Source organism: Pseudescherichia sp. AS216 (assembly GCF_037152055.1).
In the GTDB taxonomy this organism is placed as follows: Bacteria; Pseudomonadota; Gammaproteobacteria; order Enterobacterales; family Enterobacteriaceae; genus Pseudescherichia.
The window spans coordinates 680,570-735,183 of sequence record NZ_JBBCMV010000001.1 but is presented as its reverse complement, the minus strand read 5'-3'; the positions used below and the strand labels follow the sequence as shown (position 1 = coordinate 735,183).

Here is a 54,614-nt window from a genome sequence, read left to right as displayed (position 1 = left end):
TGGTAAGCTTACGGGCATAGTTTGGATCGGTGGCGTAGCCCGCACTCTGCAGCGCCTGCGCCCCCTGCTCGGCAGTCGCCGCGGTGGTGACGGCGGCATAGCGCGGGTTGCGCGACAGCAGGCCAACGTAGTCCGACAGCGCCTCCAGATAGGAGCCGTAGACGCGGAACTTCGCCTTCACCTTCTTCGCCTCACCGTTCTCATATTCGGTGGTGGTGATCTCGGTGGTCGGCCCCTTCCAGCTGCTGCTGGCCTTGACGCCAAACAGGTTAAAGCTCGGCTCACCGTTTTCACGCTTGATCTGCCGCTGCCCCCAGCCGGACTCCAGCGCCGCCTGGGCGAGGATCAGGTGGTGCGGCACCCCGCTCTGCTCGCTGGCCAGTCGCGCCGGCAGGGAGAGCTGAGCGAGGAAATCCTTGCTATCGCCGGACAGGGCGGCATCGTTGCCCCCGCCGTCGGGCGTTTTCGGCATCGCCTTGCGCACCATCTGGGTCAGGGCCTGGTTTTGATAACTGGTCACCGTTTCCAGCGGGAACTTCATTGGCACCTGTGAAGGTGCCTCAGCAGGTTCGCTCTGACCACCGGACATCTGCTTCACCATCATCTCCGCCAGCCCCAGTCCCTTGCCAGCGGTCAACTGCTGGGCAATCTGCTGGTCATACATGCTGGTGTACATGCGGGTAGAGTCGCTGCTAAACAGGCCGTCTTTTGGCAGGGCTTCACGCATGCTTTTCAGCATCATCTGCACGAACATCCCCTCCACCTGACGGGCCACCGGGCGCAGGTTAGCCTGCGGATCCTGCCCGGCCTGGGTTTTCAGTTCATTCAGCGATTGCGCATCCCATGCCGCGCTCGCCATCATCCGGCTGTCGGTTAGCATTAGATAATTTCCAGTTTCGCGCGCAGGCAGCCTGCGCTCTGCATTGACTGAAGGATCGACATCAGATCGATCGGCGTCGCGCCCAGCGCGTTCAGCGCCCGGACAACGTTGTTCAGGTTGGCGCTGGAGCGAACGCTCTGTAGCGAACCGCCGCTCTGGCGCAGGTCGATCTGCGTCTGCGGGGTGACCACGGTCTGACCGCCGCCAAACGGCGTATCCGGCTGGCTGACGTTGGCCTGGCGGTTTACCGTCACCGAGAGGTTGCCCTGAGCCACCGCACAGCTGTCCAGCGTCACTTCGCGGTTCATCACCACCGATCCGGTACGGGAGTTGATCACGACCTTCGCATCCTGCGGCGTCACGCCAACTTCCATATTCTGGATATCAGCCAGGAAACGCACCTGCGAGCTGTTGCCGCTCGGAACGCGGATCTGGATGGTTCGCGCATCCAGCGCCGTGGCGCTGCCGTAGCCGCGAGAGCGGTTGATGGTGTCGGTGATCTGCTGCGCCAGGGTGAAATCTTCCTGGTTCAGCTGCAGATTGATGGTGTTGCCGGAGCCAAACTGGCTAGGCAGCTCACGCTCTACCACCGCGCCGCCGGTAATACGGCCGCCGTTGAGCTGGTTAACCTGCACGCTGCTGCCGCCTGCCGCTGCGCCCGCACCGCCGACCAGCACGTTGCCCTGCGCCAAAGCGTAGACCTGGTTATCGACGCCTTTCAGCGGCGTCATGATCAGCGTACCGCCACGCAGGCTCTTGGCGTTACCCATCGAGGAGACCACAACGTCGATGGTCTGCCCCTGGCGGGCAAACGCCGGGAACTGGGCAGTAACCATCACCGCCGCCACGTTTTTCAACTGCATGTTGGTCCCGGCAGGGACGGTGATCCCCATCTGGGAGAGCATGTTGTTCAGGCTCTGGGTGGTAAACGGCGTCTGGGTGGTCTGGTCGCCCGTCCCATCCAGGCCGACAACCAGCCCGTAGCCAATCAGTGAGTTCTGTCGTACGCCCTGTACGCTGGTGAGGTCGCGGATGCGCTCGGCCTGGGCAATGGTTGCTACCAGTACCAGCGCGATCCCTGCCAGATATTTAAACATTGGTCACCCCGTTACATCGGCGAGAGGTTAAGGAAGAAACGCTGCAGCCAGCCCATATTCTGCGCTTCATTGATATAGCCGTTGCCGACATATTCGATGCGCGCGTCCGCCACCTGGGTGGACGGAACGGAGTTGCTGCCGCTGATGGTGCGTGGGTTCACGACACCGGAGAAGCGGATGAACTCAGTGCCCTGGTTAATGGCGATCTGTTTTTCACCCACGACGTGTAAGTTACCGTTGGCCAGAACCTGGTCAACCGTCACGGTCAGCGTTCCGCTGAAGGTGTTGCTGGCATTGGCCCCACCCTTACCGTTAAAGCCGTTGCTGCCTGAGGCGTCGACATCCGCCCGGCCGTTGCCAAACAGGCCTTCTAAGTAGCGCGGCGCAGTACCGACGCCGAAGTTGGTTTTGCCGTCGCGGCTGGCGTTCGCCGACGAGCTTTTGCTGGCGCTGACGTTCTCTTGCAGCACGATGGTCAGCGTATCGCCTACGTTACGCGGCCTGCGATCCTCAAACAGCGGCTGATAGCCGTAGTTGATTGGCTGGGCGGTCTGAAAAATGGAGCCGTTGACAATGGGCTGCGGGCCGGGCGTGGGCTGCGCAGTAGTTGCGCCCTGCACCAGCGGCGTCGAGGGGATCCAGGCACACCCGTTGAGGGTGAGTGCCACCAAAGCCATAAGCGGATAACGAAACGCGGCGGATTTATGCATTGCTTTCATCTTCGAAATCAGGGGCCCGGCGCGGCGGTTAGTGCCGCGCCGGAGCGCGCCTTAGAGTTGCGTCAGTTTTTGCAGCATCTGATCGGTAGTCGATACGGCTTTACTGTTAATTTCGTAAGCGCGCTGAACCTGGATCATATTCACCAGCTCTTCAGCCACGTTCACGTTAGAGGTTTCAACATACCCCTGGTAAAGCAGCCCTGCACCGTTCAGGCCAGGCGTCGAGTCGTTCGGCGCGCCGGAAGACTGCGTTTCGGTATAGAGGTTCTCACCAATGCTTTCCAGACCGGTATCGTTCATAAAGGTGGTCAGGTTGAGCTGCCCTACCTGTACCGGTGCGGCCTGGCCCTGCTGGGTCACGCTCACCACGCCGTCACGGCCAATGGTGATGCTCAGGGAGTTCGCCGGAATGGTAATGGCTGGCTGCACCTGGAAACCGCCGGCGGTCACCAGCTGGCCGTTCTGATCCACCTGGAACGAGCCGTCGCGGGTATAGGCCGAGGTACCGTCCGGCAGCATCACCTGGAAGAAGCCCTGGCCTTTGATCGCCACGTCTTTACTGTTATTGGTCTGGGAGAGGTTACCCTGGCTGTGCAGGCGCTCGGTGGCCACCGGACGAACGCCGGTACCAATTTGCAGGCCTGACGGCAGCGTAGTCTGCTCGGAAGACTGCGCGCCGGGCTGGCGAACGGTCTGGTAGAGCAGATCTTCAAAGACCGCACGCTGACGCTTGAAACCGTTGGTGCTGACGTTCGCCAGGTTGTTGGCAATGACGTCCATATTGGTTTGCTGGGCGTCGAGGCCGGTCTTGGCAATCCATAAAGAGTTAATCATAGTTAGTCCTGTATTAGCTCATCGACAGCAGTGAGTTAGCACGCTGCTCATTTTCATCAACGCTGCTGATGACCTTCATCTGCATCTCAAAGCGACGCGCGCTGGCGATCATATCGGTCATCGCGGCCACCGGCTTGACGTTGCTCCCCTCCAGCACGCCCGACATCACGCGGATGGTGGGGTCGGCCTGCAGGGTCGCGCCGCGGGTCGCCTGGGCGGCCTGGCTGAGACGGAACATGCCGTCATCGCCACGCACCACTTCAGTCCCGGTCGCCTTAACCAGCTTCAGCTTACCAATCGGTGATACCGTGTTCGGCGGATCGCCGGGGGTCAGCGCCGAGACGGTGCCGTCCGCCGCAATGGTGATCTCCGCCCCTTCCGGCACGGCAATCGGACCCGCATCGCCCATTACCGGGTTACCCTGGATGGTCAGCTGACCGGTCGGGCTCACCTGCATATTACCGTTGCGGGTATAGCCCTCGGTGCCGTCCGGGGTCTGCACCGCCAGCCAGCCGTCCTGTTGCAAGGCAACGTCCAGCGGGCGGGAGGTGTAGTCCATCTGGCCCTGGGTCATATCCGCGCCGGGGGTAGACGCCGCTACCAGCGTACGGGTAGGCAGCGACAGGCCCTCTACCGGCACGGCGCGCAGCGCGTTGAGCTGTGCGCGGAAGCCCGGCGTAGAGGCGTTCGCGAGGTTGCTGGCCGTAACCGCCTGCTGGTTGAGCGTCTGGCTGGCCGCGCCCATCGCGGTATATATTGCGTGATCCATGAAGCCGTCCCGTCAGGCGCTTAGCGCAGGTTAACCAGGGTGTTAAGGATCTGATCCTGGGTTTTGATGGTCTGCGCGTTTGACTGATAGTTACGCTGCGCGACGATCATGTTGACCAGCTCTTTACTCAGATCGGTGTTGGATGCTTCCAGTGCGCCGTTGGTCAGGGTACCGAAGTTACCGTTGCCTGCGGTGCCCAGCAGCGCCACGCCAGAGGACTGAGTCGCCGTCCAGACGTTGTCGCCTTCAGAGGCCAGGCCTTCGTTGTTAGCGAAGTTAGCCAGGACGATCTGGCCCAGCAGCTGGTTCTGCTCGTTAGAGTAGTTACCCACTACGGTGCCGTCGTCGTTGATCTGGTAGCTCACCAGGTCACCCGGCTTATAACCGTTCTGGTTAGTGGCCACGATGTTGTTCGCACCGGTGTTCTGCTGCATCGAGTTCAGGAAGCTCAGGCTGAAGGTCGCCGGGGTTGCGCCCGGGATCGTTGCCGTCGTCACGCTGGCGGTGCCGCCGGAGGTCAGCGCGCCGGTGTTGCTGAAGCCCAGCGTAGTGGAGAGCGTCGCAGGGCTGTTCGCCACGCTGCTGTCCTGGGTGTAGACGTTCCAGGTGTTGCTCGCCGTGCTCTTCACGAAGTAGACGTTCATGTCGTGAGAGTTACCCTGGCTATCGAAGACCGTCACCGAGCCTTTTTTGTTGTAGCTGTCGGCGTTGGTCGGATCAAAGGCCACGGTCGGCGCAGCGTCGGTGGAGTTCAGGTTGATCTGCATCGCCGCTGTATCGGTGGTTTTCGCCGCCATCAGCGTGTTGGGAATAGAGATCGCCGTCGGGTTCGCGCCCTGCTGAACAGTCGGCGGGGTGCCGGTGGCCGGGAAGCCGGTCAGCTGCAGGCCCTGCATGTTAACGATGTTGCGGTTTTCGTCCAGCTTGAACTGGCCGTTGCGGCTGTAGAATACCGACCCGTTGCTGTCCACCAGACGGAAGAAACCGTTCTGGCTGATAGCGACGTCCAGGCCGCGACCGGTGTTGGTGGTCGTGCCGTCGGTGAAGTCCTGGGTAATACCCGCTACCTTCACGCCGAGACCGACTTTAGAACCGGCAAACATATCGGCGAAGGACGCGGTGCCAGATTTAAAGCCATAGGTGGCGGAGTTGGCGATGTTGTTACCAATGACATCGAGGTTGGTGGCCGCAGCATTCAGGCCGCTGACCGCTTGTGAGAAGGCCATGACTTACTCCTGATAAGTGTAAAGGCTTATATAATCTGCCGTACTTCGTCGAGGGTGGTGGTACCGTAGGTACCCAAATCTAAGGTGTTACCGGTACTGCTTTTGGTGACGCCCTGCACCAGCGCAAACTGCAGCGGCTGAGCCACGAGCTGGGTAGAGCCGTTGCTGGCACCAATGGAAACGGTGTAGGCGCTGTCCGGTGCGGCGGTGCCGTCGGTCATCTTGCCGTCCCAGCTAAAGGTGTGAACACCCGCGCTCAGTCCGCCAATATCAATAGTGCGTACGACCAGGCCATTTTTATCGGTAATGGTGGCGGTGACTTTGTCCGCAGGCTGGGTCAGCTCAACGCCAAACGGCGTGGTGGTTTCGCTGCCTGCCAGCACGGTGGTGCCCGGGATCATCACGCCGTGGCCGATGAGGGTGCTCGCCTGCAGCGACTGGCTGTTGTCGATCTGGCCGGAGATCGCACCGAGGGTGGTATTGAGCTTCTCAATGCCGCTCACGGTATTGATCTGTGCCAGCTGGGTGGTCAGCTCGTTGTTCTCCATCGGATTGGTGGGATCCTGGTTTTTGAGCTGGGCCACCAGCAGCGTTAAGAAGCTGCTCTGCAGATCCGTTGCGCTACTGCCGGAGGTCGCGCTGGTCGCTTTCGATGTGGCGGTAGTGCTGGTGGTGTCGTTGAGATTTACAGCGATAGACATGCGACTCTCCTTTACGAACCAAGCGTGAGCGTTTTCAGCATCATGCTCTTCACGGTGTTAAGTACTTCAACGTTTGCCTGGTAGCTGCGTGAAGCGGACATGGAGTTAACCATCTCGCCGACGACGTCTACGTTGGGCATCCGCACGTAGCCTTTGGCATCGGCAAGCGGGTTGCCTGGCTCAAAGACCAGCTTTTCCGGCGCCTGGCTCTCAATGACGTTGGCGACCTTGACGCCGCCGGTGGCTGCGCCCGGGGCCGCATTCACCTGGAATACGACCTGCTTGGCACGGTAGGGCTGGCCGTCGGGGCCGGTGACGCTGTCGGCGTTCGCCAGGTTACTGGCCGCCACGTTCAGCCGCTGTGACTGGGCGGTCAGCGCCGATCCGGCGATATCAAAAATGTTCAGTAATGCCATCGATTAATTCCCCCCCTGCAGCACGCTCATCATGCCTTTGATCTGTCCACCCAGAACGCTCAGCCCGGTCTGGTATTGCAGGCTGTTATCGGCAAACTGGGTACGTTCCCGGTCCATATCGACGGTGTTACCGTCCAGCGACGGCTGATCGGGAATGCGATAGAGCAGTTCAGTAGACGGTGCGGCGATGGTCTGGGCAGGAATATGGCGGGCGGAAGTCAGTGCCAGCGATACACCGCTGGTTTCGGCCCGGCCGCGCTCCATCACTTTTTTAAGTTCGCTGGCAAAATCCATATCGCGCGCCTGATACCCCGGGGTATCGGCGTTGGCAATATTGGCAGCCAGAACTTCCTGGCGCTGCGCGCGCAGGTTTAATGCTTCTTGCTGAAATCGTAGCGCGGCATCGAGTTTATCGAGCATGTCTCCCCCGCTGATGACTATTACGCTGATGAGAAATTGACAGATGACAGCTTAAAGGGCAGAGGGCACGCCTTATCGTTGGAATAAACGCAAAATGCGTCGCTATTTATTGCGTTGATAGATTTGCACTGCGGGTAAAATCCTCTCACTTTCTCATCCAGGCAGGAGTTCGCCATGCACAGTGTGAAAAGCCTCTGCGCTGCCATGTTGCTGTTGATCAGCCCCTTTGCGGCCGCGCAGGATCTCACCGCCCAGCTGACCACCTTTTTTGCCCAGCGGCTGGCTGGCTTTAGCGACGAGGTCGCCGTCACCGTGCGCACGCCAGCTAACCTGCTGCCTGCCTGTGAACAACCGGCGCTGAGCGTCGCGGGTAGCGCGAAGCTGTGGGGCAACGTTAACGTGCTGGCCCAGTGCGCCAATGAGAAACGCTATTTGCAGGTCACGGTAGAGGCAACCGGCAACTACGTGGTGGCGGCCCAGGCCATCACCCGCGGCAGCACGCTCGTACCGGACAGCGTGACCCTTAAGCGTGGCCGTCTGGATCGGCTGCCGCCGCGCACCATGCTCGATATTAACCAGGCCCAGGATGCGGTTAGCCTGCGCGATCTCGCCCCAGGCCAGGCGATTCAGCTCTCGATGCTGCGCCAGTCGTGGCGGGTAAAAGCCGGACAGCGGGTGCAGGTGATCGCCAGCGGCGACGGCTTTAGCGTAAACGGTGAAGGCCAGGCGCTGAACAACGCCTCGGTGGCGCAAAACGCCCGCGTGCGCATGACCTCGGGTCAGGTGGTTAGCGGAACGGTAGCGCCTGATGGGAATATTCTGATTAACCTGTAATCTTTTTAAAGAATTTGCGGCACCTGCCGATAATTAAGCAATATATGATGATGGCAAGCCACAACGGCCGCGAACCCTCGATGAGGACAACACTATGAGCATTGATCGTACATCGCCTTTAAAGTCGGTTAGCACCGTCCAACCGCGCGAAACTCACGATACTCAGACCCCAAAAGCGCGTCTGGAAAAATCCGCTACCGCGAACAGTACCAGCGTCACGATTAGCAATGCGCAAACCAAGCTGACCCAGGCGGGCAGTGAAGATATTAATATGGAGCGCGTGGAAGCCCTGAAAACCGCAATCCGCAACGGCGAGCTGAAAATGGATACCGGCAAAATTGCCGACGCCCTGATTAGCGAAGCGCAGAGTTTCCTACAGAGTAAGTGAGCGTATGAGCAAACTGTCAGAAGTTCTTGATCAAATGACAGTTATCCTGAACGCGCTGAAAGGCGTGATGGATGCTGAGCAACAACATCTTTCTGCGGGCCAGATTAACGGCAGCGCGCTACAGCGTATTACCGAAGAGAAGAGTTCGTTGCTCGCCACGCTGGACTATCTTGAACAGCAGCGTCGTGCCGAACAGAATATGCAGCAGAGCGCAAATGATGATATCGCAGGCCGCTGGCTGACTATCACTAAAAAAACGCAGCACCTGCGCGAGCTTAACCAGCACAACGGCTGGCTGCTGGAAGATCAGATCCAGCGCAACAGGCAGGCGCTGGAGGTGCTAAAACCGCATCAGGAGCCCGCCCTCTACGGCGCGAATGGCCAAACCTCGGTTACCCACCGCGGCGGCAAGAAAATCTCCATCTGATCTTGCACCGCACAGGCCCGGGCACCGCTGCCCAGGCCTGTTCTGTTTTACGCCGTCCGGCGAGCAAACTCCTTCACCTTAAAGCCCAGCAGCGCCAGCGTGGCGAAGTAGGCAATGCCCCCCACCGCTACCACCGCCATCAGGCGCAGCAGTCGCCAGGCCATGGCGCCCTGCGACCACTCCGGCATTATCGAGAGCACCCCCAGCAGCGCGGCGGCCATTACCACAACGGCAATAATCAGACGCAGCAGAAAACGCTGCCAGCCCGGCTGCGGGGTAAAAATCTTCTGCTTGCGAAGCTGCCAGTAGAGCAGGCTGGCGTTGAGGCAGGCCGCCAGGCCAATGGACAGCGCCAGTCCGGCGTGCTTGAGCGGGCCGATAAAGGCCAGGTTCATCAGCTGGGTCATAATCAGCGTGACGATAGCGATCTTGACCGGCGTTTTGATGTCCTGTCGCGAGTAGAAACCCGGCGCCAGCACCTTCACTACAATCAGCCCCATCAGCCCCACAGAGTAGGCTACCAGCGCCTTCTGGGTCATCAGCGCATCGGTAGCGGTGAATTTGCCGTACTGGAACAGCGAGACCGTCAGCGGTTTGGCGAGGATCCCCAGCGCCACGGCGCTCGGCAGCGCCAGCAGGAAGCAGAGGCGCAGGCCCCAGTCCATCAGGCGACAGTACTCGTCGTGGTTGCCGCTGGCGAAGCTGCGAGAGAGCGACGGCAGCAGAATCGTGCCCAGCGCCACGCCCAGCACGCCGGAGGGAAACTCCATCAGACGGTCGGCGTAGTACATCCACGACACCGAGCCGGAGACCAGAAACGAGGCGAAAATAGTGTTGATGATCAGTGAGATCTGGCTGACCGAGACGCCAAGGATCGCGGGCCCCATCTGCTTAACAACCCGAATTGACCCTGCATCACGCAGGCTGATGCGCGGCAGTACCAGCATGCCAATCTTTTTGAGGTGCGGCAGCTGATAAAAAAGTTGCAGCACGCCCCCGACGGTCACCGCCCAGGCCAGCGCCAGCACCGGCGGGTGAAACAGCGGTGCGGCAAAGAGCGCAAAGCCAATCATGCTGACGTTTAAAAGGGTGGGCGCAAAGGCCGGCACCGAGAAGCGGTTCCAGGTATTCAGGATCGCCCCCACCAGTGAGGCTAGCGAAATCAGCAGAATGTAGGGAAAAGTGATCTTCAGCAGCTGGGTGGTGAGCGCAAACTTGTCGGCGGTATCGGCAAAGCCCGGCGCGGTGACCATGATCACCCAGGGCGCGGCCAGCATCCCGGCAATGGTCACAATCGCCAGCACCAGCGTCAGCAGACCGGAGACATAGGCGACAAAGACGCGGGTCGCATCTTCCCCCTGCTTGCTCTTGTACTCGGCCAGAATAGGCACAAACGCCTGAGAGAATGCCCCCTCCGCGAAGATACGGCGCAGCAGGTTGGGAAGCTTGAACGCCACAAAGAAGGCGTCGGTTGCCAGGCCTGCGCCAAACACCCGCGCCACGATGGCATCGCGGGCAAAACCCAGCACGCGGGAAAAGAGAGTCATCGAGCTGACCGCAGCCAGCGATTTTAATAAATTCATTACCGTATTAATCCGAACCCTGCGGCAAAACGCCTGCATAGCAGGCGTTAGAAGAAGCGCTTAGTCTACCTGGATTGCGATGAAATACTACATCCAGAAACTATTACCAGATACGACAGCGAGTTATTCGACCATCGCCTCGCGCCAGAGCCTGTCGATGATGCGCTGGGCCAGCACCGCCTGCTCCCCGGAGGTTTCAGGCGCAGTCTGATTTTTCACACAGGTGATAAAGTGTTGGGCGCAACCCACGAAGCCGCGTTGCTCAAGGGTGCTTTGCCAGCCGGGGATCGGACGTAGCGTAATGCCGCTACCCTGCTCTTCCCGCCACTCGCGCATGTCGGTGACGTCATACAGGCCACCATCGGTCACCGCCTGCACCCACTCGCGCTGGCTGCCCGCCCGGCGATGCATGCTGGTGGTGATTTGCAGGGCCTGGTGGCTAAAGTGGTGCTCGGCGTAGATCATCGCCCCCTCGTCGTTAGTCAGCAGCGTGCCGCCGTTAAGCTGCCCTTCGCCCCCCGCCAGCCACAGGGCGGTGTCCACCACGTGGAGGTAGTCGTCCAGCAGCGTAAAGCGCAGATCGTGCGGCCCGACGCTGTCGCTCCGGTGCTTATCCATGCGCAGCGATGCCCCGCTGGCGAGGCGGGTTTTCAGGTCGCGATACAGGGGGGCAAAGCGGCGATTGAAGCCGACCATCAGGATCAGCTTTTTACGCGCGGCCAGCGCCACCAGCCGCTCGGCGTCGGCAAGGTTCTCCGCTAGCGGCTTATCGACGCAGACGTGGACCCCGGCATTTAAAAGCTCGCTGACTACCGCGTAGTGTGAGGCCGTAGAGGTGTGAACGAACACGGCATCGCACTGGGCAGCCAGCTCCGGCAGCGATCCGGCGTAGGGCATCCGCCAGCGCTGGCAAATGTCTAACGCCTTTTCCCGCGACGGCGACCAGGCCGCCTGCAGCGTCCAGTCGGTGGCGGCGCCCAGTACCGGCAGCCAGGCCTTCTGGGCAATACCACCCAGCCCCACTACGCCTATGCGTAACTGTGTCATGGTTAATCTCCCAGATGTGCCCGCAGCGAATCGAGACGCTGCTTCAGTTCGGCGACCTCGCCCTCCAGCGCCGTCACCCGCGCCGCGAGATCGTCTGGCTGTGGCTCGTCGCGCTCCGCGGAGGCGGCCTCCGGGGCCGCCTCGCCGCTAAACAGGTGCATGTAGCGGCTTTCACGTTTGCCCGGCTCGCGCGGCAGGCGAACCACAAAGGGCCCATCCTCCCGGTCGGCCAGCGCTTCTAACGTCTTTTCGACCTCCGGCACGTCGGCAAACTCATGCATTCTTGCCGCCCGCATCCGCAGCTCGCCTGGCGTCTGTGCGCCGCGCAGCAGCAGCGTGGTGACGAGCGCCGTCTCGCCGCTGCTGAGCTTGAGGTTACCAAACTCGGAATTACAAAAGCGCTGTTCGTATTTCGTGACCCGATTGCCGAAGCCGCTGACGTTGCGCAGATAGTGCCGTTTGACCAGCGTGTCGAGGAGATCCTGCACCTCGGCGTCGCTGAGAGACATAACGGGTTCACGGTTGGTTTTCTGATTGCAGGCGCTGACCACTGCATTCAGAGAGAGGGGATACTGCTCAGGCGTCGTCACCTGCTTCTCCAGCAGACAGCCAATAATCCGCGCTTCGGCGGGGCTTAACAGGATTTTCATTTTCGTCTTTCCTTAGTTGCGGCCAGCGGTCCACTCCTGGGTGGTCAGCGCCGTCAGGACGTGATCGCGCCACTCGCCGTCGATCAGCAGATAGGCTTTGGCATAGCCCTCTTTTTCAAAACCCAACCGCGCCAGCAGGCCGCCGCTGCGCTGATTGTGCGGCATGTAGTTAGCCATAATGCGGTGGATATGCTGGGTGCGCTGCATATAGCGGATCGCGGCGGTCAGCGCCTCAAACATCAGCCCCTGCCCCTGCCACTTCTGTCCGATGGAGTAGCCCAGATAGCAGGCGTGAAACGAGCCGCGCACCACGTTAGAGAAGTTAGCGACGCCAACGATCTCTTTTTCGTCGGGATCGAACAGCGCAAAGTAGAAAGCGCTTCCCTGCTTGTGAAATTCGTTAATCATGCTCAGGCGCGCCTGCCAGCCGGACGGATAGCAGTGGCTCTCATCGCGTATGGGCTCCCAGGGCTTTAAAAACTGGCGGTTTTCTGCGTAGTAGTCTGCTAAACGCCATGCATCGCGTTCATGCACTAAACGTACCACCAGCCGGTCCGTCGTCAAGCGCACTTTTGGAACGTTGTTACGATAGCCGAACATTCATCACCACTCCTGTCAAAACATCTTGTTACCCCTGCGGATAACTATACCTGCGCCAGGCCACTATTACGATAAAGAGCATCAATCAAAGCGTTGCTTTGATAAAAAAATATCGTCGCCGCAGCGGTGGGAAAATGGTCAGCAACCACGCAAAATAGCAGGGTAACTATTTTGACATTCCCAGGAGGGGAGATGTCCCGCGTATCGCAGGCCAGGCGCCTGGGTAAATATTTCCTGCTCATCGATAATATGCTGGTTGTGCTCGGTTTTTTTGTTGTCTTCCCGCTTATTTCTATTCGCTTTGTGGATCAGCTCGGTTGGGCCGCCCTGATGGTGGGGATTGCCCTCGGCCTGCGCCAGCTTATCCAGCAGGGGCTGGGGATCTTCGGCGGTGCTATCGCCGACCGCTTTGGTGCTAAGCCGATGATCGTCACCGGCATGCTGCTGCGGGCCGCCGGGTTCGCCACCATGGCGGTAGCGCAGGAGCCATGGCTGCTCTGGAGCTCGTGCATCCTCTCTGGCCTCGGCGGGACGCTGTTCGATCCACCGCGCTCGGCGCTGGTGGTCAAGCTGATCCGCCCGCACCTGCGCGGACGTTTCTTCTCGCTGCTGATGATGCAGGACAGCGCCGGGGCGGTGATCGGTGCCCTGCTCGGCAGCTGGCTGCTGCAGTACGATTTCCGCCTGGTGTGCGCTACCGGCGCGGTGATCTTTGTCCTCTGTGCCGCCTTCAATGCCTGGCTGCTGCCCGCGTGGCGGCTCTCGACGGTGAAAATCCCGGTGCGGGAGGGGCTTAGCCGGGTCGTGGCCGACAAACGCTTCGTGACCTACGTTCTCACCTTAACCGGCTACTACATGCTGGCCGTACAGGTGATGCTGATGCTGCCGATCATGGTGAACGACATCGCCGGTTCGCCCGCAGCAGTGAAGTGGATGTATGCCATTGAGGCAAGTCTTTCGCTGACCCTGCTCTACCCGCTCGCCCGCTGGAGCGAAAAACGTTTTCGCCTTGAGCAGCGTTTGATGGCCGGCCTGCTGTTTATGTCCTTCAGCCTGCTGCCGATTGGCATGGTGAGCTCGCTGCAGCAGCTCTTTACATTAATTTGCACGTTCTATATCGGCTCGATTATTGCCGAACCGGCGCGGGAAACGCTGAGCGCTGAGCTGGCCGATGCACGGGCGCGGGGCAGCTATATGGGCTTCAGCCGCCTCGGCCTCGCCTTTGGCGGATTCCTTGGCTATGCGGGGGGTGGCTGGCTGTTCGACGCCGGAAAAGCCTTCAGCCAGCCCGAGCTGCCGTGGATGATGCTGTCGGCGATTGGCCTGGTGACGCTGTTTGCGTTGTGGTGGCAGTTCAGCCCCCGTCATCCCCGGACAGGGGTGCTCGAACCGGGGGCCTGATTTGAAAGGCGCTTTTTTCTCTTCCATACTGATGGTTACGGACAACCATCACCTGGAGGGGAAACGTGAAGCTCTATATTTACGACCACTGCCCGTACTGCCTGAAAGCCCGCATGATCTTCGGCCTGAAAAATCTGCCGGTGGAACTTAACGTGTTGCTCAACGATGATGAAGCCACGCCCACCCGTATGATTGGCCAGAAGATGGCCCCAATCCTGCAAAAAGATGACAGCCGCTACATGGCCGAGAGCCTGGACATTGTGAAGTACGTTGACCAGCTCGACGGCGAGCCGCTGCTGACCGGCGCACGCAAGCCAGCCATCGAGACATGGTTGCGCAAGGTTAATGAGTACACGAACCGCCTGCTGCTCCCGCGCTTTGCCAAAGCACCGTTTGATGAGTTTGCAACGCCCGAGGCGCGCGCTTACTTCACCAACAAAAAAGAGGCCGCTATCGGCGACTTTAGCGAGCATCTTGCCCATACGCCGGGGCTGGTGAAAAAAATCAGCGATGATCTGCGCGATCTGGATAAGCATATTGTCCAGCCCAACGCGGTTAACGGTGAACTCTCTGAGGATGATATCCACCTCTTCCCGCTGCTGCGTAACCTGACGATTGTGCCCGGTATTGTCTGGCCAACCCGCGTCGCCGACTATCGCGACAATATGGCCAAGCAGACGCAAATTAACCTCCTCTCCTCTATCGCAATTTAACCTCTGGTTCGGCGGAAGCGTAGGTTTCCGCCACCGCTTTCAGCCTTTTCTGCTGTTACGCCTCCCGCTGGTGCGCCAGGCTGCTTTATGTCACGATGGCATAAATGGATGGCTTTTGAGGGATCCCATGAAGAAGATTTTATTTGCCGCAGCCCTTGTTGCAGGCGGCCTGCTGGCAGGCTGTAACCAGCTCACCCAGTACACCGTCAGCGAGCAAGAGATCAACCAGGCGCTGCAAAAGCACAACAATTTTTCCCGCGATATTGGCCTGCCGGGCGTGGCGGATGCGCATATTGTGCTAAATAACCTGGTCAGCGCTATCGGGCGTGACGATCCGGGCAAAGTTACGCTCTCTGGCGACGCCGGACTGGATCTTAACTCCCTGTTTGGTAGCCAGCAGGCCACGGTTAAGCTGAAGCTCAAGGCGCTCCCGGTTTTCAATAAGGAGAAAGGAGCGATCTTTCTCCAGCAGATGGAGGTGGTTGACGCCTCGGTAATGCCGCAGAAGATGCAGCCGGTCGTGCAGACCCTGATCCCCTACCTGAATCAGGCCCTGCAGAACTACTTTAACCAGCAGCCTGCATACGTCTTAAGCGAAGACAGCAGCAAGGGCGAAGCGCTGGCGAAAAAGTATGCCAAAGGGCTGGAGATTAAAGAGGGCGAAATTGTGATCCCCTTTATTAACTGACCGATAGGCGCACCGTAATTTTTGCGCCGCGGTCAGGAAAGTGGTGCAAACGAAAACGTTTACGCCTATGCTTAGTGCCCGGCATAAAACCAGCCATTACTGACTTCACTTTAGCCGGAGCACTACCATGACAGCACAACCCCAGGTTTTAAAAATTCGCCGCCCTGACGACTGGCACGTACATCTGCGCGACGGCGATATGTTGAAGACTGTGGTGCCCTACACCAGTGAAACCTATGGCCGCGCTATCGTGATGCCAAACCTGGCACCGCCGGTGACCACCGTCGAAGCCGCCATCGCCTACCGCCAGCGTATTCTTGCCGCCGTCCCTGCCGGACACGACTTTACCCCGCTGATGACCTGCTACCTTACCGACTCGCTGGATCCCAACGAGGTCGAGCGCGGCTTTCGCGAAGGGGTCTTTACCGCAGCCAAGCTCTATCCGGCCAATGCCACAACGAACTCCAGCCATGGGGTGACCAGCATTGACGCTATCATGCCGGTGCTGGAGCGGATGCAGATGCTGGGTATGCCGCTGCTGGTGCACGGCGAAGTGACCCACGCCGAGATTGACATCTTCGATCGCGAGGCGCGCTTTATTGAAACGGTGATGGAGCCGCTGCGCCAACGCCTGCCTGCGCTGAAGGTGGTGTTTGAGCACATCACCACTAAAGATGCCGCCGACTATGTGCGCGAGGGCAATGAGCTGCTGGCAGCGACTATTACCCCGCAGCATCTGATGTTTAACCGTAACCATATGCTGGTGGGCGGCGTGCGCCCGCACCTTTACTGTCTGCCGATCCTCAAGCGTAACGTTCACCAGCAGGCGCTGCGTGAACTGGTCGCCAGCGGCTTCGACCGTGCTTTCCTTGGCACCGACTCCGCCCCGCATGCGCGCCTGCGTAAAGAGACCAGCTGCGGCTGTGCAGGCTGCTTCAATGCTCCGTCGGCGCTGGCCAGCTACGCCACCGTCTTTGAAGAGATGAACGCTCTGGCACATCTTGAAGCCTTCTGCTCGCTTAACGGCCCACGCTTCTACGGCCTGCCGGTCAACGAGGGTTACGTAGAGCTGGTGCGCGAAGAGGAGCAGGTGCCAGAAAGCATCGCCCTCAGTGACGATACGTTGATCCCTTTCCTGGCGGGCGAACGCGTTAACTGGCGGATCCGTCGCTAAAAAAGAGTTTGCTCCCTGTTGTAAGTTCTGCGTCTATACTGTATAAAAATACAGTACATTACTCAGGGGGCAATCATGCGTATTGAAGTGACTATCGCTAAAACAACACCCTTACCGCCGGGCGCGATTGATGCGCTGGCAAGCGAACTCTCCCGCCGTCTGCAGAGCGACTATCCCGACACCGAAGGCAAGGTGACCGTCCGCTATGCAGCTGCCAACAATCTGTCTGTTCTCGGCGGTGCCAAAGGTGATAAAGAACGCGTTAGCGAGATCCTCCAGCAAACCTGGGAGAGCGCGGACGACTGGTTTACGCAGGATTAATGGTTGTTTCCCTATTGTGCTTTTGCCGGGTCGCCCCGGCTTTTTTTCACTTTTAGGCATTATTCTGATGGTGCCGCTTATCTCTGTAATAAATAAGCCGTAATTAGCCCTTTTCTTGTTCAAAAAATTCTAAGAAAGTTCAGAAAAAATGCCCCTATTTTTTTTATTGGCGCAATCTGCTTAATTATTGATATACTTAAGTTGCTTCAAAAAACACGCATTGAACCTCAAGAGTCGTTGTCACTACACACGCATTTAGGGGGTTAAAATGGTAAAAAATAATGAAGTCATTCAAACCCATCCGCTCGTAGGGTGGGACATCAGCACCGTGGACAGTTACGATGCGCTGATGCTGCGCCTGCACTACCAGACCCCAAACCACGCCGACCGTGACGATACCGAGGTCGGACAGACTCTGTGGTTAACGACCGATGTTGCTCGTCAATTTATATCGATTCTAGAAGCCGGCATTGCCAAGATTGAATCTGGCGACTATCAGGAAAACGAGTACAAGCGTCATTAATGAATGCTCATTTTTCAACCAACAGGCACCCATAGGGTGCCTTATTTATTTGTGCTTGTATAACGCCAACGGGTTAATTACTCTCCTGAACACGCGTTTTTGCCAGGAGAGCTTATGAAATACGATCTTATTATTATCGGTAGCGGTTCAGTGGGCGCGGCGGCGGGCTATTATGCTACCCGCGCGGGGCTGAAGGTGCTGATGACCGATGCCCATATGCCCCCCCACCAGCAGGGTAGCCATCATGGCGATACGCGGCTTATCCGCCACGCCTACGGCGAGGGCGAAAAATATGTCCCTCTGGTGCTCAGAGCACAGACGCTGTGGGAGCAGCTGGCAGCAGAGAGCGGCGAAGAGGTGTTTATCCGTAGCGGCGTGGTTAACCTGGGACCCGCCAACTCTGATTTTCTACGCAACGTTGCCCAGAGCGCGCAGCAGTTTAACCTTAACGTTGAGCAACTCGACGCTGCGGCGCTGATGGCACGCTGGCCTGAATTTCGCGTGCCGGATGACTATATCGCCCTGTTTGAAGCCAACTCTGGCGTGCTGAAGAGCGAGCTGGCGATTAAAACCTGGATCCGCCTCGCCCGGGAAGCTGGCTGTGCGCAGTTGTTTAACTGTCCGGTGACTGCGATTCATCATCATGATGATGGCGTGACCATTGAGACGGCTGACGGCGAGTATCAGGGTGCGAAGCTGCTGGTCAGCGCTGGAACCTGGGTTAAACAGCTGCTTCCCGCCCTGCCCATTCAGCCGGTACGGAAGGTGTTTGCCTGGTATCAGGCCGATGGCCGCTACAGCAGTAAAAATAACTTCCCGGCCTTTACCGGCGAGCTGGCCAACGGTGACCAGTACTATGGTTTTCCGGCAGAAGACGATGCGCTAAAGATAGGCAGGCACAACGGCGGGCAGCCGATCAGCAGCGAAGACGAGCGTCTGCCCTTTGGCCGCGTCGCTACCGACGGCTCAGAGAGCTTCCCGTTCCTTCGCCAGTGCCTTCCCGGCATCGGCGGCTGTCTGTACGGTGCCGCCTGTACCTATGATAACTCGCCGGATGAGGACTTTATCATCGATACGCTGCCGGACAGCAGCAGCACCATGGTCATCACCGGCCTCAGCGGACACGGGTTTAAGTTTGCGTCGGTCCTGGGAGAGATTGTCGCTGACTTTGCCGCAGATAAAACGCCAGCGTTTGACTTAACCCCCTTTTCACTACGACGTTTCATGGCAGGATAAGCAGAAGGCCCCGCGCGGGCCTCTTCTCGCTTAATTATCCCTGGAGATATAATGCGCCGGCTATTTACTTACCTTACAGAAAACGTCCGTGAACATTTGATGGCCTATATTGCCTTCTGGTCGCTGCTGGCCTTAATTGACTTTATTTATATACTCTATGCCGGATAGGTAATATTGACAAAAGTTGACATTACTTTAATAAAACCTAATTTGTGCGCAGTTTTTTTGAATGAACGTAAGCAGGCTGTTCAGCCTGCAAGCTCAGCGACACGCACCATTTCTTGCGATGTGAGACGAAATCATTGAAGGTCATAAGGTAAACCAGAGCAAAAAAACTGAAGGAAATTAAATAGCCTCTGGTTTTGTTATTTTTAAGTTGCATTAATATTTTTTGCAGGCCATTTTAAGTTAACTTTATATTTGAGTATGGTTAACTCTATGCAAATGCGTAATTCTGCTCGCCGCTATGGTGCGGTCTCTATTGCGTTACACTGGCTGGTTGCTCTTGTGGTTTACGGCATGTTTGCCCTTGGCCTGTGGATGGTTACGCTGAGCTATTATGATGGCTGGTATCATCAGGCCCCGGAGCTGCATAAAAGCATCGGCGTACTGCTGATGATGGGTCTGGTGGTTCGTCTGATCTGGCGTCATCTCTCCCCGCCGCCGAAAGCGTTAGCCTCTTACTCGCGTCTGACACATGTCGCCGCCATTGGTGCGCACATTATTCTCTACGCCCTGCTGTTCGCCATTGTGATCAGCGGCTATCTGATCTCTACCGCTGACGGTCAACCCATTAGCGTGTTTGGCCTGTTTGAGGTCCCCGCTACCCTGGCCGACGCCGGTGCGCAGGCGGATCTTGCGGGTACCCTCCATCTGTGGCTGGCATGGAGCGTGGTGATCCTCTCCGTACTGCACGCCCTGGCCGCCCTTAAACACCATTTTATTGATAAAGACGACACCCTCAAACGTATGCTGGGTAAATCGTCCCCTGACTCTGGAGCATAAGATGAAGAAAAACCTGCTGGCATTAACCTTCGGCGCGCTGCTGTTCACCACCGGTTCCGCCGTAGCCGCTGATTACAAAATCGATACAGAGGGACAGCACGCCTTCGTTAATTTCCGTATCCAGCACCTTGGCTACAGCTGGCTGTACGGTACCTTTAAGGACTTTAACGGGACTTTTACCTTTGACGAAAAGGATCCTGCGGCGGATAAGGTCAACGTCACTATTAATACCAACAGCGTTGATACCAATCACGCCGAGCGCGATAAGCACCTGCGCAGCGCGGACTTCCTGAACGTAGCGAAATTCCCGCAGGCGACCTTCGCCTCTACCGGGGTTAAGAAAGATGGCGACGAGTTGGATATCACCGGCAACCTGACCCTTAACGGCGTGACCAAGCCGGTAACTCTCGAAGCGAAGCTGATTGGCCAGGGTGACGATCCGTGGGGCGGCGTACGCGCAGGCTTTGAAGCCGAAGGCAAAATCAAGCTGAAGGACTTCAATATCAATACCGATCTGGGTCCGGCAGCGCAGGAAGTGGATCTGATTATCTCCGTCGAGGGCGTGCGCCAGAAATAGCGCCGCCTCGCAGAGCCCCTGCCGGGATCGCGCCCGGCAGGGTTGCAACGCTTACTCGGGGTCCGGAATGCCTAATTTGGTATTCAGACGCCCGCGGGATTTATTGAAGATCTTATTTCCGTTCTCACGCCCCGCCCGGCGGCGGCGCTGCTCCTCTTCCGGCAGCTCACGCTCCGTCTGGCACAGCTCGCTACAGCAGCCTTTAAACTTCTCTGCGCATGACGGGCACTGAATAAACAGCAGATGGCAGCCGTCGTTCAGGCAGTTAGTATGGCTGTCGCACGGCGTCCCACACTGGTGGCAGTGGGCAATCACATCTTCAGAGATGCGCTCTCCCATCCGCTCGTCAAAAACAAAGTTTTTACCGATAAAGCGTACCGGCAAACCCTGCTCCCGCGCCCGGCGCGCGTACTCAATGATACCGCCTTCGATGTGCCAGACCTTATTGAAGCCGTTGTGCTTCATCCACGCGCTGGCCTTCTCGCAGCGGATGCCGCCGGTGCAGTACATCACGATCTTTTTATCTTTATGCTCCTGCATCATGTCGACCGCCTTCGGCAGCTGCTCGCGGAAGGTGTCAGCCGGGATCTCCAGCGCCCGCTCGAAATGCCCCACTTCATACTCATAGTGGTTACGCATATCAATAAAGATCGCATCGGGATCGTCCAGCATGGTGTTGACCTCGGCGGCCTTCAGGTAATCACCGACGTCGCTGGCGTCAAAGGTAGGATCGTCGATACCGTCGGCCACAATGCGGTCACGTACCTTCATGCGCAACACCCAGAATGATTTACCGTCGTCATCCAGCGCGACGTTCAGACGCAGGCCGTCCAGCGCCGGATCGAAGGCGTAGAGGCAGGCGCGCAGAGCCTCAAACTGGCTCTCCGGGACGCTTATTTGCGCATTAATGCCTTCATGGGCCAGATAGATGCGACCAAAAACGTTCAGGGCGGTTAATGCCTTGTATAATGCATCGCGAGTGGTCTGAGGATCGATAATGGTAAAGTATTGATAGAATGAGACAGTGATGCGCGGCTCGGTTTCAGCAAGCATACGCGCCTTCAGCTCCTCATTCGAAATGCGGTTGTGTAACACTGGCATGGTGTACGTTTCCTGCAATCGGTGAATGATGAATGAAAATCGGGCAGCATCATAAAGCAATTACTGTTAATTTACATCCCCGGCGTTTACGTTACATTTGCACACCAGAACGATCAAAAGGAGAACAGGCGTTGGATAACAGGAAAGACCAAACGCATTTACCCCAATTTTCAGCAGCGTTGCTGCACCCTCGCTACTGGTTGACGTGGTTCGGCATAGGGATTTTATGGCTTATCGTCCAGCTTCCCTACCCGTTCCTCTATCGCCTGGGCTCGGGTCTTGGCCGGCTGGCCATGCGTTTTATGAAGCGCCGGGCGCACGTTGCTATACGCAACCTTGAGCTGTGCTTTCCTGAGATGAGCGCCAATGAGCGCCATGCGCTGGCGGTAAAGAACTTTGAGTCCACCGGCATGGGCCTGCTGGAGACCGGCATGGCCTGGTTCTGGTCAGATAAACGTCTTGCCCGCTGGATGGAGGTCATCAATTTTGAACCTGTGTACGAGCTACAGCGGCAAAAGCGCGGTATTTTGCTGATCGGCGTACACTTTTTAACCCTGGAGCTGGGCGCACGCATGTTTGGAATGCAGACGCCGGGCATTGGTGTTTATCGCCCCAACGATAATCCGGTGATCGACTGGCTGCAAACATGGGGACGCCTGCGCTCCAATAAAAGCATGCTCGATCGCAAGGATCTGAAAGGCATGGTGAAGGCGCTGAAGAACGGTGAAGTTGTCTGGTACGCGCCGGACCATGACTACGGCCCGCGTGCCAGCGTCTTTGTGCCGCTGTTCGCCGTCGATCAGGCTGCTACTACCTCAGGAACCTGGATGCTCTCGCGTCTCTCAGGCGCAGCGCTGGTTCCCTTTGTCCCACGCCGCAAAGCCGACGGCAAAGGCTACGAGCTGGTGATGCTGGACCCTGAGCTGTCACCGCCGCTGGACGATGCTGAAACCACCGCCGCCTGGATGAATAAAGTTGTCGAGAAGTGCATTCTGATGGCCCCGGAGCAGTACATGTGGCTGCACCGCCGCTTTAAAACCCGCCCTGAAGGCGTGCCTTCACGCTACTGATTTTTAAGTCTCGTAACGCCGGATGGCGGCATAATGCCCTGTCCGGCCTACGATCTTCAGCGCCCGCCCGTGAATTATTTTCCGCAATCATTCTTGTAAAATCTCAGATTCAACTATTCTTTCCCTGAACAACATGTCAATTTCACAGGGAGAAACCAATGACCATGTACGCCACGCTGGAAGAAGCCATTGATGCTGCTCGTGAAGAGTTTTTGGCCAACAGTCCGGAGCTGGACGAAGAGAGTGCCAATATTCAGCAGTTTAATATGCAGAAGTATGTGCTACAGGATGGCGAGATCATGTGGCAGGTGGAATTTTTTGCCGATGAGGGCGAAGACGGGGAGTGTCTGCCGTTGCTGACCGGTGAAGCCGCGCAGAGCGTTTTCGACGGTGACTTTGATGAGATCGAGCTGCGTCAGGAGTGGCTGGAGGAGAATACCCTTCATGAGTGGGATGAGGGTGAATACCAGCTCCAACCGCCGCTGGATACCGAAGAGGGTCGCACCGCAGCGGACGAGTGGGACGAGCGTTAACTACTCGTAGGGTCCGTGATGTGCATCTATAGGCAGCAGAAGCGTGTCAAAGACCAGCGAGAAAGGGAGATCCAGCACGGTGAGGTAGCGCCATTTTGAGTCGCGCACGTCCCACTGGACGCCGGGGTAGTACTGGTTTCCATGACCCTGCCCCGGAATAGTACGACTGATAATGCTGCCGCACCCGCTAAGCAGCATCGCCATTATCACCACAGTGATTATCCGCATACCTCTCCTTATAAAAAAATACCGGCTGATGAGCCGGTATTTATTCATTAAACATTAAGCCGTTATTTTGTCTTCAGCGCGTCGTATTCGCTAATCCATGAGGAGTAGCGCTCCGGCGAAGACCAGACCCGATAGTGCATACGTGACATTGTCACCGGATCGCTCAGCAGTACCAAACGGCGGTCGCGGGTAAGCTTGTCCGGCGTCTCGTTCAGCGCCTGCTCAACGTGGCGATCGCGGGCAATCTCCAGCACCTGGCTTGCCCGGTGACGGGCGGTTGCCATGGCGGTGGCCAGCGCGTTATACGACGGGTTAAACACCGCATGCATAAAGCCATTTTCCAGCGAACGCGCACGGTTCAGCGTCAGGTACCGGTCGGTATCCACCAGCACCTGCGGCGGGGAATACTCTTCCGGGATCAGGAACAGCTTCCAGCGCTTGGTACGCAGGCCTACCGTCGCCCGGCTCGAAATGACCGAGACAAACGGAGAGAGGATCAGCGAGACAACGATCGGTGCCAGCCAGAACAGGAAGCGCAGATCCAGCCACGCCATGCCGATTGCCCAGACCAGGCCAAGCAGCATCTGCGAGCCGTGACGCATAAACGCCTCACCCCACGGGGTGGAGTCATCGTCACGCTGCGGTGAGTTCCAGACCACTTCCCAGCCGAGGAACGCGCTGACCACGAATACGGTGTGGAACAGCATACGCACCGGAGCCAGCAGCACGGAGAAGAGCACCTCCAGCAGCAGCGAGGCCGTTACGCGCAGGAATCCACCGTACTCCTTCGTGCCTTTACACCAGATAAGGATGATGCTCAGCAGCTTCGGCAGGAACAGCAGCACCATGGTCGAAGCAAACAGGGCGATCGCCAGCTCGGGACGCCACTGCGGCCAGACCGGGAACAGCTGACGCGGCTGCAGGAAGTACTGCGGCTCGGTCAGAGCGTGAACCACCTGCAGCGCCGTCGAGAGCGCAAGGAACATAAACCACAGCGGTGCAGAGAGGTAGGACATGACCCCGGTCAGGAACACCGCACGGTGTACCGGGTGCATCCCTTTCACCAGGAACAGGCGGAAGTTCATCAGGTTACCGTGACACCAGCGGCGATCGCGTTTCAGCTCATCCAGCAGGTTCGGCGGCAGCTCCTCATAGGAGCCAGGCAGATCGTAGGCGATCCACACCCCCCAACCGGCGCGGCGCATCAGAGCCGCCTCTACGAAGTCGTGCGAGAGGATAGAGCCAGCAAACGAGCCCTCGCCCGGCAGCGGCGCCAGCGCACAGTGCTCAATAAACGGCTGCACGCGGATAATGGCGTTGTGCCCCCAGTAGTGCGACTCCCCAAGCTGCCAGAAGTGCAGACCGGCGGTAAACAGCGGCCCATAAACGCGGGTGGCAAACTGCTGGCAACGCGCGTAAAGGGTATCCATGCCGGACGCACGCGGCGACGACTGGATAATACCGGCGTTCGGGTTAGCCTCCATCAGACGCACCAGACCGCACAGGCAGTCGCCGGTCATCACGGAGTCCGCATCCAGCACCACCATGTAACTATACTGGCTGCCCCAGCGGCGGCAGAAGTCATCGATGTTACCGCTTTTACGCTTCACGCGGCGGCGGCGGCGGCGATAGAAGATCTGCCCTTCGCCCTGTACCTCGGCAATCAGCTCCATCCACGCCTTTTGCTCTGCCACGCAGATATCAGGGTTGTAGCTGTCGCTGAGGATATAGACGTCGAAGTGCTCGGCGTTACCCGTTGCCTTCACTGACTCCCAGGTCGCACGCAGACCGGCGAAGACGCGATCGACGTCTTCGTTACAGATCGGCATGATCAGCGCGGTGCGGTGCTGCGGGTTAAGCGCCTCATCCCCCACCGTAGAGGCTGAAATGCTGTATTTGTCGCGGCCGATCAGCAGCTGGAGGAAGCCCATCAGCGCCGTCCAGAACCCGGCCGACACCCAGCAGAAGAGCACGGCAAAGAGGATCAGGATCCCGGTTTGCAGCACGTAAGGCAGGAGCTGCATAAAGGAGACAAGCAGATCCTGGCCCATCATATCTTCCGGGGCGATCAGCGCCCAGCCCTGATACGGGAGAATAGTTTTCATATACCACGTGGCCACCACCGTCTGGGCAATAGTCAGCAGCAGCAGAATGTAACGGCGGATAGAACCCACCGCGCGCCACTTCTGCTCGTTGGCCTGTTGCTCTTTGGTCAGACGGGAGAGGTAGCGCGGCGGCACATCGCGACCGCGCAGACGGTCCCAGAAACGGCCGATCGGGTTGGTGCGCCACGGATCGGGGAACATAGAAGAGCGCTTCGCCTCAGGCATGGCCTTCAGCTGGGTACGCCCTTCATCGTCCTTGATCAGCTGGCCTTCCGCCAGCGAATCCGGCCAGCTATGTTCAAGACGCGCCTGCACTGAACCCAGCGGGCTGTCATCGTCCCGCTCATAGCGACGATGCTCAGCATCCAGCGCTTCGTGCACGGCGCGCAGATCCGTTGTCGGCAGCGCCGCTTTCCCCTCAGCGGAAAGCGACAGCGCGTCGATATATTCAGTTGTCTTATTCATTGGCAGGTAGCTGATAGCTCCAGGTTTCACTCAGCGGCTGCTCGGCATTCACCAGCGCAGCACGCATATCGGTCGTCTTTTTCTGGTCTTTAACCTTGACGCGCAAGGTTAAACGCCATCCCTGAGTGACCGGGTTATAGCGCACAACGTTTTCAACGATTTCACCGTTATCACCGATGCTGACCTGGGCAGTAACCGGGGTATCCTGCGCCAGTTTTTTCATCTCTTCCCCGGTGAAGTCGACAACAAACGCCAGAGTACCGTCCGGCTGGCGGATCAGGTTGGACTGTTTAACATCGCCGGTAGAGCGGCGCGTCTGCGTAACCCAGGCGTTATCCGGGGCGTGCAGTTTGTCTTCATCGCGGCTAAAGGTGATGGTGTACTTGAAGTTCATCTCTTTACCGGGTTCCGGCAGCTGATCCGGCGTCCAGTAGGCCACGATGTTGTCATTGGTCTCATCGTTGGTCGGGATCTCTACCAGCTCAACTTTACCTTTGCCCCACTCGCCTTTTGGTGTCACCCAGGCGCTCGGACGCTGATCGTAGCGATCGTCGATATCTTCGAAGCGGCTAAACTCGCGACCACGCTGCAGCAGGCCAAAGCCCTGCGGGTTTTCCATGGCATAGCTGCTCACGGCCAGGTGTTTCGGGTTGTTCAGCGGACGCCAGATCCACTCGCCGTTGCCGGCATGCATCGAGAGGCCGTTGGAGTCATGCAGCTCCGGGCGGAAGTTGGTCGCCGGTGACGGCTGGTTTGGCCCAAACAGGAACATGCTGGTCAGCGGGGCGACGCCCAGCTTGCCGACTTTATCGCGCAGGTAGACTTTTGACTGCACGTCCACCACGGTGTCACGGCCCGGGATCACCACAAACCGGTAAGCGCCGGTTGCGCGCGGTGAATCCAGCAGTGCGTAGATAGTCAGGCGCTTGTCGGTAGGCTTCGGACGCTCAACCCAGAACTCGCGGAAGTGTGGAAACTCTTCGCCGGACGGCAGCGCGGTGTCAATGGCGAGACCACGGGCGGAGAGACCATAGACCTGGCCGGCACCGATCACGCGGAAGTAGCTCGCTCCCAGCATACTGACAATTTCGTCATTCTTGTCTTTGCTGTTGATGGGATAGAGAACCTTAAAGCCGGCAAAGCCTAAATCTTTGACCGTATCCTTGTCATGCTGGACGTTGCCAAAATTGAAATAGTCCGGGTTGTACTTGATCTTATGCACGGCCGATGCCGTCACTTCATTGACGGTCACGGGCAGGTCGAAGTACATACCCTGGTGATAGAACTCAAGCTTAAATGGGGTTTTAACGTTGTTCCAATACGCTTTGTCGTGATTGAATTGAATCTGCTGATAGTCCGCGTATTTCATGTCGCGGAAGACAGAGGGCAGGTTGCTTTTCGGGGCTTCATAGCCTTTTGCGGCTAATGACTGCGCCTGTTTTGCTACGTCATCGATGTTAAAGGCCCAACCCGATGAAGAGTACAGGGATAACAGCACCGCTGCGCCTAACCAACGCATTTTCATCACTTGTAGATTATGTTTCATAGTAACTAAGCACTTCCCCCTTTGTGTGCTTAAATCGATCCGATCTATTTTAATGGTATTTCAGGCAATCCGACAACTTAATCCCCGCTTTGTTCAGCCGCTGGCTCAGTGGATAAGCAAATGAAAGCAACACCTTGCCAATTGCGTGTTTATCCTGGAGACAGGCTGCGACGCTTAGTGTAGGGTTGCCAACGAATGTAATCATAACTGGTCTTAGGGATAAGACGATAAGTCTGATATTGCACGGAGTGATATGAGTAAACTACCCGCACAGCGCGAATACTTCCTTGATTCCATTCGCGCGTGGCTGATGCTGCTAGGCATCCCCTTTCATATCTCATTAATCTATTCAAGCCACGTCTGGCATGTGAACAGCGCTGCGCCTTCGTGGTGGCTGACCCTGTTCAATGACTTTATCCACGCCTTTCGGATGCAGGTCTTCTTTGTTATCTCGGGCTATTTCTCCTATATGCTCTATCTGCGCTATCCCATGAAGCGCTGGTGGAAAGTGCGCGTCGAGCGCGTGGGCATCCCGATGCTGACCGCTATCCCGCTCTTAACGCTACCGCAGTTTCTGATGCTGCAGCACGTCAAGGGCAAGGCTGACAGCTGGCATACCCTCTCTGTTTACGACAAGTATAATACTTTAGTCTGGGATCTGATTTCGCACCTCTGGTTTCTCCTGGTGCTGGTGGTGCTGACTACGCTTGGGCTGGTGCTGTTTCGCAAGCTTAAGCAGGCCGTCGCGGCTAACCCGGACGCGCTACTGAGCCAGCTTACCCTGCCAAAGCTGACGCTGATGTTTCTGCTGCTCGGCGTGCTGTATGCCGCGTTCCGCCGTACGCTGCTGGTTCTCTACCCACCTATTCTCAGCGATGGCCTGTTTAACTTTGCCGTTATGCAGACCCTGTTCTACCTGCCGTTTTTTGTGCTGGGGGCGCTCACCTTTATTACGCCTCGGCTCAAGGCGCTCTTTATCACCCCGTCGTGGGGCTGCACCCTGGGCGCGGCGCTGGCTTTCGTGGCCTATCTGCTTAACCAGCGCTATGGCAGCGGTGACGGGTGGATGTATGAAACAGAGAGTGTCATCACCATGGTGATGGGGCTGTGGATGGTCAACGTGGTCTTCTCGCTGGGGCATCGGCTGCTCAACTTCCAGTCGGCCCGCGTAACCTACTTCGTGAATGCGTCACTGTTTATCTATCTGGTGCACCATCCGCTGACGCTGCTTTTTGGCGCATGGATCACGCCGCATATTCACTCCAATACGCTGGGCTTTATCTGTGGGCTGATCTTCGTGGTGGGCTGTGCAATTGCTCTCTATGAAGTGCATTTGCGTATTCCGCTGCTGCGTTTTCTCTTCTCCGGCAAGCCTGAGGTGAACAAAGCGCAGCCCAAAGAGGTGCGAAACTAATCTTAAAGGAGCCACTCTACCGGCAGTCTGGAGGCTAATCGCACCAGCATCCGCTGCCAGAAGCGCGTTTTCGGCTCCTTCTTTAATACGTGTTCTTGACCGTCATGGGTGTCGATCCAGTTAATTCGCCCCCAGCGGTCAAGACGCAGCTCCCATGCCGCATCACGCTGGCTCTGCTGAAAACGTTTATGGATCACCTTCGCCAGCGGCTCGCTTTCGATGACAAAACCCATTTCGGTATTGAGCATGGCCGAGCGGGGATCGAAGTTAAACGAGCCGATAAATACCTTCGCCCCATCAATGCTAAACGTTTTAGCGTGCAGGCTGGAGCCGGAGTTACCCGTCAGGCCGCGATCGTGAATATGTCGGCCACCTTCCCGAGTAGGTTTTAGCTCATATAAGGCTACGCCGTGGCGCAACAGCTTTTTACGCCAGCGCGCATAGCCCGCGTGCACCACTGCCACATCGTTCGCCGCCAGCGAGTTGGTAAGGATGGCAATTTTCACCCCTTTACGCACCATCTGCAGCAGCTGCGCTACTCCCGCACGGGTCGGTACAAAATAGGCGGAGATGATATCGATCTGCTCCTGCGGCATCCCCATTACCTTTACCAGACGCTGCGGTAGCAGGGTATGCTCACGCGCCCTGCCCTGCCCCTTGCGCGGATCGTCGCTTAGCAGACGCGTTTTGGCCCACAGCATAGGCAGTGTCCCCGCCTCAAGCCGGGTGGAAAACTGGGTGGTTTCAAGCTTGGAGAGGTAGCGCCGCGCCGTCTCATCATTATACCAGGACTCGGGCACCTGAATCTTGCCGTCGATATCGTCATCTTTAATATCGAGCACTTTCTCAAGCGTGGAAACCGACTGGCAGGTCCAGTAGCGTTCAAAGTCAGCTACGACGTCGCTTACCACCGGGCCAATCGCCAGTACGTCAAGATCGGAGAAGAGCGGCTGCTCCCCCGCGCCAAAGTAGGCGTCACCGATGTTTCTGCCGCCCACGATAGTCACTTCTTCATCGGCGGTGAAGCTTTTATTGTGCATGCGCCGGTTAAGGCGAGCAAAATCGGTTAGGTAGCCCAGCGATCTAAAGAGGCGAAACGAGAAGGGATTAAACAGACGAACATCGATATTGGCATGGGCATTTAGCTTACGCAGGATATCATCCAGCCCTTGGGTATTGTTATCGTCCAGCAGCAGGCGGATGGTCACGCCCCGCCGGGCCGCCTTAAGCAGCTGGGACAGCAGCAGCCGCCCGGACATATCGTCTTCCCAGATATAGTACTGAATGTCCAGGGTACGCTCGGCCATCTCAATCAGCCGGTAGCGGGCGGCAAAGGCATCAAGACTGTCATCCAGCGCCAGAATGCCGCATGCGTCGGGATGGGCCGCACGGGCGGGGGCGACAGCGCGCCCCAGCCGCGTACTAGGCGTCTGGTTCGTCACCTTGCTGGGTGAGTAGTCGCTGATAAAGCCGGGTATTTTCATCGTCATAACAGACAAAGTATACCTGACCAATCGACGGATGACGGGTTAGATAATCCGAAACCGTAGCGACAGCGATTTCCGCCGCCGCGGGCTTAGGAAAACCGTATACACCGGTGCTGATGGCGGGGAACGCCACCGAGTGATAGCCGTTGGCCTCGGCCAGTTTCAGGCTATTACGGTAGGCATCCTCCAGCAGCCGCTGCTCATGCTCCGCGCCGCCGCGCCAGATGGGGCCTACGGTATGGATCACCGCCTTTGCCGGTAGCGCCCCGGCAAGGGTGATCACCGCATGGCCCGGCGGACACTCACCCTGCTGCTCCCGCACGGTTTTACAGGCGGCCAGCAGCGCCGGTCCGGCGGCACGGTGGATAGCACCATCGACGCCGCCCCCGCCCATTAAGGAGGGGTTAGCCGCATTAACGATGACATCGACCTGTAACGTGGTGATGTCACCCTGAATAACCTCCATACGCGATTGCATATTTGCCTCTCTTGTCTCATCGCTTTCAACTAAGTGTATAGCAGGGTATGGCAGGTGGGAGAAATAACACGGCGCTCGGTCAGACGGTACAGTACTGCAGCAGGTTGATTTTACACCGGATCTTGCTGCGTTATTGCTCAGCGGGCCACTGCTGTACGAGGTGCAGGGCATCGCCGTCGGTCACGGTAACCACGACTTTAACCGTATCTTTGGGCGAGATATTCATGCTCAGGCGGGCAAGTTTTGTGGGCTGGTTAGCTTGCAGCGTCAGGGTCTGTCGCTGCTGGGTATTGCTCTGCCCGCTTACGCCCGCATGAACGGTGAGGATCTGGATCTGGCATACACAGGGCTGGGTGACAACGACCTGGGGAGTAATGGTATAGATATCCTGCTGCCGCTCGGTCAGGAAAGTAATCTGGCTGGCCATGGCGGCAACGAAGAGGAAGGGGTGCATAGCGACCTCCTGATAAAAAAAACAGGGCCGTAGCCCTGTTTTTTCGCACCAGATAGAATTAGTACTGGTTAGCCGTGGCGTTGTTGCCGTAGCCAACCTGACGTACTTCTACGTAAGACTGAGACGCGGTCTGGTTAACCAGCGCGCCGTTAGCGGTACCGTATTGACGTACGTCGATATCAGAGTGGCGGCTGTTCCACTGGTCGATAGTGGCGTTGTTACGAGAACCGTTCTGGGACAGGCTGATAGAGCTGTCATCAGAACCCTGGCCTACGTCTGCGGCGTTGCGTGAGCCATGCTGAGTCACGGTCAGATCGGAGTCACGAGCATCGGTCTGCAGAGCCAGAGCGGAGTTGTTGCTACCGTACTGGTAAATGCTTAATTCAGAGTTCGGGCCGCCGTAGCTGCCGCCGCCATACTGACCAACGGAACCTGCGAAAGCGCTGCCGGAAATAACGATCGCTGCCAATGCTGCCACTTTAATGAATTTCATGGTTAACTCCCATCGGATTGATATATTAGTTTCACAACGGATTTAGCGTTGAATAACGCGAATAGCCATTTGTGATTGCCTCTGCACTACAACTGCCGTTTTTTGCGTACCATACTGCGTAATATTCGCTTTGTTACCCGAACCTTTCTGAATAATCATTGCGGTATTACCGTATGCACCTTGCGTTATACTTGCGTCATTAGCACTGCCTGACTGATCGATATACGCAAAGTTATAGGCTCCTGCCTGATCAATTCTTGCCCGGTTACTCGCCCCTTCCTGGGAGATAACAGCGTGCATTTTAGATCCTTCCTGACGTAGCTGGGCGCTGTTATTGGTACCATCCTGGCCAATTATCGCAGCCTGATTGTAAGACGTTTTGCTCAATTCATTTACCGCAAAGTTATATTCTGACACGGCCAGATCATAACTTGATGCGGTGGCTATCCCAGGCGCACCCAGCATTGTTAACACCATAATCAACGTTCTGTTTTTCATGTTGTCACCTGGACCTGGACTATTTTCAATGATGACTATTATGCTCCGCCGTTATTAACGTATTTTTACATCCGTTAACGCTGCGTTACGGAAAAGAGTATGTAGCGGTAAATATTAATAATATCTCACCCGCCAGTGGTATTTTTATTTCTATGTTCACCTTAAAGTGCTAACGGTCTAAAAAAAGGGTGGATAATGTATAAAACTAATTATGCCCCCTTGGTTTGGTACAGGTTTGAGCGTTATAGCAACCGAGAATGAGTTATGCCTTGCTAGCATCCTCCCAGAGGTAGGCGTAAAAAATTTGTGGTTTTGAGATCATCAAAGCAATTTTTTCTTTACTCTCCCAAGATTTGATAACAGAGACTCATAAAAACGTGACGCATAAAAAAAGCAAAATGTTAGAAAAGAAGATATATTTATAAATAAATCATATAGTTAAAATAATTTGTATGATTTTTAAATGTGATGCAAAAGTATTAGTTTGTACAACTTTTACGTGAAAATTAAACATCAAAAAAAGCACAAAATAACATTTTAAAATTTATTTTTACATTTTGTTACATGTTTAACACTTGATTTAAGATTGGTAATAGCTAGATTGAAATCAGCAGTATGTTTGAGTTTTTGTTAAATTTTGCCCATAGGGCTCACTCTTATTGATTACACACAGCAGTGCAACATCTGTCAGTACTTCTGGATGCCCAGTAATACCTGGGGAAAAAGACAGGTGTACCAACAAGCGGGGTTTATTATGTTTAATGAAGTCCAGAGTTTTCAAAGTCAATCTATTCTGTTGATTACTAAACCTTCCTTACAGGCTGCCGCGTTACTGCAGCATCTGAAGCAGTCCCTCTCTCTTTCGGGGAAAGTGCATAATATTCAGCGTTCTCTGGATGATATATCGCCCGGAAGCGTGATCCTGTTTGACATGATGGAGGCAGACAAAAAACTGATCCATTATTGGCAGGATAATTTAGGCAGGAAAAACAACGCCGTTAAGCTGCTATTGCTGAATACGCCTGACGAATACCCGTTCCGTGACATAGAAAGCTGGCCGCACATCAACGGCGTTTTCTATGTGACGGAAGATCAGTCCCGGGTGGTGGATGGCCTTCTTAGCGTACAGCGCGGCGAGTGCTACTTTTCGCAAAAGCTCGCCAGCTACCTCATTACCCACTCCGGCAACTACCGTTACAACAGCTCCGAAGCCGCGCTGCTCACGCACCGGGAGAAGGAGATCCTCAATAAGCTACGCATTGGCGCCTCGAACAACGAGATCGCCCGCTCGCTGTTTATTAGCGAAAACACGGTAAAAACCCATCTTTATAATCTTTTCAAGAAGATATCTGTAAAAAATCGTACGCAGGCCGTCTCCTGGGCTAACGATAACCTCAGGCGATAACACCATGAAACGGTTCGTTGCATGGTTTGCAGCTGCAGGTCTTCTGCTGGCTGCCGGGAACCTGCGTGCTGTCGAGGTGGAAGTTCCCGGATTACTGACCGATCGAACGGTCTCTTCTGTTGGACACGATTTTTATCGTGCTTTTAGTGATAAATGGGAAAGCAGTTATACAGGGAACCTGAGTATCAATGAACGTCCCAGCGCGCGGTGGGGAAGCTGGATCACGATTACGGTTAATCAGGACGTCGTGTTTCAAACGTTTTTGTTTCCCACTAAACGCGACTTTGACAGCAATGTTAATGCCGCGGTAGCGCAAACCCATGAAGCACTGGATCGCCGGCAGATCGATCAAGCTCTGCTTAGTACTGGCGATCTGGCGCGAGATGAATTCTAAAACACGATAAATTTCTTTCGGAGGCTCACATGCGTATCGCCTGTGCCGTAGTCACGCTTTTGCTTGTGTCACCGTCACTATTTGCTGCAAATATGACATTTCAGTTTCGTAACCCTAATTTTGGGGGCAACCCCAATAACGGCGCTTTTTTATTAAATAGCGCCCAGGCACAAAACTCCTATAAAGATCCGGACTATGGATCTAATTATGGAATAGAGACACCGTCGGCGTTGGATAACTTTACCCAGGCAATCCAATCACAGGTGCTGGGAGGACTACTGACCAATATCAATACTGGCAAACCGGGAAGAATGATCACCAGTGATTTTATTGTTGATATCGCTAATAACGACGGGCAGCTTCAGCTCAACGTCACAGATCGAAAAACCGGAAAAACATCCACTATAGAGGTGTCGGGTTTACAAAATGGTTCAACCGACTTTTAAAGCACAGCTATCGTTTCTACAGGAATAATAATTATGCAGCGCTTACTCACCATACTGGCTGTCTGTTTACTCAGCGGATGCTTAACGGCTCCACCGAAAGAAGCAGCGAAACCAACATTAATGCCTCGGGCTCAGAGTTATCAAGATTTAACCCATCTACCGATGCCAACCGGTAAGATATTTGTCTCTGTTTATAATATTCAGGATGAAACCGGACAGTTTAAAGCCTATCCGGCGAGTAACTTCTCTACCGCCGTCCCGCAGAGCGCCACGTCTATGCTGGTCACGGCGCTGAAGGATTCGCGCTGGTTTATCCCGCTTGAGCGTCAGGGGCTGCAGAACCTGCTTAACGAGCGGAAGATCATCCGTGCTGCACAGGAGAACGGTACGGTGGCGGTCAATAACCGTTTCCCGCTCCAGTCTCTGACTGCGGCTAACGTGATGGTCGAAGGCTCGATTATCGGCTATGAGAGTAACGTGAAGTCCGGCGGCGTGGGCGCGCGTTACTTTGGCATCGGGGCCGACACCCAGTACCAGCTTGACCAGGTCGCCGTTAACCTGCGCGTGGTCAACGTGAGTACCGGGGAGATCCTGTCGTCGGTCAACACCAGCAAGACGATCCTCTCTTATGAGGTACAGGCCGGGGTGTTCCGCTTCATTGACTACCAGCGTCTGTTGGAAGGTGAAGTCGGCTTTACCGCGAACGAACCCGTTATGCTGTGTTTGATGTCTGCGATTGAAACTGGGGTCATCTACCTGATCAACGATGGCATCGATCGTGGGCTGTGGGATCTGCAAAACAAGGCGGAGAACGAAGATCCGGTTCTGGTGAAATACCGCCATATGGCGACACCGCCAGAGTCATAATCGCTCCTCAGCACTATCCAGCGTGGCGGATCACTCCGCCGCGCTTTTTTTTGCGCTGGGATTTGCCACTCTGTCGCGCCAGGCAGCCAGCCACAGACCGCTATTTTTCATGGCATAGCCAAACAGTAGCCCAACGGCCAGCGAGGGAACCACCGTTCGCCAGTCGCCCTGGGCGGCAAAGGTGGCACAGGCACCGATAAAGGTGCCGGGAACAAAGGAGAGCAGCAGATTTTTCGCCTGAATGCACATCAGGAAGGCCACGATACCAGTAAGCATATAGCTGACAATGCTCAGATGTGGGCTTAACGCACTGCCGTAAATAATTACCTGCGCCCAGGCGACGCCGCTCATTACGGTAAAAGCGGCGATCAACAGGCCTTTTACCCCACCCTGTGGACAGGCGAAATAGGCTGTACAGCCAAGGAAGCCGGCCCAGCTCAGCAGGCCCAGCGAGACGGCAACCCAGCCCCAGAGGCCGGAGAGAATGCCCGTCGTTAATGCAATTGAGAAGAGTATGTTCATGGCGCGCATCTTAGCAGAAGCGCGCCATTGAAATGAGATCTCCCGCACGTTATTTGCAAGCGGTCGACACAAGTTACATTTTTATTGTGATATGCATCACATCACTCGGCGGACTCTTCCTCAAGCTCATCCCACATGGCGGCGATGGCATCGCGGGTAAGCCCTGCCATGGTGCGCCAAAACGGCGTTACCGCATGGGCTTCAACTTTGCCAAGGAAGGTGCCACACCACGGCAGCAGGTAGTCGGCAAACAGGGCCTCCAGAGCCTCACTCTCATCCTCGGCGGCATTATCTTCCAGCCAGGAGGCGGCCAGCAGCAGCGTACCAAAGTGATCGGCTGGCGCATCGGTCAGCGGCATGCCCCGGGCGGTTAAAAAGGCCCGCACCTCTGCCTCGTTTGCACCCTCCTGCCACGCGCTGCGATACGGCGCGACGCTGCATGCCTCGCCGACAAACAGGGCCTGGTAGTCCGTCACTAAGGCCGGATCGTCAACGCTTTTTTGCAGGCGGGCAAGCAGCTCATCCTGCTCCAGCGGCCAGTTTGCCGCCAGCTTACCGTCACGGATCAACGCAAAGAGTGGGACTAAAACCGGATCCTCTGGCTGGCGGTAGTAGAGTGAGCCAAGCACGCGGCAGAGGATTGAAAACTCGTTCATTATAGGTTCCGTGATAAAAATTAAAGTTCAGCAAACTCATCGATCGGCGGCATCCCACGCGATTCAAGGAAGTTTAACAGGCGGCGCGGCGAGACGTTAAGGATCCGATCTTCCGGAAAATCAACATCATCCAGCACCTTGCGACACTCGGTAAAATCACCCAGCGAAAAGGCGGTGTGCGAATCGGATCCCAGCGCCACCCAGCCTCCCGCATCACGCACGGCTGCGGCAATGGCGCGACAGTTCGCCTCGCTGCCCTTCCGCGAGTGAAGGAAAGAGGAGTTGTTGATCTCCAGGGCGACATTATACTTCGCTGCGGCAGCGGCAATCGCCGGAATATCAACAGGGTACTTTGGGTTGCCCGGATGACTGATAATATGCACGTTACCACTGGCCATCGTAGCGATCATCGCCTCGGTGTGGGTTGCCCGATCCTGTGGCGTGAATACCGGCTCATGAAACCCGGCAATGATCAGATCCAGCGCGGGAAGCATAGGGCCAGTGCAGTCAATCTCACCGGCGATATTTTTGATGTTGGCCTCGATACCGCGCAGGATACCTACCCCATCCACCAGCCGCGGCCAGATACGCATATTCACAAAGTGCCAGTAGTGCGGAGCATCTGCCATATCGGGGCCGTGATCGGTGATAGCAAAAAGCTTAAGACCTTTGCTTTTGGCTATCGCAATATAGTCGTGGAGGGTGCTGTAGGCGTGGGTGCTGGCGACGGTGTGCATGTGCAGGTCAACGGGGTACATGACGCTCTCCTCTGTTAATGACGCTCAAGGATAACAGGAATTATTATCCTTTTTAATGAAAACCCGGCGCTAGTAGCCGCGGGTCCGGTCAACCTGGCCGGTTACCGGCTCGCCCTGTTCCAGCCGGGTAATCGTACAGGCAATATACTCGATCGCTTCATTGGGACGCGTGACCGCAGCGATGTGCGGGGTCATTGCCACGCGGGGATGCGCCCACAGCGGGCTGCTGGCCGGGAGCGGCTCTTGACTGAAGACGTCCAGCATGACCCCTTTCAGCTTGCCGCTCTCCAGTGCCTGGAGGAGATCGTCTTCCACCACGTGCACGCCGCGCGCCAGATTGAGCAGATAAGCGTTATCGGCCAGCTGGTTCAGCAGCGATACGTTAATGATGCCTCGGGTCTCTGAGGTATTAGGCAGGAGGTTAATCAAGACGCGGGTTCCTTGCAGGAAATCGCTCAGCTCGTTTTCGCCGGCAAAGCTTTTGACGCCAGGCCAGGATTTACGGCTACGGCTCCAGCAGCGCAGCGGAAAGCCCCATGATTGAAGGCTTTCGGCCACCTGCGCTCCCAGCACGCCCGCGCCAAGAATGCCGATGGTAAAATCTTCGCGCTGATACTCATCCAGCGCCTGCCAGCGGGCCTGCTGCTTCTGGGCTTGATAATCATCAAAGCGGCGGAACCAGTGCAGAACCTGGCTCACGGCATACTCCTGCATCTGCAATGCCATGCCGGTATCTTCGAGGCGAAACAGCGGAATGCTTTCAGGGAGCATGTCCGGGTGAGCGTTAAGCTGGCTCAGAATAGAGTCAACGCCTGCGCCGAGGGCAAACACGGCTTTCAGGCTACGGCCCTGAAGCATTTCAACTGGCGGATGCCAGACCAGGGCATAGTCTGCGGGTTCATTATCGCCCGGCTTCCACTCACGGACTCGGGCATGGGGAAGTGTCTGAGCGAGTTTATCCAGCCAAAATTGCGTATCGAAAGACGGGTGATAGAAGATGATATCCATACTGACTCCAGATGCATTCATGCGATGGTTTAGTTAAAGCGTTATCTATTGATGAGGATAACAAATTTGTTCCAGGGACAGGGATAAAGGTGGCTGATGATAAAAAAAACAGTTCCTGGATATTTAGAAAGCACGTTGCTTGAAGTTTGTCTAAACGCGCTAAATTATTGAAAAAGAGGATTGACGGTAGAGCCGGATTTCCCTACATTAGCGCCGTCCCAGCGATGCTGGGAAGACAATATGGTGAGGTGTCCGAGTGGCTGAAGGAGCACGCCTGGAAAGTGTGTATACGGCAACGTATCGGGGGTTCGAATCCCCCCCTCACCGCCATATTTGAAGAGAAGCTCGCATGCAAATGCGGGCTTTTTTTTCGCATGTAGCACCCAGCGGGGGGGATGAGAACCTCCGACTGGGGTTCGACAACGGGCAGTTGCCCGTTGGACAGACCGGAAGCGCAGCGAGCGGGCTGCCCTTTAGGGCGAGCGAAGCGAGTCAATCCCCCCCTCACCGCCATATTTGAAGAGAAGCTCGCATGCAAATGCGGGCTTTTTTTTTCGCATGTTGTACTCCAGCGGCGCCGAGCCCTTCTCCACTCCTGATACCCCTGATCCCTCGGTGGCGCTTCGCTTACCGGGGCTACGGTTTGTGCCTGTCTCTTGCATTTGCTCACGGCTTAACCGAACGCACGTTAAAGCAGAAATTAAGCTTGACCGTTTTAGCACAACTCCCTATAGTAGCGCCCCGTTGCCCCCGAGAGGAAGGCAGCAAAAACAATACGGTGAGGTGTCCGAGTGGCTGAAGGAGCACGCCTGGAAAGTGTGTATACGGCAACGTATCGAGGGTTCGAACCCCTCTCTCACCGCCACATTTAGAGAAGAGCTCGCATGCAAATGCGAGCTTTTTTTTCGCCTGTCACTTTTCAATGTGTACTTGCCATGTACAGCGCATCCTCTCCTGCTGGCAAACGCATCGGTGCACTGGGATCGTTTGCAACTTGCCAGACCGCTTTTGCCACATCGATAGGCCAGGTTACCCTCGCGCTAGCATCCCGCATGTTATTAAAGATTTGCTGGCTTAGCTCTGCATAATCCGCAGGAATGTTCCCCATGATACGTTGAGCATTTTCGCCAAAACGGGTCTCTGGTGCACGTCCCGGCAGGATGAGGCCCACGCGGATATTAAACGGCTTTAGCTCAAGAGCCAGCGATTCAGTAAACGCATTCACTGCCGCCTTGCTGGCGGTATAAGCTGCGAGTAGCGGAAGCGGTTTTAGGGTAACAGCAGAGGTGATATTAACGATCAACCCTGAACGCCGCTGTCTGAATTGTGGAAGTACGGCCTGGGTCATCGCGATAGTTCCAAGCGTATTTGTTTCAAACACCTCTCTCAACGCCTGCGGGGAAACACCCTCAAGCGCGTTTAACATTCCGACGCCTGCATTGTTTACCAGAACATCTATATCGCCAGCGTCTTCAATGGCATGCTCAATACTTTGCTGCTGGGTAACATCAAGACTTAAGAGCCGTAAACGATCGCTTTTAGGCAAGAGATCGCGCTGAGGGGTGCGCATTGTCGCAATCACATTCCAGTCGTGCTCAAGAAAATAACGTGCCGTCTCCAGACCAAAACCAGATGAACAGCCGGTGATCATAATCGTTTTCATGTTAACTCCGTTGTTGTTTACCTGTATAAACAATACCCCTGAATGGCTGGACGATATATAATCAAAAATCCGCCATTCTTTAGCAGGAGTCCGGAAATGAGCGATCCGCTCGCAGAAGTTATTGCCATGCTAAAGCTCAGATCGGTTTTGACAAAAACGGTGACGGGCGCAGGCCGTTGGCGAGTCAGTCGTTCAGACGAGGGGCTGTCATTCTATTGCGCAGTGCTGGAAGGTTCATGCCGCCTTGAGATTGAAAAGCACGAGCCGCTGACGCTTCACGCCGGTGATTTTATTTTGCTACCTGCGGCTTACCATTTTGCCCTCACCAGCCTTACTCCCCCTGCGGCACAAACCATTAACACCCCACCGATAGAGGTGGCAGACAGACACTTCAGGGTTGGCGATCCGCTCGCAGCACCTGAAATGCTGGCGCTGGTAGGCCACTGCGTATCTGATTCTTCCGATTCAGGCTTGTTGGTTTCGCTTCTGCCAGAGTTTGTTTGCGTGCGTGATGAAAAACGCCTGGCGCAGTTGATGGGGTTGCTGAAAGATGAAACGCAGGCGCAGCGTGCAGGGAAAGCGTTCATTTTGGCGCGGGTAACTGAATTGCTTTTTATTGAAGCTATTCGGTCTGGTAATGCTCTTATCACGCCCGGGCTGATACGCGGCCTGGAAGATCCCCGTATCGCTCAAGCTATTCGGCTGATACATCAGGATCCAGCCAGGCGGTGGACAGTCAAAGCGCTGGCCAACGGCTGCGCATTATCGCGATCGACGCTGTTTGAACGATTTACAGAAATGATTGGCATAACGCCGATGAGTTACCTTCTCGCCTGGCGAATGGCCCTGGCCAAACAGATGCTTTGCCATACCGGTATCACTATCGCAGCGGTAGCAGAGCGCATTGGCTATGGATCTGCCAGTGCATTCAGCGTGGCGTTTACCCGGTATGTAGGTACCTCACCGGGAAAATATGCGCAACATTTTGCAGCCAGGCCTGGTGATAACGATGCGAAGCCCGAGAATTATTACCGCTAAGTAACGCCCTAAAAAACAAAGCCCGGTCACCCGGGCTTTGCAATCATATTCATAATCACGCTATTTCATCAGTAGTACGCCTGCAGCGTTCGCTGGCAGAGGGCCGAGCGCACGCAGTCATCTTTGGTAAAGCGGACAACGCCAATCATCTCATCTTCTTCAAAACGTGCCAGCGCATCGCTCAGGCCGGACTGAACGCCCGACGGCAAATCGCACTGGGTGATATCACCGTTAACAATCACGGTCACGTTCTCCCCGAGGCGTGTCAAAAACATCTTCATTTGCGCAGCGGTCACGTTCTGAGCCTCGTCAAGGATCACGACCGCATTTTCAAATGTACGTCCGCGCATATAGGCGAACGGCGCGATTTCTACCTTACCAATCTCTGGCCGCAGGCAGTATTGCATAAAGGACGCTCCCAGGCGTTTGACCAGCACGTCATAGACGGGCCGGAAGTAAGGAGCGAACTTCTCCGAGATATCTCCGGGTAAGAAGCCAAGATCTTCATCGGCTTGCAGGACCGGACGAGTGACGATAATTCTGTCCACATCCTTGTGGATCAGGGCTTCCGCCGCTTTCGCTGCGCTGATCCAAGTTTTACCGCATCCTGCTTCACCTGTAGCAAAAATGAGCTGTTTACGCTCAATTGCATCGAGGTAGTGCGCCTGAGCTTCATTCCGCGCGGCAATTGGCGAGTTATCACGGCTGTCCCGCGCCATGCCAATTGATTCAACGCCACTCATCTGCACAAGCGAGGTGACCGACTCTTCTTCACGCTGTTTATGGCTGCGCGAATCTCGTCTCAGCACACGTTTAGCTTCACGACGAGCTTTGATCACTGCTTTCTGTCTTCCCATGGATAGCACCTTGAGTTGTAGGTTTACATCACACGCGCCGCTGCCGGCACGATTATGCGCACGAACGTCTGAGGTTTGGCTTCCTTGTAAGCCATGACTTGCTGATGAAAAGACGCGGCAAACCCACCCACTGTGTCATTTGCCACGTCGGTAAATTCAAGTTTTCTGATGAGGAAAGAGGAGATTTTGGCGGTGAGACGATCGCTGTCGGTGGCGTGTTGCCCGTACCGAGCCTGACGGTTTGAATTGAGTGTTTGGCCTGAGCCGGATGCTACCATTCGCGATCTCCATAGTGAATCGTTCACTGCCGGGAACTACCGCTGTTGATATAAGTAAAACAAAAATTTTCATAAAAGCAACATTATATTTACCTAAATATAACGTGCCAGCGCGCTCATACCGAGCCAGTTTCTGACATTAATATTACAAATATATAACAGGATCGCGTTCATAGAAAAAAATGATGGTTCTCCCCTGCCCCGCAGGACAGAGGAGAGCGGGCTAGGCCTCAAGCAGCGACTGAGCCAGATAGTGCGGCGTATCCTTGACGCCCGGCAGCGCAAAGAAGTAACCCCCGCCGATCGGCTTGATGTACTCCTCCAGCGCTTCGCCGTTGAGCCGCTTCTGCACCGTCAGGAACCCCTTCTCCAGATCGTGCTGGAAGCAGACAAACAGCAGGCCCATATCCAGCTGGCCGGAGTTGGTCACCCCCAACGAGTAGCTGTAGCCGCGACGCATCATCAGATTCACCTCGGTTTCTGGCGTACGCGGGTTGGCAAGACGTATATGGCTGTCGAGAGCAATGACCTCACCCTCTGGATCGCGACTATAGTCCGGCACGTCATGCTCATGTTTCATGCCCAGCGGTGCCCCGCTATGCTTGTCCCGGCCAAAGATAGTCTGCTGCTCCTTGAGCGGCGTGCGGTCCCAAAACTCAACGTGGAACTGGATGATGCGTACCGCCTGATAGCTGCCGCCCACCGTCCAGGCCGGTTCCTGCTGGTCGGGCGTGACCCAGACCACGCTCTGCATCAGCTTACTGTTTCCACTGTCCGGGTTGCCGGTGCCGTCTTTAAAGCCCAGCAGGTTGATCGGCGTCTCTTTGCCTTTACTACGCGCCGCGTGATCGGAGATAAACCCTTCCCGCTTCCAGCGGATGCTAAGCAGATCCGGCGTGTACTTAATGATATCGCGCAGGGCGTGGATCACCGTATCCCCGGTGTTAGCGCAGATCTGCAAGAGCAGATCGCCATGGCACAGGGCAGCGTCCAGGGAGTCGTTGGGGAAGCGCGTCATCTTCTCCAGTTTGGCAGGACGCTGCGGGCCCAGGCCAAAACGCTCATCAAATAGCGATGCCCCTACCGAGACGGTGATGGTCAGGTTATCTGGCGCAATAAAGCCGCCAAGAATACCGGAGTCCATTGGCGGTAGACGTGGGTTCGGCGTTTGTGGCGCGGGACCGCCGGTAGTTAAAAACGCAATCCGCTGGGTCAGGAGACGAAACAGCCGCTCCAGTTCAGATTTGTCGCTGGCCAGCACGTCAAACGCCACCAGCATCATTGAGGCCTGCTGCGGTGTCAGGATCCCTGCCTGATGCTCGCCATAGAACGGCTGGGTCTCCATCCGCGCATCCGGCGACAGGGTGCCCGGCGCGCTTGTCGGTTTGGCCGCGTGGGCAACCGGACAGCCGCCCGCCAGCGCCAGCGCGCCACCTAGCGCGCCCATACTTTTTAGTAAACGACGGCGTGAAGGCTCGCTCACGCCGTCTACATCATGCTCTGTCATGCTTAATCCAGTCCGAGTACGCCGCGCAGCTGGGCCAGATCTTCCGCCAGGGTGGTGATCGGTCCTTTCAGCGCCGTGCGATCGGCGTCGGTCAGTTTGTCATAGGTTTCGAAGCCATCTTTGGTGCGATATTTCGCGAGAATGGTATCGACCTTCTTAAAGTTGGCGTCTACCTTCGCCAGCAGATCGGCGTTGCCTTTCTGCAGCTGCGGACGCAGTAGATCGACAATTTTCTGTGCGCCGTCGACGTTCGCCTGGAAGTCCCACAGATCGGTGTGGCTGTAGCGATCCTCTTCACCGCTAATTTTACTGGCCGCAACCTCTTCAATCAGCCCTGCCGCACCACCCACCACTTTTGACGGCGGGAAGGCCAGCTCGCTGATGCGTTTTTGCAGCTCCAGCACGTCGCTGTTGAGCTGCTCCGCATACTGCTCCATGCCTTTAGTGGAATTATCACCAAACAGCGCTTTTTCGAGGCGGTGGAAACCGGTGAATTTCGGATCGGCGGCTTTTTGCTCGTAGTCATCTTCACGGGCATCAATGCTGCCGTCGAGGTCAGAAAAGAGCTCGGCGATAGGCTCAATACGCTCGTAGTGCTGACGCGTCGGGGCATAGAGCGCTTTCGCTTTCTCGATATCGCCCGCCTTCACCGCATCGGTAAAGGCTTTGGTCTTCGCCACCAGCCCCGTCATCTCCTGGGTCACGTAAGCTTTATACGCGGTAATAGCTCCGCCCAGGCTCAGCAGTGCGTCACCTTTAGCCGCATCCGCCGTAGAGGCACCTTTGACGATCAGTTTGCCCTTTGGATTGGTCAACAGGCCGCAGGTCATCTCATATTCACCCGGCTGGAGAGTAGCGGTCAGCTTCTGGCTAAAGCCCGGCGCGATGTTCTCCCGCTCCTCAACTACCATGACGCCCTTCAGGATCTCCCACTCCAGCGCTTTCTGGCTGTGGTTGAGGATAATGAACTGTGTCTTGCCCGCGTTGACCGTGAGGTTCATCGGTTCACACTGTTTATCCGTTACCGTAACCTTCACCTGAGGAACATCCGCCGCCTGGGCGTTAAACGCGCAGGCGAGCAGCGCGGCAATACCAACCTGTAAAGCACTACGACGAAAATGCGTTGCCATGACCTTTCCCTTTAAAAGTATGTTGTAACTATTATTGTCACGCTGAGTAAACATCAGGAAGCCCCGGGCGACATCTGCGCCCCTGGGCGCGGCGGCAGCATAAACAGCACCAGCGCCGGAATAAGATAGGCAAACCAGACCACCACCTCACTGACGCTGGGGGCTTCCTGGTAGCCAAAAATACCCTCCAGCAACGTGCCAAACAGCGTATGGGTGCTCAGGGTGTTGCTGAGATCGAAGGCCACCTGTTGGAAATGGTTCCACAGGCCCGCCTCGTGGAAGGCGCGGATCGCCCCCGCGGCCAGCCCGGCGGCCACCAGCAGGATAAACAGGCTGGTCCATTTGAAAAACGCGGCCATGTTAAGGCGAATACCGCCCCAGTAGATAAGGAAGCCGATGACCACCGCCGTCGCCAGCCCGGTGAGGGCCCCCACAGGAGGCCAGATACCCACATCCTGCTGAAACGCCGCCAGCAGGAAGAAGACCGACTCCAGCCCTTCCCGCGCCACAGCAAAGAAGACCATCATAATCAGTGCCCAGCCGTGATGATTGCCCTGCTTCAGGGCGTTATCAACGGCCTGCTCAAGCTGCACCTTGACGTTGCGCGACACTTTGCGCATCCAGAAAACCATCCATGTCAGGATCACCACGGCGATGACCGCGACGATGCCCTCAAACAGCTCCTGCTCTTTCTGAGGAAACTCGCCGGTGGTTTCATTGATGATGATACCGAGCGCGAGGCAGAGCGCGGCGGCGAGAAAAACGCCGATCCACATCACACCTATCCAGCGGCCGCGTTGGGTACGCTTGAGGTAGCTGGCGATGAGGCTAACGATCAGCGCCGCTTCGAGTCCTTCGCGTAACATAATGAGAAATGGCACAAACATGCGGTAAACCTTTGAATGTTAATCAGCGTCAAATGATGCAAAGAAAAGTAAATTTCAATGATAGTGATTATCATTACGGCAGCAAGAAACACAAGTAATTTCTGCGCGGAAGTTTCTCAGAATGTTACGCAGAACAGGCCGCGTACTGGACGGTGAACCAAAGGTTGGAAAATTGTAAATAAGAAGTGAGAAAACGCACCGGAAAGCGGCTCCGGTGCGTGTATAACGGTTAGTTTGCTACGCGTGGTTCCGGCTTGGTGTGGTAGTGCGCATCCGCCTCGGCAAAGCGCGCCTGCATGCTTGCGGACGGCGCTTTGTCCAGCAGGCTGAAGAGCACAATACCGATGCTGCCGAAGATAAAGCCCGGAATGATCTCATACAGGCCCAGCAGCTCAAAGTGCTTCCAGACGATAACGGTTACCGCCCCGATGATCATCCCCGCCAGCGCACCGTTACGGGTCATGCGCGACCACAGCACCGAGAAGAGCACCACCGGACCAAAGGCGGCACCAAAACCAGCCCAGGCATAGCTCACCAGACCCAGCACGCGGTTTTCCGGGTTAGCCGCCAGGGCAATAGCCACCAGCGCGACCACCAGCACCATGACACGTCCGACCCACACCAGCTCCGTCTGGCTTGCGTGTTTACGCAGAAACGCCTTGTAGAGATCTTCAGTGATGGCGCTGGAGCAGACCAGCAGCTGGCAGCTCAGGGTCGACATCACCGCTGCCAAAATAGCAGAGAGCAGCACACCGGCAACCCATGGGTTAAACAGCACCTGCGCCAGTTCGATGAACACGCGCTCGGCGTTCTGGTTTACCGCCCCAGCCTGCCCTGGGTTGTTGCTGTAGTAAGCGATACCAAAGAAGCCTACGGCGACCGCACCGGCCAGGCAGAGGATCATCCAGGTCATGCTGATCCGGCGAGCGTGAACGATGGTGTGGTGGGAGTCCGCCGCCATAAAGCGCGCCAGAATATGCGGCTGGCCAAAGTAGCCCAGGCCCCAGCCCAGCAGCGAGACGATAGCCACGAAGTTCAGCCCTTTGAGCATGTCGACGTTTTCAATGCTCTTCTGCTTAATGACCATCAGCGACTCATCGAAGCCGCCCACGGAGACCATCACCATGACCGGAGTGAGGATCAGGGCGAAGATCATCAGGCTGGCCTGCACGGTGTCGGTCCAGCTTACGGCCAGGAAGCCGCCCACGAAGGTATAGATGATGGTTGCTGCCGCACCGGCCCACAGCGCCGTTTCGTAGCTCATGCCAAAGGTGCTTTCAAACAGACGCGCCCCTGCCACGATGCCAGAGGCACAGTAGATGGTGAAGAAGAGCAGAATAACCAGCGCAGAGATGATGCGCAGCACGCGGCTACGATCTTCAAAGCGGCCGGTGAAGTAGTCCGGCAGCGTCAGGGCATTGTTGTTCACCTCGGTGTGCACGCGCAGGCGGCCCGCCACCAGCTTCCAGTTGATCCATGCCCCCAGCGTCAGGCCAATAGCGATCCAGCTTTCAGAGATACCAGAGATAAAAATTGCCCCAGGCAGGCCCATCAGCAGCCAGCCGCTCATATCGGACGCGCCCGCAGAGAGGGCAGTTACCATCGGCCCCAGGCTGCGCCCGCCGAGAATATAGTCGTCAAAGTTTTTTGTCGATCGCCAGGCGACAAAGCCAATCAAAATCATGCCAAAGATGTAAATAAGAAACGTCACCAGCATCGGTGTGCTCATTGCCATTCAAAAGTCTCCAGATCTCTTCGTCAGCAAACGTCATATCTGCTGCGCTGACCTTTTCCGGAACGGGGAAAAAGTCTCGTTGTTGTGTTGGGCGACCGTATCCTGCCGGAAGCGATTTCTAACCACAATCGATTTAACATGGCATTCACATGAATTACATCCCCGTTACGATACCATTTTCTAATAGGTTGCACTCGCTCACGCTTTGCAAGGTAACACCGTGCAAAAGTGTTAAGCACCGCATGGTTCCTGGCTTTTCAGCATGCTAGCGCTGATTCTGAGAGCAGGATCTCTTTTAACAATCCATTCATTTTTCAGCTTGCTGGCCGCGTCACAATTAACATGGTTGCACAAAGTTGCAACATGGTAGATATTCCTCGCTAACGAGTTGAGTAACGATAATATTGAGGAGTAGATGCATGGGTAGCACCACGATGGGGGTTAAGCTTGATGATGCCACGCGTGAACGTATTAAGCAGGCCGCGACGCAGATCGATCGCACGCCGCACTGGCTGATTAAGCAGGCCATCTTTAACTATCTTGAGCGCGTTGAGAGCGGTGACGCGCTGCCGGAGCTACCGGGCCAGACCAACGGTACAGAGAGCGAGCACGCCGAGGCCAGCGTACCGAAAGACGAGCCGCATCAGCCCTTCCTGGAATTTGCCGAGCAGATCCTGCCTCAGTCAGTGAGCCGCGCGGCCATCACCGCCGCCTGGCGTCGTGCGGAAACCGACGCCGTCCCGATGCTGCTGGAGCAGGCGCGCCTGCCAGAGCCGGTGGGCGAGCGGGCGCAAAAGCTGGCCTACCGCCTGGCGGAAAAGCTGCGTAACCAGAAAACCGCCACCGGCCGTGCAGGGATGGTGCAGAGCCTGCTTCAGGAGTTCTCCCTCTCCTCCCAGGAGGGTGTCGCCCTGATGTGTCTGGCCGAAGCGCTGCTGCGTATTCCGGACAAGGCCACCCGTGACGCGTTGATCCGTGACAAAATCAGCAATGGCAACTGGCAGTCGCACATCGGACGCAGCCCCTCGCTGTTTGTTAACGCCGCGACCTGGGGCCTGCTGTTTACCGGCCGCCTGGTGTCTACCCATAATGAAGCCAGCCTCTCGCGCTCGCTGAACCGTATCATCGGCAAGAGCGGCGAGCCGCTGATCCGTAAAGGCGTCGACATGGCGATGCGCCTGATGGGCGAACAGTTTGTTACCGGTGAAACCATTGCCGAAGCGCTGGCGAACGCGCGCAAGCTGGAGGAGAAAGGGTTCCGCTACTCTTACGATATGCTGGGCGAGGCGGCGCTGACCGCTACGGATGCACAGGCCTATATGGTCTCCTATCAGCAGGCGATCCACGCCATTGGTAAAGCCTCCAACGGCCGCGGCATCTATGAGGGTCCGGGGATCTCCATCAAGCTGTCGGCGCTGCATCCGCGCTACAGTCGGGCGCAGTATGACCGGGTGATGAGCGAGCTCTATCCGCGCCTGAAGTCCTTAACCCTGCTGGCGCGCCAGTACGATATCGGGATCAACATCGACGCCGAAGAGGCGGACCGGCTGGAGATCTCTCTCGATCTGCTGGAAAAACTCTGCTTCGATCCGGATCTGGCGGGTTGGAACGGCATCGGCTTCGTGATCCAGGCCTATATGAAGCGCTGCCCGTTTGTCATTGACTACCTGACCGATCTCGCCTCCCGCAGCCGTCGCCGCCTGATGATCCGTCTGGTGAAAGGTGCCTACTGGGACAGCGAAATCAAACGCGCCCAGGTTGAGGGGCTTGAGGGCTACCCGGTCTATACCCGCAAGGTCTATACCGACGTCTCCTATATCGCCTGTGCGAAAAAGCTGCTCAGCGTACCGAATCTGATCTACCCGCAGTTTGCGACCCACAACGCCCACACCCTGGCCGCCATCTACCAGCTTGCCGGGGAGAACTACTATCCGGGCCAGTATGAGTTCCAGTGCCTGCACGGCATGGGCGAACCGCTCTATGAGCAGGTGGTGGGCAATATTGCCGACGGCAAGCTGAACCGCCCCTGCCGTATCTACGCTCCGGTCGGCACCCATGAGACGCTGCTGGCCTACCTGGTCCGCCGCCTGTTGGAGAACGGCGCGAATACCTCCTTTGTTAACCGCATCGCCGACACCACCCTGCCTCTTGACGAGCTGGTGGCCGATCCGGTGAGCGCCGTTGAAAAGCTGGCGGCCCAGGAGGGTCAGATTGGCCTGCCGCATCCGAAGATCCCTCTGCCGGTGGATCTCTATGGCGACGGTCGGGTGAATGCCGCCGGGCTGGATCTGGCGAACGAGCACCGTCTGGCGTCGCTCTCCTCTGCCCTACTCAACAGCGCGCTGCACACCTGGCAGGCCGGGCCGCTGCTGGAGCAACCGGTTGAGGACGGCGAGAGGGTTGCCGTGATCAACCCAGCCGAGCCGAAAGATATTGTCGGCTACGCACGGGAAGCGACCTCTGCGGAGGTGGAGCAGGCGCTGGAGAGCGCGGTAAATACCGGACCTATCTGGTTTGCCACCCCGCCCCAGGAGCGCGCCGCTATCCTGGAACGTGCTGCCATGCTGATGGAGGATCAGACCCAGCAGCTGATCGGCATCCTGGTGCGCGAGGCGGGTAAAACCTTCAGCAACGCCATTGCCGAGGTACGCGAAGCCGTTGATTTCCTGCGCTACTACGCGGGCCAGGTGCGGGACGATTTCGACAATGAGACCCATCGCCCGCTGGGCCCGGTGGTCTGTATCAGCCCGTGGAACTTCCCGCTGGCTATCTTTACCGGACAGGTTGCAGCAGCCCTGGCGGCGGGTAACAGCGTGCTGGCGAAGCCGGCGGAGCAAACGCCGCTGATTGCTGCCCAGAGCGTAGCCCTGCTGCGGGAAGCGGGCGTTCCTGCTGGCGTGGTTCAGCTTCTGCCAGGCCGGGGCGAAACCGTTGGCGCGCAGCTGACCGCCGACAACCGCGTGCGCGGCGTGATGTTTACCGGCTCGACCGAGGTCGCGACCCTGCTACAGCGCAGCATTGCTCCGCGCCTCGACGCACAGGGTCGTCCCACCCCGCTGATCGCCGAAACCGGCGGTATGAATGCCATGATCGTTGACTCCTCGGCGCTGACCGAGCAGGTCGTGGTCGATGTGATGGCCTCAGCGTTTGATAGCGCGGGCCAGCGCTGCTCGGCCCTGCGTCTGCTCTGCCTGCAGGAGGATATTGCTGACCACACGCTGAAAATGCTGCGTGGTGCGATGGCAGAGAGCCGAATGGGCAACCCTGGCCGTCTGTCGACGGATATCGGTCCGGTGATCGACGCCGAGGCAAAAAATGCTATCGAACGCCATATCCAGGCGATGCGGGCCAAAGGCCGTCCGGTGTTCCAGGCGGTGCGCGAAAACAGCGAGGATGCGAAAGAGTGGCAGACCGGCACCTTCGTTGCGCCAACCCTGATCGAGCTGGACAGCATTGACGAGCTGAAAAAAGAGGTCTTCGGTCCGGTGCTGCACGTGGTGCGCTTCAGCCGCAGCCAGCTGGATGAGACGATCCGCCAGATCAACGCCTCCGGCTACGGTCTGACCCTCGGGGTGCATACCCGTATCGACGAAACCATTGCTCAGGTTACCGGCAACGCCTACGTGGGTAACCTCTACGTCAACCGCAACATGGTGGGCGCGGTAGTGGGTGTCCAGCCGTTTGGCGGAGAGGGGCTCTCGGGCACCGGGCCTAAAGCGGGCGGGCCGCTCTATCTCTACCGCCTGCTGGCAAGCCGACCGCAAAATGCGCTGGGTGTGACCCTGGCACGCCATGACGCGGTGCGCCCAGTTGATGCCCGACTGCGCAGCGTGCTGGCTCAGCCGCTGGAGGCGTTAAGCGCCTGGGCTACCAGCCGTCCTGAACTGGTTGAACTCTGCCAGCAGTTTGGCGAGCAGGCGCAGAGCGGTACCCAGCGCCTGCTGCCTGGCCCTACCGGTGAGCGCAACACCTGGACGCTGCTGCCGCGTGATAGCGTGCTCTGCATGGCGGATAACGAGCAGGATGCGCTGGTACAGCTGGCTGCGGTGCTGGCGGTGGGCAGCAAGGTGCTGTGGCCGGAGGATGGACTGCATCGCGATCTGGCGAAGCAGCTGCCGCCTGCGGTGGCAGCGCGCATCGCCTTCGCCAAGCCAGATGCGCTGCTGGCTCAGGCGTTTGACGCGGTGATCTACCACGGTGATTCCGACCAGCTGCGGGCAATCTGCGAGCAGGTTGCCGCCCGCGACGGCGCGATTATCTCGGTGCAGGGCTTTGCGCGGGGCGAAACGGCGATCGTGCTGGAGCGTCTCTACCTGGAGCGCTCCCTGAGCGTCAATACCGCCGCTGCCGGAGGCAACGCCAGCCTGATGACAATCGGGTAATAGTGTAATATTCCCCGGTGGCGCTACGCTTACCGGGGATACAGTGTAACCGTGGGCCGGATAAGCACAGCGTATCCGGCTTTTTCATTTGGAGGCAAAATGAAACCTTTATTTATTGCAGGCGTGGCTTTGCTGTTAAGCACCGGCGCGCTGGCGGACGAGTGTGACAATGCCAGCACCCAGTCCGATCTAAACAGCTGTACCGCGCAGCAGTATCAGGCAGCGGATAAAAAGCTCAATGAGACGTATCAGGCCGCCCTGCAGCGGGCCGCCGCCCCCCAGCGCGAGCTGTTGAAGAAGGCACAGCAGACGTGGATTAGCGTGCGCGACGCCGACTGCGCGCTGATCGCTTCGGGTACCGAAGGGGGAAGCGTGCAGCCAATGGTCCATAACCAGTGCCTGCATGATAAAACCGCCGAGCGCGAAGCCTTTTTGGCCTCGCTGATGCAGTGCGAAGAGGGCGATCTCAGCTGCCCGCTGCCGCCTGCGAACTGACCGCATCACGCTACTCTTCGTTTAACGACGCCGTCGCCGACGGCGCTTTTTTTCTGCTGAGCTTAAGCTCGCTCACCAGCACCCCAAGCACGATTAGCGCCCCACCGAACAGCGCCAGCAGCGGCAGACGTTCCCCTGCCAGACGTCCAAAAATACCTGCCCACACCGGTTCGCCGGTATAGATCACCGTTGCCCGGGTTGGGGATACGCTGCGCTGGGCCCAGTTCATAGTGACCTGAATAATCGCGCTGAAGATACCCAGCCCGGCGGCCACCAGCAGCAGCGCAGGAGAGAACGACGGCACGGACTCGCCCGCCGGACCTGTGGCGGCAAAGGCTACCACCGAGGCGGTAGCTAGCTGAATGACGGTCACCCGCCGGATATCCACCTTGCCCGCCCAGGCGCTGATGAGAATAATTTCAGCGGCAATGGCGACCGCGCTGACCAGGGTGATCCACTCCCCCTCCCCCATCGCCAGCATGTTACCCTCCGGCCCCGCCAGCAAGACCAGCCCGCCAAAGGCCAGGGTAATGCCCACGCAGGACATCAGGCCCGGCAGCCTGCCGAGGCAAAGCCACTGCAACAGCGGCACCAGTGGCACATACATTGCCGTAATAAAAGCGGACTTGCTGCTGGAGATGGTTTGCAGTCCCCAGGTTTGCAGGCCATAGCCGAAGGCGATAGAGACACCGATGGCCACCCCGGCCTTAATCTCAAGCCAGGTTATGCCGCGCAGCACCTTAAGGGAGAGCAGCGCAACCGCAATAGCCGCCGTGGCAAAGCGCAGGCCGACAAAAAAGAGCGGACCGCTCAAGGTCACGGCGTACTGAACGGCCAAAAACGTGCCGCCCCAGAACATCGTGATGAGGATCAGGAGTGCCTCTTGCGGCTTAACAGAGAATTTATAGCGAGAGAAAAACGGGGTCATTTTACCACCAGCCCAGGACGAAGCCCTGTAGTGTGCGATGGTAGAGGAGTCAGTTCAACGATTTGGCAGAAAAAAGGCATAAAAAAACCGCCGGGCGAACCCGACGGCGGGACAAACGTAAGAGGTCATACTATTAACTTATCTTACGCTGCGATGGTACTGGCATCTAGCGGTTATTGCCGCCGCCTTGGCCGCCACCACCATGGCTACTTTTGCCCCCTTTTTTGCCAGCTTCGGATGCGCGCTCAGGGTCGTTTTTGAAGTTACCCCCGCTGTGCTGGCCACCTTTACGACCTGCTTCTGATGCTTTTTCACGATCTTCTGCGAAGTTACCAGAACCACCACGATGTTCTGCCATTTCTGACCTCCAGAATCAATACATTAGACATCATACTGCATTCAGTAAAAGACAATTCTTTCACCTGACGGCGTATAAAAAGTAGATATTTCGTCGCCGCGTAGAAATAAGCCTAGTGCAAACGGCATCGACGGCCAGCAGACAGTAATATTCTGCAACAGGATATCAGGCAAAAGTAGGGTTTCTGCGGCTTTCAATTCATAAGCCTTTCTTATATCTTGCGAAATGAAGCTGACCAAAAATGTGTCAATTTGCTACAGCCTGTTAGCTCGCTGGCATCGGCGGGCTCTGCGCCCGCCGCTCATTACTCAAGCTCAAGGATTAGTGATTATTTTTCAACACTTTAATCGTGTATCTGCCGTCTGCCTTGCGATACGCGCCGTGAATATCAGTCTCAAAACCAGGATAGTGTGAGCCGATCTCGCATAGCATCTGAATAAACTCCAGCACCGGACGGTTATCTTCCGTTAGCATCTCACCTGGCATAACCAGCGGTACCCCCGGCGGATAGGGCAGGATCATATTGGCATTGACGCGACCAATCATCTCATCGATGTAGACCTCCTCAATGTCACCGTTTATCTCTTTCTGCCACGCGGCCCACGGGTTCATCACCATTTTTGGTAAGGTCTCAAAGGCGCGATACATCAGCTCAGGCAGGTTATGCTTACTGATCACCTCGTGCATACCCTGGGCCAGCTCCTGAATACGCATCTCCTTATAGAATTCAGGATCAAGGGCATAGAGCGCAGGCATCATCTCTTTAATACGCTTGTTACTGTCGTACTCGCGCTTGAAGTCTGTCAGGGCACGCAGCAGGCTCAACGCCTTGGTTTCATCAATCCCGATGCTGAACAGGAATAGCAGATTGTAGGGGCCGGTCTTCTCAACAACGATGCCATGATAGTCGAGGTATTTCGAGACGATCCATGCTGGAATACCGCGCTCCGTCATTTCGCCCTGCTTATTCATCCCCGGCGTTAACAGCGTCACCTTCACCGGATCCAGATGCATATGGTCGTCATCGATATTCCTGAAGCCGTGCCAGGTCTCCTCCCCTTTCAGCGGCCAGCACTCGGTGGTGCTGATATCCTCAGGCTGCCAGACATCAAAGAACCAACCGTCGCTCTCGGCGCTAAGCTTTTTGATCTCCTGACGGAAGGAGATAGCGCGATCGATAGCGTCCTGCACCAGCCGTT

Annotated in this window: 59 protein-coding genes and 2 tRNA genes (2 of these 61 running past the window's edge); 25 read left to right on the top strand and 36 right to left on the bottom strand. The window is 56.6% G+C overall.

Annotated elements, in window-relative coordinates:
* The 9 genes in view from flgJ to flgB are tightly spaced (at most 60 nt apart) and all read right to left on the bottom strand, a layout consistent with a single transcriptional unit that may run on beyond the window.
* Positions 1-880: the 5' portion of a flagellar assembly peptidoglycan hydrolase FlgJ gene (gene flgJ / locus WFN61_RS03585; protein ID WP_257757205.1), read on the bottom strand. The gene continues 77 nt to the left of window position 1, outside the view; the window shows 880 of its 957 coding nt (coding positions 1-880); its start codon is at positions 878-880; the stop codon falls past the left edge of the window.
* The gene (locus WFN61_RS03580; RefSeq protein WP_042392737.1) at positions 880-1,977 is read right to left on the bottom strand and encodes a flagellar basal body P-ring protein FlgI; all 1,098 of its coding nucleotides are present in this window, start codon (positions 1,975-1,977) and stop codon (positions 880-882) included. Before WFN61_RS03580 ends, flgJ begins: the two co-directional genes overlap by 1 nt.
* 11 nt (positions 1,978-1,988) lie before the next feature.
* Positions 1,989-2,687, bottom strand: coding sequence for a flagellar basal body L-ring protein FlgH (gene flgH, locus WFN61_RS03575; RefSeq protein WP_144812560.1), 699 nt, complete (start codon positions 2,685-2,687; stop codon positions 1,989-1,991).
* A 60-nt stretch (positions 2,688-2,747) separates the two neighbouring features.
* The gene (gene flgG / locus WFN61_RS03570; protein WP_042392733.1) at positions 2,748-3,530 is read right to left on the bottom strand and encodes a flagellar basal-body rod protein FlgG; all 783 of its coding nucleotides are present in this window, start codon (positions 3,528-3,530) and stop codon (positions 2,748-2,750) included.
* Positions 3,531-3,543: 13 nt separating this feature from the next.
* Positions 3,544-4,299 carry a flagellar basal body rod protein FlgF gene (locus WFN61_RS03565; protein ID WP_144812564.1) on the bottom strand — a complete coding sequence of 252 codons (756 nt, stop codon included), beginning with the start codon at positions 4,297-4,299 and terminating at the stop codon, positions 3,544-3,546.
* Positions 4,300-4,319: 20 nt separating this feature from the next.
* A complete protein-coding gene (flgE, locus tag WFN61_RS03560; protein ID WP_144812567.1) occupies positions 4,320-5,525 on the bottom strand; it encodes a flagellar hook protein FlgE in 1,206 nt (401 codons plus the stop codon).
* Positions 5,526-5,551: 26 nt separating this feature from the next.
* Positions 5,552-6,226: a flagellar hook assembly protein FlgD gene (gene flgD, locus WFN61_RS03555; protein WP_144812570.1), complete on the bottom strand. Its 675-nt coding sequence runs from the start codon at positions 6,224-6,226 to the stop codon at positions 5,552-5,554.
* A gap of 11 nt (positions 6,227-6,237) precedes the next feature.
* Positions 6,238-6,642 carry a flagellar basal body rod protein FlgC gene (gene flgC, locus WFN61_RS03550; RefSeq protein WP_042392725.1) on the bottom strand — a complete coding sequence of 135 codons (405 nt, stop codon included), beginning with the start codon at positions 6,640-6,642 and terminating at the stop codon, positions 6,238-6,240.
* A 3-nt stretch (positions 6,643-6,645) separates the two neighbouring features.
* The gene (gene flgB / locus WFN61_RS03545; RefSeq protein ID WP_103821236.1) at positions 6,646-7,062 is read right to left on the bottom strand and encodes a flagellar basal body rod protein FlgB; all 417 of its coding nucleotides are present in this window, start codon (positions 7,060-7,062) and stop codon (positions 6,646-6,648) included.
* Between the two features lie 174 nt (positions 7,063-7,236).
* Here flgB and flgA point away from each other — a divergent pair, with 174 nt between their 5' ends.
* The 3 genes from flgA (at position 7,237) to flgN (ending at position 8,711) form a co-directional block, all read left to right on the top strand.
* Positions 7,237-7,896 carry a flagellar basal body P-ring formation chaperone FlgA gene (gene flgA / locus WFN61_RS03540; protein ID WP_337037671.1) on the top strand — a complete coding sequence of 220 codons (660 nt, stop codon included), beginning with the start codon at positions 7,237-7,239 and terminating at the stop codon, positions 7,894-7,896.
* 94 nt (positions 7,897-7,990) lie between these two features.
* Positions 7,991-8,284 (top strand): flagellar biosynthesis anti-sigma factor FlgM, encoded by a 294-nt coding sequence (gene flgM / locus WFN61_RS03535; RefSeq protein WP_042392719.1) that lies wholly within the window; start codon positions 7,991-7,993, stop codon positions 8,282-8,284.
* Positions 8,285-8,288: 4 nt separating this feature from the next.
* Positions 8,289-8,711, top strand: coding sequence for a flagella biosynthesis chaperone FlgN (gene flgN / locus WFN61_RS03530; RefSeq protein WP_222890137.1), 423 nt, complete (start codon positions 8,289-8,291; stop codon positions 8,709-8,711).
* Positions 8,712-8,758: 47 nt separating this feature from the next.
* Here flgN and murJ read toward each other — a convergent pair whose 3' ends face one another.
* The 4 genes from murJ to rimJ form a co-directional block, all read right to left on the bottom strand.
* Positions 8,759-10,294: a murein biosynthesis integral membrane protein MurJ gene (murJ, locus tag WFN61_RS03525; protein ID WP_257757201.1), complete on the bottom strand. Its 1,536-nt coding sequence runs from the start codon at positions 10,292-10,294 to the stop codon at positions 8,759-8,761.
* A 123-nt stretch (positions 10,295-10,417) separates the two neighbouring features.
* Positions 10,418-11,341, bottom strand: coding sequence for a Gfo/Idh/MocA family protein (locus WFN61_RS03520; RefSeq protein WP_312273348.1), 924 nt, complete (start codon positions 11,339-11,341; stop codon positions 10,418-10,420).
* Positions 11,342-11,343: 2 nt separating this feature from the next.
* Complete coding sequence (locus tag WFN61_RS03515; RefSeq protein WP_257757199.1) at positions 11,344-11,991, bottom strand: YceH family protein; 648 nt, start codon at positions 11,989-11,991, stop codon at positions 11,344-11,346.
* A 12-nt stretch (positions 11,992-12,003) separates the two neighbouring features.
* Positions 12,004-12,591 (bottom strand): ribosomal protein S5-alanine N-acetyltransferase, encoded by a 588-nt coding sequence (rimJ, locus tag WFN61_RS03510; RefSeq protein ID WP_257757198.1) that lies wholly within the window; start codon positions 12,589-12,591, stop codon positions 12,004-12,006.
* 192 nt (positions 12,592-12,783) lie between these two features.
* On the opposite strand from rimJ, the gene mdtH reads away from it, so the two are divergent.
* The 10 genes from mdtH (at position 12,784) to WFN61_RS03460 (ending at position 20,229) form a co-directional block, all read left to right on the top strand.
* A complete protein-coding gene (gene mdtH, locus WFN61_RS03505; RefSeq protein ID WP_144812591.1) occupies positions 12,784-13,992 on the top strand; it encodes a multidrug efflux MFS transporter MdtH in 1,209 nt (402 codons plus the stop codon).
* A 65-nt stretch (positions 13,993-14,057) separates the two neighbouring features.
* On the top strand, positions 14,058-14,705 hold the full coding sequence (gene grxB / locus WFN61_RS03500) for a glutaredoxin 2 (RefSeq protein ID WP_312235153.1): 648 nt from the start codon (positions 14,058-14,060) through the stop codon (positions 14,703-14,705).
* Positions 14,706-14,832: 127 nt separating this feature from the next.
* The gene (locus WFN61_RS03495; protein WP_144812597.1) at positions 14,833-15,393 is read left to right on the top strand and encodes a lipoprotein; all 561 of its coding nucleotides are present in this window, start codon (positions 14,833-14,835) and stop codon (positions 15,391-15,393) included.
* A 127-nt stretch (positions 15,394-15,520) separates the two neighbouring features.
* Positions 15,521-16,567 (top strand): dihydroorotase, encoded by a 1,047-nt coding sequence (gene pyrC, locus WFN61_RS03490; RefSeq protein ID WP_144812600.1) that lies wholly within the window; start codon positions 15,521-15,523, stop codon positions 16,565-16,567.
* 75 nt (positions 16,568-16,642) lie between these two features.
* The gene (dinI, locus tag WFN61_RS03485; protein ID WP_042392697.1) at positions 16,643-16,888 is read left to right on the top strand and encodes a DNA damage-inducible protein I; all 246 of its coding nucleotides are present in this window, start codon (positions 16,643-16,645) and stop codon (positions 16,886-16,888) included.
* Between the two features lie 268 nt (positions 16,889-17,156).
* Positions 17,157-17,411: a biofilm formation regulator BssS gene (bssS, locus tag WFN61_RS03480; RefSeq protein ID WP_042392696.1), complete on the top strand. Its 255-nt coding sequence runs from the start codon at positions 17,157-17,159 to the stop codon at positions 17,409-17,411.
* Between the two features lie 114 nt (positions 17,412-17,525).
* Positions 17,526-18,647, top strand: a complete 1,122-nt coding sequence (gene solA, locus WFN61_RS03475; RefSeq protein ID WP_144812604.1) for an N-methyl-L-tryptophan oxidase — start codon at positions 17,526-17,528, stop codon at positions 18,645-18,647.
* A 51-nt stretch (positions 18,648-18,698) separates the two neighbouring features.
* Positions 18,699-18,815 carry a YceO family protein gene (locus tag WFN61_RS03470; protein ID WP_144812607.1) on the top strand — a complete coding sequence of 39 codons (117 nt, stop codon included), beginning with the start codon at positions 18,699-18,701 and terminating at the stop codon, positions 18,813-18,815.
* Between the two features lie 270 nt (positions 18,816-19,085).
* On the top strand, positions 19,086-19,652 hold the full coding sequence (locus tag WFN61_RS03465) for a cytochrome b (RefSeq protein ID WP_144812611.1): 567 nt from the start codon (positions 19,086-19,088) through the stop codon (positions 19,650-19,652).
* Between the two features lies 1 nt (position 19,653).
* Positions 19,654-20,229, top strand: coding sequence for a YceI family protein (locus WFN61_RS03460; protein ID WP_144812614.1), 576 nt, complete (start codon positions 19,654-19,656; stop codon positions 20,227-20,229).
* Positions 20,230-20,280: 51 nt separating this feature from the next.
* Here WFN61_RS03460 and trhO read toward each other — a convergent pair whose 3' ends face one another.
* A complete protein-coding gene (gene trhO / locus WFN61_RS03455) occupies positions 20,281-21,330 on the bottom strand; it encodes an oxygen-dependent tRNA uridine(34) hydroxylase TrhO (RefSeq protein ID WP_337037664.1) in 1,050 nt (349 codons plus the stop codon).
* Between the two features lie 131 nt (positions 21,331-21,461).
* Here trhO and WFN61_RS03450 point away from each other — a divergent pair, with 131 nt between their 5' ends.
* Positions 21,462-22,400, top strand: a complete 939-nt coding sequence (locus tag WFN61_RS03450; protein WP_312927780.1) for a Kdo(2)-lipid IV(A) acyltransferase — start codon at positions 21,462-21,464, stop codon at positions 22,398-22,400.
* Between the two features lie 158 nt (positions 22,401-22,558).
* The gene (locus WFN61_RS03445) at positions 22,559-22,933 is read left to right on the top strand and encodes a MysB family protein (RefSeq protein WP_042392686.1); all 375 of its coding nucleotides are present in this window, start codon (positions 22,559-22,561) and stop codon (positions 22,931-22,933) included.
* Here the strand turns inward: WFN61_RS03445 and WFN61_RS03440 are convergent, their stop codons facing one another.
* The 3 genes from WFN61_RS03440 to mdoG all read right to left on the bottom strand — a co-directional run bounded on the left by WFN61_RS03440 (position 22,934) and on the right by mdoG (position 27,259).
* Positions 22,934-23,161: a YceK/YidQ family lipoprotein gene (locus tag WFN61_RS03440; RefSeq protein WP_144812619.1), complete on the bottom strand. Its 228-nt coding sequence runs from the start codon at positions 23,159-23,161 to the stop codon at positions 22,934-22,936. It lies immediately after the preceding gene.
* Positions 23,162-23,223: 62 nt separating this feature from the next.
* Positions 23,224-25,731: a glucans biosynthesis glucosyltransferase MdoH gene (gene mdoH, locus WFN61_RS03435; protein WP_144812622.1), complete on the bottom strand. Its 2,508-nt coding sequence runs from the start codon at positions 25,729-25,731 to the stop codon at positions 23,224-23,226.
* Positions 25,724-27,259: a glucans biosynthesis protein MdoG gene (gene mdoG / locus WFN61_RS03430; protein ID WP_144814593.1), complete on the bottom strand. Its 1,536-nt coding sequence runs from the start codon at positions 27,257-27,259 to the stop codon at positions 25,724-25,726. Before mdoG ends, mdoH begins: the two co-directional genes overlap by 8 nt.
* A 271-nt stretch (positions 27,260-27,530) precedes the next feature.
* Here mdoG and mdoC point away from each other — a divergent pair, with 271 nt between their 5' ends.
* Positions 27,531-28,691, top strand: a complete 1,161-nt coding sequence (gene mdoC / locus WFN61_RS03425) for a glucans biosynthesis protein MdoC (protein ID WP_144812625.1) — start codon at positions 27,531-27,533, stop codon at positions 28,689-28,691.
* A 2-nt stretch (positions 28,692-28,693) separates the two neighbouring features.
* Here mdoC and WFN61_RS03420 read toward each other — a convergent pair whose 3' ends face one another.
* The 5 genes from WFN61_RS03420 to csgB form a co-directional block, all read right to left on the bottom strand.
* Entirely contained in the window at positions 28,694-30,181 is a 1,488-nt protein-coding gene (locus tag WFN61_RS03420) for a phospholipase D family protein (RefSeq protein WP_144812628.1), read from the bottom strand.
* On the bottom strand, positions 30,114-30,656 hold the full coding sequence (gene ymdB, locus WFN61_RS03415) for an O-acetyl-ADP-ribose deacetylase (protein WP_144812631.1): 543 nt from the start codon (positions 30,654-30,656) through the stop codon (positions 30,114-30,116). The genes WFN61_RS03420 and ymdB overlap by 68 nt, the downstream gene beginning before the upstream one ends.
* Before the next feature lie 130 nt (positions 30,657-30,786).
* The gene (csgC, locus tag WFN61_RS03410; RefSeq protein ID WP_238084221.1) at positions 30,787-31,110 is read right to left on the bottom strand and encodes a curli assembly chaperone CsgC; all 324 of its coding nucleotides are present in this window, start codon (positions 31,108-31,110) and stop codon (positions 30,787-30,789) included.
* Positions 31,111-31,168: 58 nt separating this feature from the next.
* On the bottom strand, positions 31,169-31,603 hold the full coding sequence (gene csgA, locus WFN61_RS03405) for a curli major subunit CsgA (protein ID WP_144812637.1): 435 nt from the start codon (positions 31,601-31,603) through the stop codon (positions 31,169-31,171).
* 42 nt (positions 31,604-31,645) lie between these two features.
* Complete coding sequence (gene csgB / locus WFN61_RS03400; RefSeq protein ID WP_144812640.1) at positions 31,646-32,101, bottom strand: curli minor subunit CsgB; 456 nt, start codon at positions 32,099-32,101, stop codon at positions 31,646-31,648.
* Between the two features lie 754 nt (positions 32,102-32,855).
* On the opposite strand from csgB, the gene csgD reads away from it, so the two are divergent.
* From csgD to csgG, 4 genes are read left to right on the top strand one after another with little or no spacing between them, the layout of a single operon-like run.
* Positions 32,856-33,506, top strand: coding sequence for a biofilm master transcriptional regulator CsgD (gene csgD / locus WFN61_RS03395; RefSeq protein ID WP_042392665.1), 651 nt, complete (start codon positions 32,856-32,858; stop codon positions 33,504-33,506).
* Between the two features lie 4 nt (positions 33,507-33,510).
* Positions 33,511-33,900, top strand: coding sequence for a curli production assembly/transport protein CsgE (gene csgE, locus WFN61_RS03390; RefSeq protein WP_144812642.1), 390 nt, complete (start codon positions 33,511-33,513; stop codon positions 33,898-33,900).
* A gap of 29 nt (positions 33,901-33,929) precedes the next feature.
* The gene (csgF, locus tag WFN61_RS03385; protein ID WP_042392660.1) at positions 33,930-34,346 is read left to right on the top strand and encodes a curli production assembly/transport protein CsgF; all 417 of its coding nucleotides are present in this window, start codon (positions 33,930-33,932) and stop codon (positions 34,344-34,346) included.
* 33 nt (positions 34,347-34,379) lie between these two features.
* Complete coding sequence (gene csgG, locus WFN61_RS03380; protein WP_337037656.1) at positions 34,380-35,213, top strand: curli production assembly/transport protein CsgG; 834 nt, start codon at positions 34,380-34,382, stop codon at positions 35,211-35,213.
* A 30-nt stretch (positions 35,214-35,243) separates the two neighbouring features.
* Here the strand turns inward: csgG and WFN61_RS03375 are convergent, their stop codons facing one another.
* From WFN61_RS03375 to ghrA, 4 genes are all read right to left on the bottom strand, one after another.
* Positions 35,244-35,735 carry a DUF1097 domain-containing protein gene (locus tag WFN61_RS03375; protein WP_337037653.1) on the bottom strand — a complete coding sequence of 164 codons (492 nt, stop codon included), beginning with the start codon at positions 35,733-35,735 and terminating at the stop codon, positions 35,244-35,246.
* Between the two features lie 101 nt (positions 35,736-35,836).
* Positions 35,837-36,391 carry a TorD/DmsD family molecular chaperone gene (locus tag WFN61_RS03370; RefSeq protein WP_312273835.1) on the bottom strand — a complete coding sequence of 185 codons (555 nt, stop codon included), beginning with the start codon at positions 36,389-36,391 and terminating at the stop codon, positions 35,837-35,839.
* A 20-nt stretch (positions 36,392-36,411) separates the two neighbouring features.
* Complete coding sequence (locus WFN61_RS03365; RefSeq protein ID WP_337037650.1) at positions 36,412-37,149, bottom strand: phosphatase; 738 nt, start codon at positions 37,147-37,149, stop codon at positions 36,412-36,414.
* Between the two features lie 69 nt (positions 37,150-37,218).
* Positions 37,219-38,157 carry a glyoxylate/hydroxypyruvate reductase GhrA gene (ghrA, locus tag WFN61_RS03360; protein WP_337037647.1) on the bottom strand — a complete coding sequence of 313 codons (939 nt, stop codon included), beginning with the start codon at positions 38,155-38,157 and terminating at the stop codon, positions 37,219-37,221.
* 242 nt (positions 38,158-38,399) lie between these two features.
* Between ghrA and WFN61_RS03355 the strand changes: the two genes are divergently transcribed.
* Together WFN61_RS03355 and WFN61_RS03350 are read left to right on the top strand one after the other, a co-directional pair.
* A tRNA-Ser gene (locus WFN61_RS03355) sits at positions 38,400-38,487 on the top strand.
* 447 nt (positions 38,488-38,934) lie between these two features.
* Positions 38,935-39,022 (top strand) — tRNA-Ser (locus WFN61_RS03350).
* A gap of 54 nt (positions 39,023-39,076) precedes the next feature.
* On the opposite strand, the gene WFN61_RS03345 is transcribed toward WFN61_RS03350, so the two are convergent.
* Entirely contained in the window at positions 39,077-39,820 is a 744-nt protein-coding gene (locus tag WFN61_RS03345) for an SDR family oxidoreductase (RefSeq protein ID WP_257757182.1), read from the bottom strand.
* Positions 39,821-39,916: 96 nt separating this feature from the next.
* On the opposite strand from WFN61_RS03345, the gene WFN61_RS03340 reads away from it, so the two are divergent.
* The gene (locus tag WFN61_RS03340) at positions 39,917-40,858 is read left to right on the top strand and encodes an AraC family transcriptional regulator (protein ID WP_337037644.1); all 942 of its coding nucleotides are present in this window, start codon (positions 39,917-39,919) and stop codon (positions 40,856-40,858) included.
* 68 nt (positions 40,859-40,926) lie between these two features.
* Here the strand turns inward: WFN61_RS03340 and phoH are convergent, their stop codons facing one another.
* From phoH to putP, 6 genes are all read right to left on the bottom strand, one after another.
* Positions 40,927-41,715, bottom strand: coding sequence for a phosphate starvation-inducible protein PhoH (phoH, locus tag WFN61_RS03335; RefSeq protein WP_186370501.1), 789 nt, complete (start codon positions 41,713-41,715; stop codon positions 40,927-40,929).
* Positions 41,716-41,738: 23 nt separating this feature from the next.
* Positions 41,739-41,993, bottom strand: coding sequence for a hypothetical protein (locus WFN61_RS03330; protein WP_186370502.1), 255 nt, complete (start codon positions 41,991-41,993; stop codon positions 41,739-41,741).
* Positions 41,994-42,216: 223 nt separating this feature from the next.
* Complete coding sequence (gene efeB / locus WFN61_RS03325; RefSeq protein WP_312235142.1) at positions 42,217-43,500, bottom strand: iron uptake transporter deferrochelatase/peroxidase subunit; 1,284 nt, start codon at positions 43,498-43,500, stop codon at positions 42,217-42,219.
* Between the two features lie 2 nt (positions 43,501-43,502).
* Entirely contained in the window at positions 43,503-44,630 is a 1,128-nt protein-coding gene (gene efeO / locus WFN61_RS03320) for an iron uptake system protein EfeO (RefSeq protein WP_337037640.1), read from the bottom strand.
* A gap of 53 nt (positions 44,631-44,683) precedes the next feature.
* A complete protein-coding gene (gene efeU / locus WFN61_RS03315) occupies positions 44,684-45,517 on the bottom strand; it encodes an iron uptake transporter permease EfeU (protein WP_222890109.1) in 834 nt (277 codons plus the stop codon).
* Between the two features lie 229 nt (positions 45,518-45,746).
* The gene (gene putP, locus WFN61_RS03310; RefSeq protein WP_144812677.1) at positions 45,747-47,252 is read right to left on the bottom strand and encodes a sodium/proline symporter PutP; all 1,506 of its coding nucleotides are present in this window, start codon (positions 47,250-47,252) and stop codon (positions 45,747-45,749) included.
* Positions 47,253-47,671: 419 nt separating this feature from the next.
* Between putP and putA the strand changes: the two genes are divergently transcribed.
* On the top strand, positions 47,672-51,634 hold the full coding sequence (gene putA / locus WFN61_RS03305; RefSeq protein WP_337037636.1) for a trifunctional transcriptional regulator/proline dehydrogenase/L-glutamate gamma-semialdehyde dehydrogenase: 3,963 nt from the start codon (positions 47,672-47,674) through the stop codon (positions 51,632-51,634).
* A 99-nt stretch (positions 51,635-51,733) separates the two neighbouring features.
* The gene (locus WFN61_RS03300; RefSeq protein WP_312273385.1) at positions 51,734-52,129 is read left to right on the top strand and encodes a lysozyme inhibitor LprI family protein; all 396 of its coding nucleotides are present in this window, start codon (positions 51,734-51,736) and stop codon (positions 52,127-52,129) included.
* A 10-nt stretch (positions 52,130-52,139) separates the two neighbouring features.
* On the opposite strand, the gene WFN61_RS03295 is transcribed toward WFN61_RS03300, so the two are convergent.
* The 3 genes from WFN61_RS03295 to cadA form a co-directional block, all read right to left on the bottom strand.
* Complete coding sequence (locus tag WFN61_RS03295; protein ID WP_337037632.1) at positions 52,140-53,057, bottom strand: DMT family transporter; 918 nt, start codon at positions 53,055-53,057, stop codon at positions 52,140-52,142.
* Between the two features lie 166 nt (positions 53,058-53,223).
* Positions 53,224-53,415 carry a general stress protein gene (locus WFN61_RS03290; protein ID WP_144812689.1) on the bottom strand — a complete coding sequence of 64 codons (192 nt, stop codon included), beginning with the start codon at positions 53,413-53,415 and terminating at the stop codon, positions 53,224-53,226.
* Between the two features lie 321 nt (positions 53,416-53,736).
* Positions 53,737-54,614: the final stretch of a lysine decarboxylase gene (cadA, locus tag WFN61_RS03285; RefSeq protein WP_144812692.1), read on the bottom strand. The gene runs 1,264 nt beyond the window's last position; the window shows 878 of its 2,142 coding nt (coding positions 1,265-2,142); the start codon falls outside the window, past its right edge; its stop codon occupies positions 53,737-53,739.

What these genes read in the sequence shown, in the direction of transcription:
- WFN61_RS03445 (WP_042392686.1), top strand. Translation starts at nt 22,559, where the DNA reads ATGACCATGTACGCCACGCTGGAAGAAGCCATTGATGCTGCTCGTGAA.
- dinI (WP_042392697.1), top strand. Translation starts at nt 16,643, where the DNA reads ATGCGTATTGAAGTGACTATCGCTAAAACAACACCCTTACCGCCGGGC.
- ymdB (WP_144812631.1), bottom strand. Translation starts at nt 30,656, where the DNA reads ATGCAATCGCGTATGGAGGTTATTCAGGGTGACATCACCACGTTACAG.
- flgN (WP_222890137.1), top strand. Translation starts at nt 8,289, where the DNA reads ATGAGCAAACTGTCAGAAGTTCTTGATCAAATGACAGTTATCCTGAAC.
- ghrA (WP_337037647.1), bottom strand. Translation starts at nt 38,157, where the DNA reads ATGGATATCATCTTCTATCACCCGTCTTTCGATACGCAATTTTGGCTG.
- phoH (WP_186370501.1), bottom strand. Translation starts at nt 41,715, where the DNA reads ATGGGAAGACAGAAAGCAGTGATCAAAGCTCGTCGTGAAGCTAAACGT.
- murJ (WP_257757201.1), bottom strand. Translation starts at nt 10,294, where the DNA reads ATGAATTTATTAAAATCGCTGGCTGCGGTCAGCTCGATGACTCTCTTT.
- solA (WP_144812604.1), top strand. Translation starts at nt 17,526, where the DNA reads ATGAAATACGATCTTATTATTATCGGTAGCGGTTCAGTGGGCGCGGCG.
- efeO (WP_337037640.1), bottom strand. Translation starts at nt 44,630, where the DNA reads ATGGCAACGCATTTTCGTCGTAGTGCTTTACAGGTTGGTATTGCCGCG.
- WFN61_RS03565 (WP_144812564.1), bottom strand. Translation starts at nt 4,299, where the DNA reads ATGGATCACGCAATATATACCGCGATGGGCGCGGCCAGCCAGACGCTC.
- csgE (WP_144812642.1), top strand. Translation starts at nt 33,511, where the DNA reads ATGAAACGGTTCGTTGCATGGTTTGCAGCTGCAGGTCTTCTGCTGGCT.
- rimJ (WP_257757198.1), bottom strand. Translation starts at nt 12,591, where the DNA reads ATGTTCGGCTATCGTAACAACGTTCCAAAAGTGCGCTTGACGACGGAC.
- csgG (WP_337037656.1), top strand. Translation starts at nt 34,380, where the DNA reads ATGCAGCGCTTACTCACCATACTGGCTGTCTGTTTACTCAGCGGATGC.
- WFN61_RS03295 (WP_337037632.1), bottom strand. Translation starts at nt 53,057, where the DNA reads ATGACCCCGTTTTTCTCTCGCTATAAATTCTCTGTTAAGCCGCAAGAG.
- flgG (WP_042392733.1), bottom strand. Translation starts at nt 3,530, where the DNA reads ATGATTAACTCTTTATGGATTGCCAAGACCGGCCTCGACGCCCAGCAA.
- trhO (WP_337037664.1), bottom strand. Translation starts at nt 21,330, where the DNA reads ATGCCAGTGTTACACAACCGCATTTCGAATGAGGAGCTGAAGGCGCGT.
- WFN61_RS03520 (WP_312273348.1), bottom strand. Translation starts at nt 11,341, where the DNA reads ATGACACAGTTACGCATAGGCGTAGTGGGGCTGGGTGGTATTGCCCAG.
- WFN61_RS03465 (WP_144812611.1), top strand. Translation starts at nt 19,086, where the DNA reads ATGCAAATGCGTAATTCTGCTCGCCGCTATGGTGCGGTCTCTATTGCG.
- flgD (WP_144812570.1), bottom strand. Translation starts at nt 6,226, where the DNA reads ATGTCTATCGCTGTAAATCTCAACGACACCACCAGCACTACCGCCACA.
- csgC (WP_238084221.1), bottom strand. Translation starts at nt 31,110, where the DNA reads ATGCACCCCTTCCTCTTCGTTGCCGCCATGGCCAGCCAGATTACTTTC.
- putA (WP_337037636.1), top strand. Translation starts at nt 47,672, where the DNA reads ATGGGTAGCACCACGATGGGGGTTAAGCTTGATGATGCCACGCGTGAA.
- mdoH (WP_144812622.1), bottom strand. Translation starts at nt 25,731, where the DNA reads ATGAATAAGACAACTGAATATATCGACGCGCTGTCGCTTTCCGCTGAG.
- mdoC (WP_144812625.1), top strand. Translation starts at nt 27,531, where the DNA reads ATGAGTAAACTACCCGCACAGCGCGAATACTTCCTTGATTCCATTCGC.
- bssS (WP_042392696.1), top strand. Translation starts at nt 17,157, where the DNA reads ATGGTAAAAAATAATGAAGTCATTCAAACCCATCCGCTCGTAGGGTGG.
- WFN61_RS03340 (WP_337037644.1), top strand. Translation starts at nt 39,917, where the DNA reads ATGAGCGATCCGCTCGCAGAAGTTATTGCCATGCTAAAGCTCAGATCG.
- flgM (WP_042392719.1), top strand. Translation starts at nt 7,991, where the DNA reads ATGAGCATTGATCGTACATCGCCTTTAAAGTCGGTTAGCACCGTCCAA.
- WFN61_RS03375 (WP_337037653.1), bottom strand. Translation starts at nt 35,735, where the DNA reads ATGAACATACTCTTCTCAATTGCATTAACGACGGGCATTCTCTCCGGC.
- csgD (WP_042392665.1), top strand. Translation starts at nt 32,856, where the DNA reads ATGTTTAATGAAGTCCAGAGTTTTCAAAGTCAATCTATTCTGTTGATT.
- WFN61_RS03290 (WP_144812689.1), bottom strand. Translation starts at nt 53,415, where the DNA reads ATGGCAGAACATCGTGGTGGTTCTGGTAACTTCGCAGAAGATCGTGAA.
- efeU (WP_222890109.1), bottom strand. Translation starts at nt 45,517, where the DNA reads ATGTTTGTGCCATTTCTCATTATGTTACGCGAAGGACTCGAAGCGGCG.
- csgA (WP_144812637.1), bottom strand. Translation starts at nt 31,603, where the DNA reads ATGAAATTCATTAAAGTGGCAGCATTGGCAGCGATCGTTATTTCCGGC.
- WFN61_RS03330 (WP_186370502.1), bottom strand. Translation starts at nt 41,993, where the DNA reads ATGGTAGCATCCGGCTCAGGCCAAACACTCAATTCAAACCGTCAGGCT.
- flgE (WP_144812567.1), bottom strand. Translation starts at nt 5,525, where the DNA reads ATGGCCTTCTCACAAGCGGTCAGCGGCCTGAATGCTGCGGCCACCAAC.
- WFN61_RS03460 (WP_144812614.1), top strand. Translation starts at nt 19,654, where the DNA reads ATGAAGAAAAACCTGCTGGCATTAACCTTCGGCGCGCTGCTGTTCACC.
- WFN61_RS03495 (WP_144812597.1), top strand. Translation starts at nt 14,833, where the DNA reads ATGAAGAAGATTTTATTTGCCGCAGCCCTTGTTGCAGGCGGCCTGCTG.
- csgF (WP_042392660.1), top strand. Translation starts at nt 33,930, where the DNA reads ATGCGTATCGCCTGTGCCGTAGTCACGCTTTTGCTTGTGTCACCGTCA.
- WFN61_RS03370 (WP_312273835.1), bottom strand. Translation starts at nt 36,391, where the DNA reads ATGAACGAGTTTTCAATCCTCTGCCGCGTGCTTGGCTCACTCTACTAC.
- pyrC (WP_144812600.1), top strand. Translation starts at nt 15,521, where the DNA reads ATGACAGCACAACCCCAGGTTTTAAAAATTCGCCGCCCTGACGACTGG.
- flgB (WP_103821236.1), bottom strand. Translation starts at nt 7,062, where the DNA reads ATGCTCGATAAACTCGATGCCGCGCTACGATTTCAGCAAGAAGCATTA.
- flgA (WP_337037671.1), top strand. Translation starts at nt 7,237, where the DNA reads ATGCACAGTGTGAAAAGCCTCTGCGCTGCCATGTTGCTGTTGATCAGC.
- csgB (WP_144812640.1), bottom strand. Translation starts at nt 32,101, where the DNA reads ATGAAAAACAGAACGTTGATTATGGTGTTAACAATGCTGGGTGCGCCT.
- WFN61_RS03345 (WP_257757182.1), bottom strand. Translation starts at nt 39,820, where the DNA reads ATGAAAACGATTATGATCACCGGCTGTTCATCTGGTTTTGGTCTGGAG.
- WFN61_RS03365 (WP_337037650.1), bottom strand. Translation starts at nt 37,149, where the DNA reads ATGTACCCCGTTGACCTGCACATGCACACCGTCGCCAGCACCCACGCC.
- WFN61_RS03300 (WP_312273385.1), top strand. Translation starts at nt 51,734, where the DNA reads ATGAAACCTTTATTTATTGCAGGCGTGGCTTTGCTGTTAAGCACCGGC.
- WFN61_RS03420 (WP_144812628.1), bottom strand. Translation starts at nt 30,181, where the DNA reads ATGACGATGAAAATACCCGGCTTTATCAGCGACTACTCACCCAGCAAG.
- WFN61_RS03470 (WP_144812607.1), top strand. Translation starts at nt 18,699, where the DNA reads ATGCGCCGGCTATTTACTTACCTTACAGAAAACGTCCGTGAACATTTG.
- putP (WP_144812677.1), bottom strand. Translation starts at nt 47,252, where the DNA reads ATGGCAATGAGCACACCGATGCTGGTGACGTTTCTTATTTACATCTTT.
- WFN61_RS03580 (WP_042392737.1), bottom strand. Translation starts at nt 1,977, where the DNA reads ATGTTTAAATATCTGGCAGGGATCGCGCTGGTACTGGTAGCAACCATT.
- WFN61_RS03440 (WP_144812619.1), bottom strand. Translation starts at nt 23,161, where the DNA reads ATGCGGATAATCACTGTGGTGATAATGGCGATGCTGCTTAGCGGGTGC.
- flgH (WP_144812560.1), bottom strand. Translation starts at nt 2,687, where the DNA reads ATGCATAAATCCGCCGCGTTTCGTTATCCGCTTATGGCTTTGGTGGCA.
- flgC (WP_042392725.1), bottom strand. Translation starts at nt 6,642, where the DNA reads ATGGCATTACTGAACATTTTTGATATCGCCGGATCGGCGCTGACCGCC.
- efeB (WP_312235142.1), bottom strand. Translation starts at nt 43,500, where the DNA reads ATGACAGAGCATGATGTAGACGGCGTGAGCGAGCCTTCACGCCGTCGT.
- mdtH (WP_144812591.1), top strand. Translation starts at nt 12,784, where the DNA reads ATGTCCCGCGTATCGCAGGCCAGGCGCCTGGGTAAATATTTCCTGCTC.
- WFN61_RS03515 (WP_257757199.1), bottom strand. Translation starts at nt 11,991, where the DNA reads ATGAAAATCCTGTTAAGCCCCGCCGAAGCGCGGATTATTGGCTGTCTG.